Origin of the sequence: Corynebacterium sp. HMSC27B11, assembly GCF_001815985.1 — a bacterium.
GTDB lineage: Bacteria > Actinomycetota > Actinomycetes > Mycobacteriales > Mycobacteriaceae > Corynebacterium.
The window spans coordinates 1-56787 of record NZ_KV823570.1 but is presented as its reverse complement, the minus strand read 5'-3'; the positions used below and the strand labels follow the sequence as shown (position 1 = coordinate 56787).

Below are 56787 nucleotides of genomic sequence, written 5' to 3'. Positions count from 1 at the left end.
CGGGCTCACTGCCCGCCCGCCCTTTCCCCTTATCTGTCGCTTCGCGCCACACGCCCGAGCCACCCCATAAAGCACTCATAAATCACCGCCCATACCGGCCCCGCACTACACACACGCCTTGAAGGAGGCAGCTAACCATGGCCAAGAAGCTCCTAGACGACAACCTGAAGTCCCAGCTCAGCCAGCTGGTCGACCGCATCACCGAGAAGGTCGAGCTCGTTTACTCCCTCGACGACCGCAGCCAGTCCGCAGACCTCAAGCAGCTGCTCGAGGACATCGCGGCACTCTCCGATAACATCACCGCCCGCCAGGACGACGAGCTTCACGAGCGCAAGCCTTCCTTCACCATTCAGCGTGCAGGCAGCGACATCGGCGTGAGCTTCGCGGGCATCCCGATGGGCCACGAGTTCAGCTCCCTGGTGCTGGCGCTCCTCCAGGTCGGCGGTAACCCGATCAAGGAAGAGCAGGACCTCATCGACCAGGTCGCAGCCCTGGACGGGGACTTCGAGTTCACGACCTACATGTCCCTGACCTGCCAGAACTGCCCGACCGTGGTGCAGGCGCTGAACGCGATGTCCGTCATCAACCCGCGGATCAAGCACACCGCGGTGGAGGGCTCCCTCTTCCAGGACGAGGTCAACGAGAAGGGCATCCAGGCCGTCCCGACCGTCTACCTCAACGGCGAGGAGTTCGCCTCCGGCCGCATGGACATCCAGGACTTCGTCGCCCGCCTCGACGACGGCCACGCCGAGCGCGAGGCCGCGAAGCTCAACGAGAAGGAGCCCTACGACGTCCTCGTCGTCGGCCAGGGCCCGGCTGGTGGGACCGCCGCGATCTACGTCGCCCGCAAGGGGCTGCGCGTCGGCCTCGTCGGTGAGCGCTTCGGTGGCCAGGTGCTGGATACCCAGTCCATCGAGAACTACAGCTCCGTCCCGGAGACCGACGGTCCGACCTTCGCCGCGAACCTCGAGGCACACGTCAACGACTACGAGATCGACGTCATCAAGGCACAGTCCGCAACCGGCCTGACCCCGGGCAAGGACGGCGAGCTCAGCACCGTCCACTTCGGTGAGAACGCCTCCCTCAAGGCCCGCGAGGTCATCGTCGCCACCGGCGCGAACTGGCGCCTCATGGGTGTTCCGGGCGAGGATGAGTACCGCAACAAGGGTGTCTCCTTCTGCCCGCACTGCGACGGCCCGCTGTTCAAGGGCAAGGACATCGCCGTCATCGGTGGCGGTAACTCCGGCGTCGAGGCCGCCATCGACCTGGCCGGTGTGGTCAACCACCTCACCGTCCTGGAGTTCGCAGACACCTGCCGCGCCGACGATGTCCTCATGGACACCCTGCGCAGCCTGAAGAACGTCGACATCGTCACCTCCGCCGCGACGAAGGAGATCATCGGCGACGGCAAGGAGGTCACGGGTCTGAAGTACGAGGACCGCACCACCGGTGAGGTCAAGACCCTCGAGCTCTCCGGCCTGTTCATCCAGATCGGCCTGCTGCCGAACACCAAGTGGCTGGAGGGCTCCGGCGTGGAGCTGAACCAGATGGGCGAGATCGTCATCGACGCCAAGGGCAAGACCAACGTGCCGGGCGTCTACGGCGCTGGCGACTGCGCCACCGTGCCGTTCAAGCAGATCGTGATCGCCACGGGCACCGGTGCCACCGCCGGCCTGTCCGCCTGGGAGCACAACGCGATCGGCTAATGCTCCGCTGCTAAGCCCTACCCCGGGCTGTTAAGCATCCGCCCCGGCCCCACCGTGATGGTGGCGCCGGGGTGTTGTTCTTTCTACAGGTGGGCGTGCTGGGCTCTATCTTCGGCGTCTGGGCAGACGAGCAGCTGCAGGCGAGCGAGCAGCCGCAGGGTGGCCGTGCTGGGCTCTGTCTTCGACGACTGGGCAGACGAACATCTGCTGGCGAAGCCGCATCCAGGGGCGGTCTCGCCAAGAGCCACCGCTGTGCCCGCAGCAAGCTCTCTTGACACGAGAAAACGGCCCCCACCCAGCGGGCGGGGGCCGTCGTTCTTGCGAAGGCTTCTAGGCGCTTACTTGGCAGCCTCGATGCGCTGCTTCAGCGCCTCGTGCTGCTCCCAGACCTCGGCCGGAACCTTCGGGCCCAGGAACTTCAGCCACTCCTCGTTGGAGGCGACGTCGCGATCCCACTCCTCCGGGTGGACGCTCAGCGCCTCGCGGATGTCCTCCTCCGGCTCGGAGAGGCCCTCGGTGTCGAGGTCCTCGTAGCGAGCGGTGTAGCCAACCACGGTCTCGTCGGCCTCGACGCGGCCTTCAATGCGGTCGACGATCCACTTCAGGACGCGGGAGTTCTCGCCGAAGCCCGGCCACAGGAAGCGGCCGTCCTCGCCGCGGCGGAACCAGTTGACCAGGAAGACCTCTGGCATCTTGTCGCCGCCCTTTTCGCCCATGTTGATCCAGTGCTGCAGGTAGTCACCGGCGTTGTAGCCGATGAACGGCAGCATGGCCATCGGGTCGTGACGCAGGGAGCCCACGGCAGCCTCAGCGGCAGCAGCGGTCTGGCCGGAAGCCATCGTCGCACCGATGAAGGTGGCGTGGTTCCAGTCGCGGGCCTGGGTCACCAGCGGGACGGTGTCCGAGCGGCGGCCACCGAACAGGATCGCAGAGACCGGCACGCCGCGGTGGTCGTCGTACTCCGGTGCCGCGGTTGGGCACTGGGAGATCGGCGAGCAGTAGCGGGAATTCGGGTGAGCGGCCTTGTCCTCGGACTCCGGGGTCCACTCGTTGCCCAGCCAGTCGATGAGGTGCTCCGGCTTGTTCTCCAGGCCCTCCCACCAGACGTTCTTGTCGTCGGTCAGGCCGACGTTGGTGTACAGGGTGTTGCCCGGCTCCATGGTCTTCATCGCGACCGGGTTGGAGGCGTAGTTGGTGCCCGGTGCCACGCCGAAGAAGCCGTTCTCCGGGTTCACGGCGTACAGGCGGCCGTCCTCGCCGAAGCGCAGCCACGCGATGTCGTCACCGACGACCTCCGCTCGCCAGCCCGGGATCGTCGGCTGCAGCATCGCCAGGTTGGTCTTACCGCAGGCAGACGGGAAGGCGGCACAGATGTAGTACGCCTTATCCTCCGGGCTGATCAGCTTCAGGATCAGCATGTGCTCGGCCATCCAGCCCTCGTCGCGGCCCATGACGGTCGCGATGCGCAGGGCGTAGCACTTCTTGGCCAGGATGGCGTTGCCGCCGTAGCCGGAGCCGTAGGACCAGATCTCGCGGTCCTCCGGGAAGTGGGTGATGTACTTCGTGTCATTGCACGGCCACGGGACGTCCTTCTCGCCCGGCTCCAGCGGAGCGCCGACACTGTGCCAGCCCTTGACGAACTGACCGGTCTCGTCGATCTTCGCCAGAGCCTCTGCACCCATGCGGGTCATGATGCGCATGGACATCACGACGTAGGCGGAGTCGGTGAGCTCGATGCCCAGCTTCGGCTCCGGGTCAGAGATCGGGCCCATGCAGAACGGGACGACGTACATCGTGCGGCCGCGCATGGAGCCGGAGAAGTGCTGGCGCATCTCCTCGCGCATCTTCTCTGGCTCGACCCAGTTATTGGTCGGGCCGGCGTCCTCCTCCTTCTCGGAGCAGATGAAGGTGCGGGACTCGACGCGAGCCACGTCGGCCGGGTTGGAGCGCGCGAGGAAGCTATTCGGCTGTGCCTCCTCGTCCAGCTTGATGAGGGTGCCTCCCTCGACCAGCTGCTCGGCTAGCCGGTTCCATTCCTCGTCGGAGCCGTCACAAAATACGACGGAGTCCGGCTGGAACAGCTCTACGGATTCTTCGATCCAGTCCAGCAGCTCCTGGTTCTTGGTGGGTGCCTCGCCGACAAGCCCTCGGATGGTCATCGAATATTTTCCTAACGCTCGGCTATTTCTCTGGCTCAACACTATCGGTTCTGAGAGCGGATGTGGGGACCAGACTCACGGATCAGCCGGAATTGCCCACCTTTGTGTGGACTACTCCAACCGAGTCTGCGTCCCCTGCCCCGACGCACAGATTCGCGTCGCAGGCGCTGAGGTGCTCATTCGTGCTGATGAATGCTGATGCGCAGAGTTTTTCTTCACCCCCCACACTAGCCCCACTCCCCCCGGTCCACACATTCCCAGCGCCCGGCATCCCAGGTTTTGCTCACCTCATTGGGGGTGGATTCGGCCACCCCCTCCACAGGCTCACTCACTTGTTGCCCGTTTTCTTTCGCATCCGCCGCCCCATCAGGACGCCAGGCTGTCCACTTGCCGTCGTAGGAGACGTTGCTGACGTAGTCCACGTGCCCGTCGCCGTCCAGGTCAGAGACCGTGGTGACGCCGTCCTCGCCGGTGAATGTCGCGGAGCCTAAGCCCTGCGGATTGGGGATGGCATACTCCGAGCCCCCAACGGAGAAGACCATGTCCTGCGCCCCCGCAGTTCCCGGCTCCGCCGGCAGGTGGGAAAAGATATCGCCAAGAAAATCCATGCTCTATGCCCCCGTTCGCAGCGTCAGCTGCTCAGCCACCCGCGGAATGTTCATGCGGGTGATCGTCTCTGTAACTTGTGCGCTCCAGGCTTCCTGGAGCATGCGGAAGTCCGCCTCTCGTTGAGCCTGGTCGATAGCCCGCTGCTGCGCGCTGAGCCGGAACCATCCCAGCGCGACCGCCGCGAGCAGCCCCAGACTAAGCCCCAACCACGGGTAGCCCGCCAGCCGACCCACCGCGAACAGCAGGCCGACCGCGCCCAGCACCCCAACTGCCAGGGTGGCTAGTTGCGCGGCCCGGCCGGGCACCTCCACCGGCTTGGCGGCCGGCGGAAGCGCGGTATCCACCGGCGGGCACAAAATCCCCTGACTCAGCACCGCCACGCGCAGCTCCGCCAGGAATCGCCGGTGAGCCAGCTCGCGGCCGCCCGAGCCAGCTTCCCCCAGGTCTGCGGCGGAGCACCCCTCTCGGATGAAGCGCTGCATCCGCAGCCGGATCGCCACGCGGACCTGTTCGAGGCGCTGTTGATCCGCCCGGCGCGCCGCCAGCTCCCACTGCTTGGCGTCCACGTAGAGCCGGTCGATCAACCGCTGTAGGCCGGCGATGTCCTGGGAGCCAAGAACATGGACCCCTGGGATGTTGGGCCAGCGGTGGTCGCTGAGCACCGCGACCACCCCGATGTTGCGGGCGACCGCCTGGACGATCTCCACGGCCTCCTCGGTGGGTTCCCCCGCGACAGCGACGACCCCGTCGATGTCCTTCCCAGGCCCCGCCCCCGGCACCGCCCGCACCCCGGTGAGCTGCTCGGCGACCTTCTTCGCCTCGGCCTCGTCTGGGCCGATCACGGCAATAGTCTTCATCTTTCCCCCATTTCCCCGGGCTTGTCCCGGGCTCTCCCCCATCGCCTTAGGCCCCGGGCGGCGTACCCCACGCCGAAACTCCCGGAAAACCAGACCATCTGCAAGAATGATGACGATGACTAGCTCCAATAATTCCCCACAGGACGACCACCAGCAAGCCCTTTCAGAAGAAAACTCCGCACCGGCGCCGGAAGTTACCGGAGGCACCGGCAGGCGCCCACTTCAGACGGTGTTCAACGACGGCCGCGACTACCCACGGCTATCCAGCTTCGCCTTCCGCCGCGGCACGCTCACCGATAACCAGGAGGCCACCTGGGAAGCCAACTGGCCGCGCCTGGGCAAGGAGCTCGACGAGCAGGTCAACGAGCAGTACATCGACCTGGATGAATGGTTCGGCCGCCATGCAGACACGATCGTGGAGATCGGCTCCGGCACCGGCACCTCCACCGCCGCAATGGCCCCGCTGGAGACCGATAAGAATATCGTCGCCGTCGAGCTCTACCGTCCCGGCCTGGCCAAGCTCGTCGGCGCGGTGAGCCGCGAGGGCATCGAGAACATCCGCATGATCAAGGGCGACGGCGTGGAGGTGCTGCAGCGCATGTTCCGCCCCGAGTCCCTGGCCGGGGTGCGCATCTTCTTCCCGGACCCGTGGCCCAAGGCCCGCCACCACAAGCGCCGCATCGTGCAGACCGGCACGCTGCACCTCATCGCCAGCCGGCTGCGCCCGGGCGGCATCCTGCACGTCGCCACCGACCACGCGGACTACGCCGAGTGGATCGACGAGCTCGTGAACGCCGAACCGCAGCTCGAATACCTGGGCTGGCCCGAGGAGCTCGCCAGCGGCGCGGACGACGGGCGTGGCCACCTCGGCCAGTTGGTGGACCGCCAGCTGCTGACGAAGTTTGAGGACAAGGGCCTGCGCAAGGAGCACACTATTAAGGAATACCTGTGGACGAAGAAGTAGCCGCTCGTTAGTCTTCCCTGGGAAATAGCTCCTAGGGACGCGGGGTAACCGGTGGTAGTTTGGATTGATCCCTATTCCAGATTTTTCTTAAGTGGTTTTCTCACCGCTGACAACGTTTCATCACAATTTATCCCGCATATGACTAGTCCTTCTTCTTCCGGTGCCGGCACCACCGTCGGGGAGCAGCATCGCTCCTACGGTTCCGCCACCGAGACCCGCCCCACCCTGCTGCTGGTGTGGGACGCCCCGAATATCGACATGGGGCTGGGCGCGATCCTGGGGGCTCGCCCCACCGCCGCCCACCGTCCCCGCTTCGACGCGGTGGGCCGCTGGGTCATCGACGAAACCGAGCAGCTCAACGAGGACTTCGGGCTCAGCGGTGAGGAGCTGATCGAGCCCGAAGCGACCGTCTTCACGAACATCACCCCCGGCGGCGCTGACGTCGTCCGTCCCTGGGTGGAAGCCCTGCGCAACGTGGGCTTCGCCGTCTTCGCCAAGCCCAAGATCACCGAGGATTCGGACGTCGACGCCGACATGCTGGAGCTCATCCGTCGCCGTCACTCGGAGGGCGTTCTCGACGGGCTGATCGTCGCCAGCGCGGATGGCCAGAACTTCCGGGAGACCCTGGAGGAGCTCTCCGAGGACATCCCCGTCACCGTCATCGGCTTCCGGGAGCATGTCGCCTGGGTGCTGGGCAACGAGAAGCTGCGTTTCGTGGACCTGGAGGATATCCCCGGGGTCTTCCGCGAACCGCTGCCGCGCGTGAGCCTGGACAACCTGCCGGACGAGGGCGCTTGGCTGCAGCCTTTCCGCCCGCTGACTGCGCTTGCCGAGCGCAGGGACAACAACCACCACAACCCTTCGGAGAACAACTTCCATGTTTAGCGCTTGGGGAAATTTCGCCTACCGTTTCCGCCGGGTCATCCCGCTGGTCATCATCGCGGCCGTGCTCGCGCTCTTCGCGACCGTGGGCACGCAGCTGGACGACCGGCTGAGCCAGGAGGGTTGGGACGACCCCGGCTCGCAGTCCACCCGGGCGAAGGAGATCGAGGAGGAGATCTTCGGTCGCGATGACTCGGGCGACGTGATTCTGCTGGTCACGGGCGACAAGCCGCAGTCGGTGACCACCCCGGAGGTCAAGGAATCGCTAACGAAGCAGCTGACCGCCCTGGAGGAGAAGTACCCGGATAACATCCGCACGATCAACTCCTACTGGGCCAACGGGCCACGCCAAATGGCCACCCCGGAGGGCGACGCCGCCTTCGCTTCCCTGGCGATGAAGGGTGAGGACGAGGACGTCCTGAACAACCTGCGCGCCATCGAGGATGACCTGGCCAAGATCGAGGTGCCGGGACTGAAGACGGAGATCGCGGGCCAGACCGCGGTGGCCGGGGCACTGGATTCGGGCATGTCCCGGGATATCTCCCGCGCCGAGATCTACGCCCTGCCGGCGGTCGGTGTGCTGCTGCTCATCGTCTTCGGTGGCGTGATCGCCGCGCTGATGCCGCTGCTGGTGGGCGTACTCTCCATCCTCGGTTCCCTGGGCGTGCTCTCACTGCTTGCGGCGACCACGCAGATCAACGTCTTCGCGATCTCCGTCGTCACCCTGCTGGGTCTGGGCCTGGCGATCGACTACGGCCTGTTCATGGTCTCCCGCTTCCGCGAGGAGCTCGCCGAGGGCAGCGACGTTCCCACCGCGGTGCGAAACACCACCGCGACGGCCGGCAAGACGGTGGTCTTCTCCGCAGCGATGGTGGCCGTCGCGCTCTCCGGCCTGCTGATCTTCCCGCAGGCCTTCCTGAAGTCCGTGGCCTTCGGCGCGATGAGCGCGGTCGGCCTGGCTGCGCTGCTCTCCGTGATGGTGCTGCCGAGCATCTTCGGCATGCTGGGCCACAACATCGATAAGTGGGCGGTGCGCAAGCACAAGACCCGCACCCGCGACGAGCAGATCAACACCATCTGGGGTCGCATCCCGGCCTTCGCGATGCGCCACTCCAAGGCCGTGACCTTCCTGCTGGTCGCGCTGCTGCTGGCCCTGACCGCCCCGATGGCTGGCATCAAGTTCGGCGGAATCAACGAGACCTACCTGCCGCCGAACGAGACCACTCGTGTGGCGCAGAATAACTTCGACGAGAAGTTCCCGGCCTTCCGCACCGACCCGATCAAGCTCGTCATTCAGGGCGATCAGCAGGCGGTGGCCCAGGTCTACCGGGAGGCCAACGACATCACCGGGCTGACTGGTCCGTTCCGTGTCACGCAGCCGACGAAGGACGACACGACGGTGCTGTCCACCGGCATCGCCGACCGCGATGACTACAAGCGCATCGTCGAGGAGCTGGAGGACCTGAATGCCGAGGGCGCCGAGGTTCTGGTCGCCGGCACTCCGGCCATGGAGCAGGAGTCCATCCAGGCCCTGTTCGACAAGCTGCCGTGGATGATGCTCTACATCGTGGTGGTCAGTTTCGTGCTCATGGCGCTGGTCTTCGGCTCGCTGATCATCCCGGCGAAGGCCGTGATCATGAACGTGCTGGGCATCGGCGCGACCCTGGGCGTGCTGACCCTGCTCTTCGTCGACGGTGTGGGCGCGGACCTGTTCAACTTCACCCCGGGCCCACTGATGAGCCCGATCCTGGTGCTCATCGTGGCAATCCTCTTTGGCTTGTCCACGGACTACGAGGTCTTCCTAGTCTCCCGCATGGTGGAGGCCCGCTCCCACGGGGAGAGCACCGACCGTTCGATCCGCTTCGGCGTGGCGAATACCGGCGGCATCATCACCGCCGCCGCCCTGATCATGATCGTGGTCGCGGGCGCCTTCGGATTCTCGGACATCGTGATGATGAAGTACATCGCCTACGGCATGATCACGGCCCTGATTTTGGACGCCACCGTCATCCGCCTGTTGCTGGTTCCGGCCGTGATGCACATGCTGCGCGAGGACAACTGGTGGGCACCCCGCTGGGTACAGCGGCTGTCCGAGAAGGTTGGCCACAACGAGCAGCTGGCTGATTCCCCGGTCGCCGTGGGCGCCGCCGAGCCGGCCCTGGTGGGTGCTGGCACACCGGCGGCGGCCGGCGCCACTGCCACGACCGGTGGGGCCGCCACCGAGACCGCCCCGGAGCACGCCGGCCAGCGGGAGCCCCTGCCGGAACCGCTCCCCGAGGCTCACGCCGAAGATGAGCACGAGGACGTGGACGTCGACGATGAGCGCACCGAGGATGCCGGCCTCGCGGACAACGTCGAAGCTGCGGACGAGGACCACGCGGAGGACACAGACGACGAGGGCGACGTCGACACAGACAACGAGGCTGCTGCTGAGCTGACTGTTGAACCAGAGGCTGAGGATGCCGGGCAGCGTGGGCGCACCGTACCCTTCGAGAAACTCATGGCGGAGCTGAGACGTCGTGAGGAGGGGCACCGTGAAGAGGGGTGCCGCGAGGAGGGGCGCCAGGACTAGTGCTCGCCAAGACCTCCGCTTTCTTTCGCTCCCCCCTCACCCGGATCGCCATCTCGCTGGCGGTGCTCGCCGCCATCGCGTTCATGGCGCACCGCCACTTCGGCTTCCTGGAAAACGGGTGGGAGGAGCTGAAGGCTGCCGATAACCGCTGGCTGCTGCTCGCCGCCGTGACCGTCCTGCTGTCGATGTTCGCGCAGGCGGAGGTCATGGTCGTGCTGCTGCGCTCGGCGGGTATCAAGGTCCGGCGCCTCTCAGCCAACGTGCTGGGGCTGGTCGCGAATGCCTGGTCCGCATCCCTCCCCGGCGGGCCCGCCATCTCTGTGGCGATGATCTTCCGGGAGCAGCTGAAGTGGGGTGCGACCCCGGTGATCGCCAGCTGGTACATGGTCTTCTCCGGCCTGCTCGCGGGCGCGGGCATGGCTTTGCTGGGGATCGGCTCGGTCTTCTTCCTCGGGCTGAAGGTCAACCCACTCACGTTGGCTGTCTCGCTTGTGGTGTTGGTGGTGTTGGCGTCCTTAACGAATTGGGCCGCTCGCAACCCCAAGAAGGTGGAGGACTGGCTGATCGCCCGACTGCGGGCTTTCAACCGCTGGCGCAAGAAGCCGGAAGATCGGCACGTGGAGCAGCTCGCGGGCTTCTCCGAGCAGCTTGCGACGGTGGAGCTGCCGCTGCCGAAGCTCGCGCTGGCGATTAACTGGTCCCTGCTGAACTGGATCCTGGAGATCATTTGCCTGTTGGCCTGCACCTACGCGGTGGGGGCGAAGGCGCCGATCGCCGGGGTGGTGCTGAGCTTCATCTCCGCCAAGTTGGTCGGGCAGGCGCAGATCACCCCGGGCGGGCTGGGTCCGGTGGACATCATGCTGACCACGACCCTCGTGGGGGTTGCGGGGCTGACCTCCGGGCAGGCCTTCGCCGCCGTGATTGTCTTCCGCATGTTCAGCTTCGTCGGCCTCGTGGGTTTGGGCTGGTTCACCTTCCTCGTGGCGAAGCTGCCCAACCCCCGCGAGCTGGCACCGGGTTCTGAGGCCGACGCCTCGAAGGCAGCCGCTGAGGCCGCCCCGAGTACAGGCTCGAAGACCTCCCCCGAAGCGCCCAAGAACCCCGGCCCCACCTCCGGCTAAGCTGAGGGCATGTCTACTGCCCCGCACAACGCTGCTGCCCCCACCACCACGGCGCCGACCTCCGGCGCTCTCGCGCCCGCACTGGATCTTCTGGCGCTGCTGATCTTCGCGCTGCTCGCGCGCCTGGCCCACGACGACGGCTCGGGCTTCAGCGTCCTGCGCTGGCTGGACACCGCCTGGCCCTTCATGCTGGGGGCGGCGATCGTCTGGGGCATCCTGCTCGCCACGGGTGCCCGCGCCGCCGGCCGGGCACTGCGCACCGGGGTATTCGTGTGGCTGGGCAGCCTCATCGTCGGGCTGGGTATTTGGGGTGTCCGCAACTCGGCGATCCCGCACTGGTCCTTCATCCTGGTGGCCACTGTGATGTCCGCGCTGCTGCTCTTCGGTTGGCGCGGAATCGCCCAGCTCCGGGCGCGAAAGAGCTAAACCTCCCCAGCCGCCTGACACTTTTTTTGAAGAATTTTTACGAAGTTTGCACGAAACTTAGTTTTGCGCGCCTAGTATTCTGTGACATGGGACACACAAGGAAACTTCGATTCGCAGGAATTCTGGGTGTCGGCCTGCTGGCATCCGGGGGAATGGGCGTCGCCATGGCCGAAGGCGGGATCTCCGCCAACTTGGCGCTGTCCAACACGATCTTCAACATGGACGTCGGCGGTCTGGACGCGGACGGCTTCTCCCTCTTCGTCGATTCCGACAAGCTGGCCAATGGCGAGGAGACGGTCTCCCGCATCAAGATGACCAAGGCCCGCGTGTCCGACGTGTGCATGTCCGCACCGATCAAGGTGCCGGGTATTGGGGAGAAAAAGTTCCAGATGCTCGTGCCGGGCCAGAACATGGAAGCCGAGAACATGATCATCGGCGCCCCTGATCTGAGCGGTGGCATGACTCTGGTCAAGCCACAGATCGGCATCGATGCGAGCCAGGTCGACAAGAATGCCGCTCCCGGTGCGTGGGGTATCGCGGCCGAGAAGCTCATCTCCGATGGGCAGACCATGCACGCCTCCTCCCTGTCCGCAGATCAGCTGACCGCGGCGGGAAGCAAGATCACGCTGGAGAATCCAGATGACGCAGAGTGCTAACGGTGCAGCGGCGGAGGCGGCAGCCACCGACGCGGCGAGCACCGGTGGCACCCCCGCAGCCGAGAACGCGGATACCCAAGAGCTGTCGACCACTTCAGACGCGGACGCAGACGCGGTCGCAGGTGACGAAGGTACCGAAGGTGACGAGGCCACGGAAGGCCAGCGCCGTTCCAGCTTTGCCCAGTGGCGGCGCAGCCGCCCCTTCTTCGCCGGGCTGCTGATGCTGCTGGGCGGGGTCGTGATCCTCACCCCGGCGTACCTCTCGCTGGAGGTCTCGAACATCATCATCCAGGTCTCGACGATCTCCGGGGTGTCCACCTTCATCATCGGTGCCCTGCTGATCGCCTGCGGCCTGATGACGTGGTTCGGGGGCGGCAGCCGCATCCTCACCGGCGTGGCTGGCATCATCCTGGGCATCGTCGCGCTGCCGACGTCCAACTTCGGTGGCTTCGTGCTCGGCACCCTGCTGGCCCTGGTGGGCGGCGCCCTGGCACTGTCCTGGACGGAATCCTCCAAGGAGGAACTCGCCGCGCAGCGGGAGGCCAAGAAGCAGCAGAAGACGGATCGGGCCACCACCGAGTCGAGCAAGACCTCCGGGGCCAGCAATTCCACCGCTGTTGCGGTTCTCGCAGCCGTCACCGCGACCGGACTGGCCGCGGGTCTGACTGCCACGGCGGGAGCGCCACCGGCGCAGGCGCAGCTGGAGCTGCCAAAGTTCCCGGATCTGCCGGGCACGCCCAAGGCCCCGGGGGCGGCGAAGCCCCCGGCACAGCAACGGCCTGCCGCGCCCAAGCTGCCGGAAATCCCAAAACTCCCTGATCCCCCCAAGCTGCCTGACCTCCCGAAGCTGGGAGAGGCGCCCAAGCTCCCGGAGATCCCGGAGGAATACGAGATGGATCTCACTCCCCCAGCCCCCATCGAGGGACTGCGGGGAATCCCGGGGAACACCTTCCAGATCACGACCGACTCCACCTCGCTGCTGGGCAACATGAAGCTCTCCCTGATCACGCTGGAGACCCAGCAGGGGCCGAAGCCGGCACTGCGCATCGACGCGGACAAGGCCGTCCTGCAGAACCTGGCCATGGAGATGCCCGGCCAGACCGCTGGCCCGATCTGGCAGCGCACCGGCCCCGGCAAGACCAGCGTGCTGAGCGGCAACTTCCACATCATCGTGAGCAAGCTGACCATCACCCCGGAGATCGCCGGGGTGAAGACAATCCCGATCACCATCGACGCCTCCTGGGCGCCGGAAGAGATCAAGAAGGAAGCCGCGAAGATGGGGCTCGGCCAGCCCGACGCGCTCTCCGAGAAGCTGCGGATGCTGGACGGCACCATGGAGGCCTACGTGGTCTCCTCGGACCGCATCGACCTACCCAAGGGCACGTCGCTAGCCCCCTAAGTGCATAATTAGTGGCATGAGCCACACAGAGAATCACGCAGCGGAGGACGTGGAGCCAGAAACGACGGCGTCGGCCGCCCGGGAGGGGACGGCCGGCGCCGCTGGCGTATCTAGGGGGCTCACACCAACCGATCCGGGCTACAAGAGGGCACTGATCGGCGCGCTTTTCGCCGGTCTGGCGTCCTTCAACGCCATGTACGTCACCCAGGCGGTGCTGCCGAGCATCACCGCGGACTTTGGCATCAGCCCCACCGTCGCCGCGCTCTCCGTCTCGGCGACGACGGGCGCGCTCGCGCTGTCCGTCATCCCCGTCGGCATCCTCTCCGAGCGGCTGGGGCGCTACCGCATCCTGCAGATCAGCGTCATGGCCGCCACCTTCCTGAGTCTGCTGGTGGCCATCGCGCCAGGGGTCGGCTCGCTGCTGCTCATGCGCGCCCTGCAGGGCGTGGCGGTGGCCGGCGTGCCCGCGGTGATCATGACCTACCTCGCCGAGGAGATCGACGCCCAACACCTGCCGCGGGTGATGGGCTTCTATATTTCCGGCACGAGCATCGGCGGCCTCTTCGGCCGCCTCATTCCCGGCGCGGTGCTGGAATTCGCGGACTGGCGCGTCGCGGTGCTGACCTCGGGTGGGGTCTCCGTCCTCATCGGCCTGGCGATGCTGGTGCTGCTGCCTCCCTCGCAGAACTTCCGGCCAAAGAAGATCACCGTCTCCCACGAGCTCGCCGCCTTCGCGGGCCACTTCCGCTCGCCGGTGCTGCTCGGGCTGTTCGTGCTGCCCTTCCTGCTGATGGGCGCCTTCGTCTCCCTGTACAACTACCTGGGCTTCCACCTGATCGGCGAGTACGGGCTACCAGAATCACTGGCCGCCGCGGTCTTCGTCATCTACCTTTCCGGCACCTGGTCCTCCGCCCGGGCGGGTCGGGCCGTGCAGGCCTACGGCCAGGGCCGGGTGCTCACCGTCGCGATGGTGCTGGCACTGGCCGGTTTGTTGCTGATGTTTATCCCGACGGTCTGGCTCACCGTCACCGGCGCGCTGCTGTTCACCGCCGCATTTTTCGCCTGCCACTCCGTGGCCAGCGGCTGGGTGAGCGCGGCGGCAAAGAAGGACCGCGCCGAGGCCTCCAGCACCTATGTGCTGAGCTACTACCTGGGTTCCTCCCTGCTGGGCGCGCTCTCGGGCCAGTTCTTCGACATCAGCTGGGCGGCGCTGCTCGCCTGGCTCACCGGGCTCTATGTGCTGGCACTGCTCATCACGCTCTTCGTGCACCGCAAGGCCAAGCAGCAGGGCTAACCCCGGGAACGCCCCCGCACGGGCGCGGATCACGCACGCCCCAGGCGCACACGCCTCACGCACGCCCCCCGCACAGGCCCACGCCGACGCGCCCCCAGGAAGCGCACCCCAGCGCACCTGGGCCGCTAGCGCGAGCTAGGGCTCGCCGTGAATGCGGGAATCCGGAAGTTGGCGCGGCATGACCTTGCCGGTCGGGTTGTACGGCAGCTCGTCGACGAAGACGACATCCCGGGGCACGGAGTGCTCGGCGAGCTTCTCCAGGACCCAGTCCTGAACGGCCTTCTTCGTGAGGCGCCGGCCGGTCTCGTCGTCCTCCCGAACAATCCACACAGCCAGGCGTGCGAAGGTGTCCTCGTCCTCCACACCCTTGACGAAGAGGTCGCGGATTCCCGGCATGGGCTCCAGCACCTCGGTGACGGACTTCGGGTAGACGTTCTCGCCGCCGACGATGATCATGTCGTCGTTGCGGCCCAGGACGTAGAGGCGGCCGTCCTCGGTGAGGTAGCCCTTGTCGCCGATCTCCAGCAGGCCCTTTTCGATCACCATCTTGTCGCGGGCGTTGGTGTACTGCTTCATCGTCATCGCGCCGCGGCAGAAGATGCGGCCGACCTGGCCCGGGGGCAGCTCGTTGCCGTCCTCGTCCAAAATCTTGATGCGCACGCCGGTGACGGCGCGGCCCGCGAGCTTCGGGTCCTCTGCCAGCTCCTCCGGGGTGGTCATCACGCAGGAGGAGGCCTCGGTGGAGCCGTAGAAGTTCGCCAGCACCGGCCCGAACTTCGCCTGGACCGCGCGGATGAAGTCCGGGGTCATCGCGTGGCCGGAGGAGATGATCATCTTCACGCGGGAGACGTCGTAGTCCCCCTCCTCGGCGACCCGCAGCTGTTCCTTGAGGAAGATCGGCGAGGTGATGATGCCCTCGACCTGGTAGTTCACCAGGTCCTCCATCGCCTGCTTCGGGTCGAAGATACGGCGCAGCACCACGGTCGCGCGGTGGGCGATGATGAGGTTGATGTTCGCCCAGCCCCAGGAGTGGAACATGGAGGCGGACATCTGCAGCATCATGTTCTTGCGCCACGGCACGCGGGTGACCAGCGCGCGCAGCGGGGTCGGGATCAGCGGCTCCCGGATGGCCACGCCCTTCGGCGTGCCGGAGGTGCCGGAGGACATGATGATGATGTGGTCGCGCTTCGGGAACAGCGGCAGCTTCTCTGCTTCCGCGCTCGGAGCGGTATCGATGAGTTGCTGGAAGGTCGGCCAGGAGGCGTCGCGCACCTTCGGGTTGCCGAGGTCCTCGGCGTGCCCGATGATGATCTCGCAGCCGCCGAGGTCCTCCGGCAGGCGCTCGGCGAATTCCTCGTCGATGTACAGCAGGTCCAGGTCGTGTTCCACCAGGGACTTAGCTAGCTGTTCCGGGGAGCTGCCGATATTCAGCAGGAAGATCTTGGTGCCGATGAAGCCCTTGGCGCCGATGGCGTAGATGATCGCGCGGCTATTGCGGCACATCACGCCGACCCGGGCACCGGAGCTCACGCCGCGGCGCTGCAGGGAGCGGGCCAGGGCCTGGACGTCATCCAGCATCTCACGGTAGGTGCGCTGCCCCATGTCGTCGATGAAGGCCAGCTGATCTGGGGCGTGGAAGGCCGCGTAGCGCATCTGGCGGGCGGTGCTGAAGCCGTAGCGGGCGATGCCCTCCAGGAAGGCGAGCTGGCCACGCACGCCGCCTCCCTTGGCGACGATGTCGGAGCGCAGCACCGGGATCAGCCCGCGCCCCACGGCGGAGACCTCGGTGGCGAGGCCCTCTGCCGAGTACTTGAGGCTATTGGCGAGCTTCTTGATCTGGCTCAGCGGCGACTGCGTCGTCATATACTTCCCATCTTGTTGGCCGGTTGTTTGGACCCAAAAATTACTATGGATATTACGCCGAAAACAACACGAGCGCGGCGGAACTCGAGAGAATCCGCCACGCTGTGTGTGCTCACCGATGCGGCTACATCGGCAGAATCGTGTGCTTCTTCTTTTCCCTCGGAGTGCGCTTGTGCGCCAGCTGGCGCAGCGCCTGACGCAGCTGCACGCGGGTGTCCTCTGGGGAGATGATCGCGTCCACGTAGCCCCGCTCCGCGGATACATAGGGGCTGGTCATGTTGGCGTTGTAGAAGTCCATGAACATCTTCTTCGCCACCACCCGCTTTTCCGGCGGCATCGCGGCCAGTTCCTTGCCCTTCATCATGACGACGGCGGCCTCCGCGCCCATCACCGCGATCTGCGCGGTCGGCCACGCGAGGTTCACATCCGCCGTGAGGTTCTTCGAACCCATGACGGCGTAACCGCCGCCGAACGCCTTGCGCACCACCACGGTGACCTTCGGCACCGTCGCGTCGGCCAGGGCGAAGCCCAGGTGCGCACCACGGTGGATCAGGCCGACCTTCTCCTGCTCCGCGCCCGGCAGGTAGCCGGGGGTGTCCACGACGAAGACGAGCGGGATGTTGTAGGCATTGTTGATGCGGATGAAGCGGGAGGCCTTGTCCGCGGCCTCAGCATCCAGGCAGCCGGCCAGCACCATCGGCTGGTTCGCGATCACGCCGACCGTCTGCCCGTCGATGCGCGCGTAGGCGGTGATGACGTTGGCGCCGTAGTCGCCCTGCACCTCGAGGACGTTCTCGTCGTCGAAGATGCGGGTCAGCACATCCATCATGTCGTAACCGGCGTTCGGGTCGTCCGGGATGATGGAGTTCAGTTCCTTATCCCGCTCCGTCAGGGAGTCGTTCGGCGCCCAGTACTGTGGCAGTTCGTCGAAGGCCGAGGAGGGCAGGAAGTCCAGCAGGTCCTTGACGTAGTTGAAGGCCTCCTCCTCGGTGGCGGCGACGTAGCTGATGTTGCCGTTGCGGGCCTGCTGGCGCGCCCCGCCCAGCTCCTCCATGGAGACCTTCTCGCCGGTCACGGACTCGATGACGGCCGGGCCGGTGACGAACATCTGGGTGCGGCCGTCCACGGCGATGAGGAAGTCCGTCGTCACGGGGGCGTAGACCGCTCCACCTGCGGAGGGGCCCAGGAGGATGGAGATCTGCGGGCTCTGGCCGGAGAGCGGAACCTGGCGGCGTGCGATCTCGGAGTACATGGCCAGGGAGGTCACGGCGTCCTGAATGCGGGCGCCGCCGGAGTCGTTGATACCGATGACCGGGATACCGACGCGGGTGGCCATGTCCATGACCTCGGTGACCTTCTTGCCGAAGGTCTCGCCCACGGAGCCGCCGAAAACGGACTTGTCGTGGGCATAGATCGCGACGGGGCGGCCGCCGATGCGGCCGTAGCCGGTGACCACACCGTCGCCGTAGGGGGCACTCGGGTCGCCCGGGGCCTGGCCGAGGGCACCGATCTCGGTGAAGGAACCCTCGTCGAGGAGGGCGTCGATGCGCTGGCGCGGGGTGGTGAGCCCAGCGGCGTCGCGCTTGGCCTTCGCCGACTCGGAGCCCGGGTCCTGCGCCAGCTCGAGCCGGCGCTGCAGATCCTTCAGCTTCGCGGACACGCTGCTGTCCGCTGGAGCAGTATCTTCACCCTGCGGGTTGGCCTGGTCAGCAGAGTCTTCAGACACGTCGGGGCTACTCCTCATCCTGTGGTTCTTCGTCCGTGGCCGGGGTGTCCTTGATCACCTCGGTGAGCGCGCGGCCCACCTTCGAGATCTCGGGCTCGTCGACGATGGCGAGGTGGTCGCCCTGCAGCTGGATGACATCCAGCTCGGTGACGATCTCGCCCCAGCCGCCGTCCGGCGCAATATCACGATAAGCCGGTTCCAGCTCGATTGCACCATCGTGCATCCGCTCGGCGCGGAAGAGGGTGACCGGTACATCGACGGCCGCCCAGGCGTGGAAGTCCAGGGACTCGAGGATGCGGTTGTCCACGAAGCTGGCCCGCTGGTGCTCCAGCACGCCCGCGGGCAGCCCGAGGCTGGCGGCCTCCGGGGACTGCAACATCTCCTGGAACATCGCGAGCATGACGTCCTCGCCCTGCAGATCCAGCAGCTCGTGCGGAACCTCCATCTCGAAGCCGTAGGTCTTGTTGACGAAGGCGGCGTAGCGGTCCCAGCGGGCGTGCATCTCCTCCTTCGTATCCGGCGCCGGGTTGGCCGGCTGCACGGTGTCCAGCAGGACGATGCGCTGCACCTCGGCGCTAGGCTCGCCCGCCGCGGCGCGCTGGGCGAGCTGGAACGCGACCTCATAGGCCAGGGCCCCGCCGAAGCTCCAACCACCGAGCACGACCGGGCGGCCATCGGCCAGGGCGATGATCTCGTCCAGGTAGGCCGCGGCGCGGTCCTTCAGGCTGCCCTCGAGGCGTTCGACGCCGTAGACGGGGACGCCTTCCGGCAGGCGGCGGGTCAGCGGCTGGTAGACCACCGAGGAGCCACCGGCTGGGTGGAAGAGGAACAGGCTCGGCTTTTCGGAGCCAGCCGGGCGGGCGCGCAGCACGCGGATGTTGCCTTCGACGGCGGTCTCCAGGCTGGCGCGGACGGTATCCGCCAGGGCGGCGAGGTCCGTGGCTTCGGCGACCTGCTCGGCGGTGACCTCAGCACCGGAGCGTTCGCTCAGTCGCTCGGCGACCTGCTGGGCGGTCTCGGCGCTGATCTTCGGCAGCGGGCTGGTGACACCGGCTGCCGCCTTGCCGTTGATCTTCGCCCAGGTGGCGAAGACGAGGCGCTCGGAGGCGTCGCGCGGGGCGACTCCCCCGGTATTGACGGTGTAGTCGGTAGCGCCCTCGGCGTCGTCCGCTGCGTCACCTGCTGGCTGAGCGTCGGTCTGCTCCGGCGCCTGCTCCGCAGCTCCCGATTCACTGGTGCGGGAGGCGATCTCCGCCTCGACCATGGCGATGACGGTGTCCACGGAGCCGTCGCGGAGCTGCTGAACCTGCAGCGGCGGCAGGTCGAACTCGTACTCCACCCGGTTCTTGATGCGCATCCCCATCAGGGAGTCCAGGCCCAGGTCGATGAGCGGCAGCTCGCCCGGCAGGTCCTCAACGTCGTAGCCCATGGATTCCGAGACGATCTCCCGCAGCCGCTGGGCCACGCTCACCCCACTGTCCGGGGCCCAGCGGGCCTCGCCCTCCTGGACTTCCGGCAGGGCGTGCGCGGACTGTGTCACCGCGCCCAGCTTCTGCCCTGCGTCCTCGGTGGCGTTGGCAGCCACAGCGGCTGGTGCAGCAGCTGCCGCGCCAGCGCTTGCGGCCCCATCCAGCGTGCTGACGAAGGCCTCGCCCAGCACCTGGCCGGTGCCAGCAACGTCGAAAACCTGGAGGGACCAGCCGCCCAAGGTGCGGGTGGCGATGGTCGTGATCTCGCCGGCTGCGGGCAGCACCCCGTGGGACTGTGCCGCGCTGACGGCATGCCCCGGCGCGAGCTCGTCGGCCAGCGCCTCGGCAAGCACTTCCAGGGAGGCGATGCGATCCGCCTGTGTCGCGAAGGCCACCCGGCCGTCCGGCAGGTCCACGCGGCTGCCCGGCAGGCCCTGCGCGCCTGGGCCGGACGGGTGGGCGTCGGTCCAGTGCGGCTGTTCCACCCAGTGCTGGCCCGGCAGCTGCAGCGCGAAGTTGCGCGGGTACAGGCGGCCAAAGTCCAGATCGGCGCCCTCGGCGTAGAGCTCGGCCAGGAGATTCAGCAGCGTCTCCGCGGCCGGCTCCTTGCGCTTGAGCGCGTAGAGGGTCTTGGCGTCACCCGCGTCGTGGGCGAAGGCGATGTTCATGATCGGCATGAGCGCGACCGGGTGGGCGGAGAGCTCCACGAAGGTGCGGTAGCCGTCCTTGAACTGCTGGCCGGTGGCGTCCGAGAACCAGACCGGGTGGCGGGTGCAGTGGACGAAGTAATCCGCGTCGTGCACAGCCTCGCCCGGCTGGTAGACCTCGCCGCGGTGGACGGTGGAGTACAGCGGCGTGTGGATCGGGCGGGCGGTGATGCCGCCGATCTCGTAAAGGAGTTCGGAGAGGATCGGGTCGAGCATCGAGGTGTGCCCCGCGCCCTTGACATCCAGCATGCGGGCGAACTTGCCCTCGCCGTCCAGGTACTCAACGAGCGCGGCGACGGCTGCCTGCGGGCCGCCGACGGTGGTCATGCCCGGCGCGGCGTAGACCGCTGGCTCCACCTTGGCGAACTCCGGGTGCTCGGCGCGGAAGGTCCCCAGCGCCTCCGGGCCCAGTTCGATGACGGCCATCGCCCCGGCCTGATCGCCGGTGAGCTGACTCTCGCCCTCGCCCATGAGGCGGGAGCGGTGGCAGGCCACGATCATGGCGTCCTCCAGGGACAGCCCGCCGGAGCCGTAGGCGGCACCGATCTCGCCCAGGGACTGGCCGACGACCGCGGCCGGGCGCAGCCCGAACTCCCGCAGCAGGTCGGTCAGCGCGATCTGGACGGCGGTGATGGCGACCTGGGCGGATTCCAGGTCGAAGTTCTGCTCGTCGTCGTTGATCTTCTCCACCAGCGACCAGCCGGATTCGCGCTGCACGATCTCGTCGATCGCGGCGAGACGCTCAGCGAAGAAGCTGGAGATTGCAGCGAGCTCCTTGCCCATCTTCCGGTGCTGGGAGCCGAAGCCGGAGTAGACCCAGACCGGGCCGGTGGCAGCCGGAGAGTCCGCGGTGAAGACGGATGAGCCCTTCTTGCCCTCGGCGAGGCGCTCCAGCCCCTCGATGGCTTCGGTGGTGTTGGTGGCTCGGATGATGCCGCGGGAGCGGCCGTGGTTGCGGCCAGCGAGTGCTCCGGCGACGTCCAGCAGGTCGGCGGACTCGTGCGAGGCCAACCAGTCGCGCAGGTCGCCTGCGGCCAGGCGGCGGCGGGAGGGCAGGAATCCGGAGACCGGCAGCAGAGCGGCTGGGGTCTCGCATGCCTCCCAGTCGATCAGCGGGTGGGCCGGGTCCGTGCCCGCGGCGGCGTCCGAGCCGGCGTCTGCCTTGCCAGCGGCCCGTTCCTCATTCAGTGCGGCAGCGTCGCGCAGCTCTTCCTCGGTCGGTGCTGCGATCACCACGTGCGCATTCGTGCCGCCGAAGCCGAAACCGGACACACCGGCCACCGGGCGGCCGGAGTACTCCGGCCATTCGCGCGGATCCTCAACCACCTCGAGGCGCTGGGCGTCGAAGTCGATGTGCGGGTTCGGGCCCACGTAGTTCAGGCTCGGTGGCAGCACGCCCTCGCGCATCGCCATCAGGACCTTCATCACGCCGGCCACGCCCGCCGCGGCCTCGGTGTGGCCGAAGTTCGTCTTGGCCGACCCCAGCAGGGTCGGGTGATCCGCATCGCGCCCCGCGCCCAGCACCTCGCCAAGCGCGCGGGCCTCGATCGGGTCGCCGAGGATGGTGCCGGTGCCGTGGGCCTCCACGTAGTCCACGGTCGTCGGGTCGATTCCCGCGTCCTCGTAGGCGGCGCGCAGCACTGCGGACTGTGCCTCCGGGTTCGGCGCGGTGATGCCGTTGGACCGGCCGTCCGAGTTCACCGCCGACCCCTTGATGACGCCGAGGATGTTATCCCCGGCTGCCACTGCATCGGAGAGGCGCTTGAGCACGATCACGCCGGCGCCGTCGGAGCGCACGATGCCGTCGGCGTCCTCAGAGAAGGCGTGGATCTTGCCGGTCGGGGACAGCACCCCGGTCTCGGAGAAGGCAACGGTAGCGAAGGGGTTGGCCAGCAGATTCACGCCACCGGCGATCGCAACCTCGGAGCTGCCGTCGCGCAGGGAACCAACCGCCTGGTGGATCGCCACCAGCGAGGAGGAACAGGCGGTGTCCATCGCAACCGACGGCCCCCGGAAGTCAAAAGCATAAGAAATGCGGTTGGCAACGATGGAGCTGGAGTTGCCGATCAGGGCATAGGGGTGGGCGACCTTCGGGTCGGCGATGATGAGGTTCGCGTAGTCGTTGTTCGTGGTTCCCATGAACACGCCCACGTTGTCTCCTCGCAGCGAGTTCGCTGGGATCAGTGCGTCCTCAAGGGCCTCCCAGGTCAGCTTCAACAGGATGCGCTGCTGCGGGTCCATGTTCGCGGCCTCCAGCGGGGAGAGCCCGAAGAATTCCGCATCGAAGGACGCCAGGTCCGGCAGGTAACCGCCCGTGAGCTGCGCGTCCGCCATGCGACGAACCATCTCCGGGTTCTCTGCCCACTCGGACCAGCGGCCCTCCGGCAGCTCACCGATACCGTCCTGGTAGCTGATCAGCAGGTCCCAGAACTCGTCGGTGGTCGGGGCACCCGGGTAGCTGCCGGCCATGCCGACGACGGCAATGTCCCGCTCCCCCGGCGCCTGCTCGCCGCCCACGGCGCGCCTCTTTGCGGACGTTGCCGCCGGGGCGTTCGCCTGACCTTGGGAACTCAAGTAGTCGACGAGCGCCCCGATGGAGTTGTGCTCATAGGCCACGGTGGCGTCCACCGACAGGCCCGTCATGCGCTGCAACTCCCCCGAGAGGATCACCACGTCGCGGGATGAAAGCCCGAATTCCTCCAGTGGCTGATCGTCGCGGATCTCCGCCTCCGGGGTGTCGGTGGTCTCCGATACCCAGTTACGCAGCCACTGCCGGAGCTCTGCTTCGCTCCGGGGGTGGTCCTGCTGAGCGCGACCCACGTTATCTTCTGCCATGGTGACCGGGTGATTCCTCTCGTTGCAATGCGGCGCGTCCTAGTGAATCTTTCATCCTAACGGACGAGCCGCCTAACTCTAGTTGAACTGGCCCTGCGAGTAGGCCTTCGCCGCAACACGGCGGGCGATCTTGTTTGCGCTGGAGCGCGGGATGTTTCCGGCGTCCACGATGCGGATATCCGCCGGCTTCAGGCCGTGGATCTTGGACACGGCCGCGCGGATGTCGTTGGCCGCAATGCCATCCTCCACGGGGGAGGCCTCCGGAGTGCGCTCCGCGAGGATGACCAGACCCTCGACGTCCTGTCCCAGGTCAGCACCCGGCACCGCGAAGGCCGCGATCGCGCCGTGGCTGACGTGGGACGTCGCCGCGGCGGCCGTCTCCTCGATGTCCTGCGGGTAGTGGTTGCGGCCCGCGACGATGACGAGGTCCTTCAGGCGGCCGGTGATGAAGACCTGATCGTCAACGATGACGCCGAGGTCGCCGGTGCGCATCCAGTTATCCTCCGGCGCGTTACCCGCCCGGGAGTTCTCGGGCAGGCGGTGGTCCGCGGGGAGGTGGTTGCGGAAGGTGTAGGTGGTCTCTTCCTCGCGGTTGAGGTAGCCGGCGGCGGTGTTCTCACCGTTAGTCCACAGCTCACCGACCTGGCCGTCCGCGAGCTCCTTGCCGGTCTCCGGGTCCACGATGCAGAGGCTCTGCCAGGGGCAGACCTGACCGACGGAGGTCAGCGGCATGGCTGCCTCATCACCCTCCGGCAGCGCCACCGCGGTGCCGCCCGCGAGCTGCTCGCGGTCGAACCACTGGGTCCACGGCCGCTTTCCGGTCTGTGGGGTGGTAACCAGCAGGGAGGCCTCGGCCAGTCCGTAGGACGGACGCATCGTCTCACGGCGCAGCTGGTAGTTGGCGAAGAGGTCGAGGAAGCGCTCCACGGAGGCGTGGGTGACCGGCTCGGAGCCGTTGACCAGGCCGTCGACGCGGGAGAGATCCAGTCCCGCGAGCAGCTCCGCGTTCGCCTCGTCGGCGGGGTTGGCGTAGCGGGTCGCCAGCTCGAGGGCGAAGTTCGGGACGACGGTGTAGATGTTCTCCTCGTCGTCGCGCTTGTCGAGCTGCTTGATCCAGCGGGCTGGGTTCTGCAGGAAGTCCCGGGGGCTCATGAGGTCGAACGGGATGCCCAAGATGGAGGCAAAAGCCGCGAGGATCAGGCCCATGTCGTGGTGCAGTGGCAGCCAGCTGACGATGCGCACCGGCGGCTGCAGCTTCACGGCGATGAAGATCTGCAGCACGTTGGTGACGATGGACTTGTGCGTCAGGACCACGCCCGCTGGGGTGCGGGTGGAGCCGGAGGTGTACTGCAGGAACGCCTCGTCGGAGCTCTTCGGCGCGAGCTCCGGGTGCTTGGCCAGCAGCTCGGCCGGGTTCTGCCACTGCTCAGCGAGGCTGTCCGGCAGGGCGTCGGCGACAAGCACGCGCGGGCGCTCCGGGGCCGGGCGGTCGGCGAAGAACTCGCGGACCGCGGTGGCGGAGCGCTTGTTGGTCATGACGGCCACCGGGGTGGAGGAATCCAGCACCGCGGTGAGGTGGTCCGCGTGGCCCGGCTCGGTCGGGTCGTAGAGCGGCACCGGCACCAGGCCGGCGTACATGATGCCGAGGAAGCTGTAGACGTACTCGGGCGAGTTATTGGCGAGGATGGCCACGCGGTCGCCGCGCTTGGTGACCTGCTGCAGGCGCACGCACACGGCCTTGATGCGGGTGTTGATCTCCTCGCGGGTGTACTCGCGGAGCACGCCCTCGGCGGAGTCGTTGTAGTCCCAGTAGCGGTACAGGACCTTGTCGGCTTCTCCCTGCGCCTTAGCGGCACCGAAGAGCATCTCGTTCATGCCGGAGAGCGTCAGTGCATCGGGCACGGCAATTTGCCCGTTTTCATCGAAAAACTGCTGCATGGCGGAATTGATATCCATCGGTGGACCACCTAGTCCCTTCTCTAGAGTCACGAATAGCTGTTTTGTACCCTAAACTATTTAGGTGTGCGATGCACCACTTGAGGGTTCGTGTCTGAAGTTTTTTAGATGGGCTGCGCCACAAGGTCGCGCACCCAGTTAGTGATCCACTCTGGCGCGGTCATTCCGTCGACGACGTCGCGGTTGGTGTCGTAATGGGCATGGATACCGTTGGATCCCACCAGCTCCTTGGCCCGGGACACTGCGTTGCCGATCGTCGGTGGCGCGTCGCAGACCGTATCCCCGGCAGCACAGAAGTTCTTCACGCGGTCATTGAGCTCGCCGAAGCCATCCGGGCGCCCGCCGCGCATCGTCGCCCCCGGCACGATGGGCTGCACGAGCGCGTTCACCGCGTGCAGCGCAACCTCAGCGCCGATGCCAGTGTTTTCCTTATTACCCACCAGTTCGCCGTGCTGTGGCTCCTGTCGACCATCCGCGATCAGCGCGACACCGGCGATCAGGGAGGGATCCACCGGCCCGCGGTGGTTGCCGATATTCGACGCCAGGTCGCCGGCAATGACCGCGCCCTGGCTGAACCCGACGAGGATGAACTTCGTGGCCGGGCACTTCTCGTGCGTCGCCTGAATCTCCCCGACGGCGCGCCCCAGGCCCTGCTTGCGGGAGTCGTCGTAGCTCATCTCGTGCTGTGCGTTGAAGTTCCGGAACTGCGCGGTATAGGGCACCGTGTGGATCTTCACGCGCTCCGGGTCGGTCTGCTCCTGCAGCGGTTGGGTGACGTGCAGCAGCAGGGAGCGGGGATTGGCAGTCGGATGTACCGGGTCGTCGTCCGCCTTGGACTCCCAGGTACCGGGCAGGGCGACGACCTCGTAGTCCACACACCCCGGCGGGTTCGGGCTCGCCTCGCGGCCCGGCTTCCCAGAGCCCTCGTGGGAGCCGGGTCCGCCGAAGCCACCCTTCCCATCGGTACCCAGCCAGGAGCCGATGCCGGCGATGATGAGCACCAGGAGCACCACCAGGCCGATGATCGTCACGGTTTTGCCGATTGGCTTGCGCATTATTCTTCTTTCCTCCCGGCCGCGCTTAGCGGCAGAGGTTTTCATCCGCGGCGGTGCGCAGATCCTTCATCATGGATTCGAACTTCTGGGTGAGGGCGTCGTCCCCCTTGGGTGGGTCGACGAGCCCCTGGGCGAGCATCTGACCGGCCGCGACCCCGATCAGCGGGGTATCCGATTCGCGGCAGTGATGGTAGCCGGCAGCGATGATCTGCGACTCGACTGCATTGCGGCTCGCCTCGTCCACCTTGTCGAAGTGCACGCCGGACTTCTCCAGAGCCGCCAGGAAGCTCTCCTCCTCCTCGCTGCGGTCGTCGCCCTCGGGGACGTCCTCCACTTCCTCGACGGCGCCGTCCTGCGCACCCTTGCCGGTCGCACCGTGGTCGCCGGAGGACGCGTCCTCATCCTTGGAGTCGTCCTTGTCCTTGCTCTTATCGTCGCCCTTGTCCGGCTTCGCGGACGCGGAGACGCTCGGCACGGCGGTGTTATCGGCCTGCTCCGAGTTGTCGACGGTGCTGCCCGTGCCACATGCGCTGGCCGCGCCGAGGAGGGTCAGGCTCGCCAGGATGGCCAGCGGCCGCCGCATCGTTGGGAGGCTGGTCTTTCGCACAGTGCGCTTCCTTTCCATTGGCGCCGGAATTCGGCGGGTCAGCCATATTACGACCCCGCCGGGGCTGGGGCTAGTAGCCAGGCGCGGTGAACGGATTGACTAGTTAAAACGATACCGGGCACCGGGGAGAGCGCTGGCGCACGCGCCGCCCCTCCCGGTGCCCGGTCTGCCGGGGTTCATTATCCCGGCCCCGCCCTATGGGCGAGTGTTACTTCTTGACGATCCTGCCGTTAACGTGCTGGATCTCGCCATTCTGGAAGCGCACGACCTCGCCGCCCGCTGGGATCGCGGTCTGGTCAGCGATCGGCAGGCCGTACTTGCCCTGCTCGTGCTTCTCCTCGCCCCAGGCGTCGAAGATCGCGCCCTTGTAGATGATGTGGGCGCCGGTCTTCGGGGACCAGTAGATGTAGCCGCCGGTGAACTCGGAGAACTTGCCCTTCTTGTTCGGCAGGTCCATCTCGCCGGTAACCGGGAAGCCCAGCTTGGACTCCGGACCCTTGGCAGCCATGTACTTCTTGGCGATCTCGCCCTGGACGTACTGGGTCTTGCCGTCCTTGTCGCGGGTGATGACGCCGTTCTGGAAGCGCTGCACCCAGCCGTCCCCGACCTTCTCGGCGTTCGCCACTGGGTAGCCGAGCGGGCCGTTCTCGTAGCCCTTCTCGCCCCAGGTGCGCATGATGTCCTTCTTCACCGCATAGGCGCCGGTCTCGTGGGTCCAGTAGATGTTGCCGTGTTCGAACTCAACGAAGCGGCCGCGGCCGTTGGAGATCTCGTGTTCTTCGCTCTTCGGGTAGCCGAGCCAGGAGTGGGTTGCGCCCATTTCCACGTAGCGGGCACCGATGCGGCCCCACAGGAAGTGGGCGCCGGTGTCCGGGTGCCAGTAAGCGCGGCCGGAGCGGTAGTCCTGGACCTTGCCGCCGCGGGCGGCGTCGTATTCGCCGGAGACGCAGGCGCCGACCTGGGCGCCGATCTGCGGGTTAGCCTTCAGCGCATCGCCGATCGCACCGCCAGCAGCGCACTGGGCGCCACGGTCATCCTCGGAGAGGGAGAGTGCATTAGCGATCTGTGGCCACGCCTGGGTCATCTCGAACTGCCAGTACGGCCAGTTGTGGATGCCGGAGTTGCGGAAGTGGGCTGTAACCTTCACGCCCTTCTTCTTGGCCTCCTTGAGGAAGGTCTGGGTGGTCAGGCGGGACATGACCTCCAGGCCGATACCGGCCGGGCTGTTCTCCCCCGGGTTGCCCGGTGTGCCGTTACCGGCGGAGACATACACGGACATGTCCTTCAGCAGGCCAACACCCAGCTTCGGGTCGTGCTCGTACCAGTCCTTGGAGCCGAACGGACCCCACATCTTCTGCGCGTCGTAGCCGCCGCCGTCCTGCGTGGCGTAGGCGATGCCCTGCGGCATGCCCGGGGAGGTGGTGTCCAGGTAGCCGGAGAAGGAACCGACGAACTTCCACATCTTCGGGAAGCGCTGCGCGAGGTTCATCGCCGCGGTGCCACCCATGGACAGGCCGACGATCGCGCGGTCCTCGGTGCTGCGCCAGCCCTCGCGCAGGACAGCCGGGAGCTCGTTGACGAGGAAGCTCTCCCACTTGTAGTGCTTGCCCTTGTCCGGCTGCTGCCAGTCGGTGTAGAAGGAGGACTCGCCGCCGACCGGGAGGACGACGTTGACGTTCTTGTCCGCGTAGAAGTTCGCGATATTCGTGGACAGGGTCCAGCCGGACTCATCCTCGCGGGCGCGCAGGCCGTCGAGGGCCCAGACGGTCGGGAACTTCTGGTTCGGCTTGGAGTACCAATCGCGGGCCAGCAGGATCTGGACCTTCACCGGCTTGCCCGGCATGGCGGCAGAGTTGATGTAGACATTCGCCCAGCGGTCGGTGATCCACTCGACCTTGTCCACGGACACGCCCTCCGGCAGGCCCGGGAGGTTCTGCTCGGTCACGCGCACCGGCTCGCGTGCCGGAACGTTGTCGGGCTCAAGGTAGCCAGTGCCGGAGCCAGGGCCGCTGGAGCCAGCCAGGCTACCGGCAGGGCTCTGCGCGTTGGCAGCTGGCATCAGCGGCAGGGCGAGAGCCGCGGCCAGCGGCAGGGCAAGCGTCGCCTTCCCCAGACGGGACGGGCGGGGGAGTTTCGCAGCAATGCGCATGTGTTTTCTTCCTTGTGTCCTTATGAACGTCAATAAAACAGCCGAGATCCAGGCTGGTAGCTCCCGGTCGAAGCGGGTTCCCCTCCCGCTTCGGCCTGGGTTTCTCGCCAGCCTCAATAGCCACAAAGCCTAAAGCTTCACTTAAGGCTTAAGCTTACTGTTTCGTTAGGGCTTGTAAAGCACACTCGACGGCAACTCGCAGAAAAGTTTCCGAGACGCAAAGAAAGGGGCGCTTCCTCGATGGAGAGGAAGCGCCCCTTTTCTATAGAGCCAGGGTGTTCAACCATTCACGGGAGAACACGATCCCATCAGGCTCGAACCGGACTAAGCACCCAGTGCGCGCAGGATGTGCGGGCGAGCCTTGCTGAGCTCGGCGCCCCAGTTATTCCAGTTGTGAACACCGACAGGGCTGTAGCTGACGACCGGGTTAATGCCAGCGCCGCGCGCAGCCAGCTCAAACTTTCCGGTCGAGGTGCGGGAGAAGAACTCCAGCATGACCGCGCTAGCTCCGACAACAGGGTTGTTCACGAAGTCGATATCCGGCGTCGGGCCACCAAGGGAAGCCGAGAGGTACATCGGCATCCCCTGCAGACGGCCGACATTCAGGGTCGGGTCGTTACGGAAGCGACCCGGGCTCGCCGGCGGACCCCACATGTTTTCAACGCGAGCACCCGGACCGGAAGAATCCTTCATCGAGTAGTCCATCGCGAAGTACATGCCCGGGAAGGTCGGGTTCAGGTAACCAGACATGGAGGTCACCTGCTTGAACTGGTTGCGGTGCCACGCGGCAAGATTCATCGCGGCCATCGCACCCATAGACAGGCCAACCACGGAGTTATTGGTGCGGGAGACGCCAAACTCGCGGGCCAGGTAATTCGGCAGCTCACGGGTCAGGAAGGTCTCCCAGCGCGGCTTACGCGGGCCATTGTTGCCACCCCAGTGGCCTTGCCAGTCGGTGTAGAACTGACCCTTGCCACCGACCGGCATAGCCAGGGTGACGTTGTCGTTGACGAACTTGCGCGGAGCATGCCCCAGCTCCACCCAGTCGCTGTAGTGCTCTGGAGCACGCAGACCGTCCAGGAAGTAGACACCGGCACTGCCGCCACGGGAGGCAGCCTGGATCTGGACCTTGATCTTCTGGCCCATCGACGGCGAACTGACCCAGCAGTCCTGCACGTAGTACTTGTACGGGGACCAGGTGCAGCCCGGGCGCAGCACGCCACGGGTATCGGCCGATGCCTGCGGAGCAACGACGGTCGCCATGCCGAGCGCAGTAGCGATGGCCACCAGCACTGCTGTGAGGCGCTTGCCCATAACCATGGAGCTCATTTTAAGGTTCATGAAAAATCCCTCAAAGACGAATAACTAACGGCATGACGTTATCAAATCTTTATCTGAAACGCCATGCCGTTCGTATGAAAACTTTTGCTTTGAAAACTCTCTTGGATACTAGAGGGCCGGGACCACGTAAACCGCGATGCCGATCGTCACCAGCCAGGCCAGCGCCAACACCTGCAGAGCGCGGTCGTTGAGCGCGATTTCATCCGGCGCCCCGCCGTCGCCGCGGTCCACATCAGCCGCGTAGCGCAGGATCGCCACCGTGAATGGAACCATCGAGATCTGGTACCACACCGCGGCCGCACCGCTGACCTGCTGGGAGAGATCAAAGCCCCAGAGCGCGTAGCTCAGCACCACGGCTGTTGCGGCCAGCGTCCACACGAAACGCAGGTAGGTCGGGGTGTAGCTTTCCAGAGACTTGCGGATCTTCGCTCCCGAACGCAGGGAGAGCTTCAGCTCCGCGTAGCGCTTACCAGCCGCCATGAACAGGGAACCGAAGGCCGCGACCAGCAGGAACCACTGGGACAGGATCACCCCGGCCGCCACGCCACCGGCCATCGCGCGCAGCATGAAGCCGGAGCTGACCAGGGCGATATCGATCACCGGCTGGTGCTTCCAGCCGAAGCAGTAACCCAGCTGCAGCGCGATGTACACGGCCACGACGATGGCCAGCCCAGGCCCGGAGCTAGCCAGGAAGGACCCGCCCACCGCGAGGGCGATGAGCACCACCGACATGATGTAGGCCAGCGAGACCGGCAGCACACCAGCAGCGATCGGCCGGAAGCGCTTCGTCGGGTGCTGGCGGTCGGCCTCGACGTCGCGGGCGTCGTTGATGAGGTAGATGGAGGACGCGGCGAGGCAGAAGGCCACGAAGGCGATGAGGATGTCCAGCAGCACGCGGCCCTGGAAGATGACGTCCCCACCGGCCGCGACGGGCGCGGCGACGACCAGGACGTTCTTCACCCACTGCTTCGGACGCAGCGCCTTGATCATCCCGTCGAGCAGGTTCTTCGGTGGCTGCAGCTTCTCCGCCTCCACCGAGGTGCTCGTCTTCGACGCGTCATATTCCGTGCCCTCGTAGCGGCGCGCCGTCGCATCCGCCGACTCAATGCCGGAGGTGTGGGGCTCGCCGCCGAAGAAGGATTCTGGATCCCGATTGCTCACTGTTACGCGTCACTCCCTGTGGAAAACAAGTGTCTTTTCAACCCGCTAGGCACCGCGGCCGCTCAGCCGCTGCTTCAAGCGGGGGACGATCGTCTTCTGAACCGCCTTGCTGGTCGTCAACCCGATAAGCGTACCGACGATCACGTCGCTCGGGTAGTGCACGCCCAAGACTAGGCGGGAAAAGCCCATCGCGGGAACGCCCGCTAGGGGCGCCTTCTTCCCGGTCAGGTCCGCCATGCTCACCAGCGCCGCGGTGGAGCTGGTGGCGTGCGAGGAGGGGAAACTCAGCTTGGACGGGGTGCCCACGCCGATGCGAATCGCCGGGTCGTGCGGGCGGGGTCGGCGCACGATGCGCTTGATGATCACGCTCGCAGCGTGCGCGATGAAGGCGGAGACACCCACGCCCAGCCACTCGGCCCGGCGCGGCTTATCCGCCGTGGCACCCGCTGCGGAGACTGCGAACCAGCCGAGTGCGTGCTCCCCGAAGTGGCTCATACCGCGCGAGATGCGCTGCACCGAGGCCAAGCTGGAGCCGCTCCCCGGCTCGCCGATCGCGTTCTGGATCGCGACCAGCGCGCGGGTCTCACCGAACGGATCCCCCACGACGCGACCGGCGGTCTGAGAATCCTGCGTGACCATTAGGCACGCTCCTTCTTCGGCGCCAGATCGGAGTCCTGGCCGGCCTTGGCCAGCTCGGAGTCCGGCTCGAAGATCTGCGCCCAGCCCTCGAGGCTCGTCAGGTACGGGTGCGCCTCGCGGTAGCGGGTGCGCAGCTCATCGAAGCGCTCCGCGACCTGCTTCTGCAGGCGCATGGACTCGCGGGCCAGTTCCAGCATTTTGGCGCGGTCGCGCTTGCGGTAGACCACTCCCCGACCGTCGGCGGTGGTCACGGTCGCCCCGTCCACACGGGAGAGGCTGAACCACCGGGCCTCGATCGGCGGCAGGCTGACCTGCGGCACCTCGTGGTGGCGCTCGTCCGCCGGCTTAGCGTTGTTGATCACAGCCTGAGCCAGCGTCTTGACCTTTGCCGGGATGCTCAGCGGGATGCGGGTGAGGTTGCGCGGCCCGCCGGATGGGTGAGGCAGCTCGGAAGCCGACGGGATCACCACGGCATCCGGGTAGCTCTTGCGCAGCGCGTTGATGCGCGGCAGGGAGGTGTCCAGGATGCTGAACAGCTGCTCCGGGCCGGCCAGGAAGTCCTTCATCGCCTCATTCTGGATGGCGACGGTGGAGTACTCCAGGCACAGCAGGTGCTTGGCGGTGGCCTTCGCCATCGAGGTAATGATGCCGCGCGGGCTGCCCTCGTGCTGGATGGCGGCGACGATGAGGCGGTTGCGCAGGTGGAAGTAGGCCTGCCAGTCGATGGCGTCGTCCTTATCGGACCAGGCCATGTGCCAGATCGCGATGCCTGGCCAGGAGGCGGTCGGGAAGCCGGCGTCCTTGGCACGCAGGCCGAACTCGCCGTCGTCCCACTTGATGAACAGTGGGAGCGGCTGGCCGATCGTGTCCGCGACGACGCGCGGGATCATGCACATCCACCAGCCGTTGTAGTCGACGTCGATGCGGCGGTGCAGGTCCCGGGAGTCGATCTCCTCGCCGGAGGCGTTCTTGCCGTAGGAGCCGCGGTCGCGCAGCGGGTGCTTGTAGAAGTCGTGGTCGTAGTGGGTGTGGGGTGCGGCGGTCCACATGAAGGAGCCGCGGTCGATGACCTCACCCATGGTGTGCAGGTGGCTGCGCTCCTGCAGGTTCAGCATCTGGCCGCCGATCAGCATCGGGGAACGCGCGTAGCGGGCAGCCGCCAGGGAACGCAGGACGGAGTCCGGCTCGATCTGGATGTCGTCGTCCATGTAGAGGATGAACGGGCTGGTGGTGCCGCGCTCGGCGTGGCGGGCCTCGTACATGATGCGGGAGTAGCCGCCGGAGCCACCGAGGTTGCCCTGCTGCACGATGCGCAGCTTCTCACCGAAGTGCTCGCTGACGGCCTGGAAACCGGGCTCGTCGGCCGGGTGCTTATCACCCTGATCTGGCATGATGACCGCGTCGATGACCTTGCCGACCTCCGGGTCGGAGGCCAACGCCTCGAGGGCGGCGACCGCATCGGCCGGGCGGTTGAACGTCGGGATGCCGATGGTGACGCGTGGCTCGGCGGCGGGCAGCTTGTCACCCGGGTTCAGGTGGGTTTCGGCTGCGGTGTCGGCGTCGCGCACGACGGCCGGGGACTGCAGGATCTGCCCCTCGGCGGGCTTGGTGGCGTACCAGCCGGCGGAGTGGACGGTGGTCTCGGACTCGCAGGTCAGGTCGAACCAGATCCAGCCGCCGTCCTCGAAGGGGGCCAGGGAGACGGTGAACTCCGCGGTGCCGCGCCCCTTCTCGTCGACGTCGACGTCCGCGCCGGTCACGGCGATGCGGGAACCGTCGATCTTGGAGCGGTAGATGTCCACGCGGGCCTCGCCGGTCAGCTCGATGCGCAGCTGAACCTCGTCCAGCTGGGACCAACGGCGCCAGTAGGAGGCGGGGAAGGCGTTGAAGTATGTCTCGAAGGAGATCTCCGCGCCGGCCGGGATGCGGCACTCGGTGCGGGACAGCGCGGTGACGCGGCCGGTGGTCGTGGACTCGTTCTCCACGATGTAGAGGCTGCGGACGTCGCGCGGCTCGCCCCGCTTCGGCAGGATGATGCGGGCGAGGCGAGTATCGTCAAAGTTTTTGCTGGAGTGTCCAGTCATATGAGCAGGTCAAACCTTCAGATCAGACAATAGTGATGGGTAATCGCCCCTATTATCCCCCACGACCCGCCCCTGATGGCAGTACGCCACGGCCCGCACCGGCTTTCTCGCTGTGGAGATCCGGTGCGGGCCGTGGCGTATGTGCGCGGGCTCGCGCGTTGTGTGAGCCGCTTGGGGCCGTGCCTTGCGGGCGAGCCCCAGCGAGCTATCGGTGATGCCTTAGATGTGGCGGGAGAGGATGCGCGCCACGCCCTCGTTACCAACCTTGGTGAGGTGGGTGGTCATGTTGTAGGGCGTCGAGGTGTTGTCGACCAGGCCGGAGACGTAGCGCTGGTTCGCTGGCGCGCAGGTGCCGTTGGCGCGGGTCGGGCCTTCCATGTCGATCCAGCCCACGCCGGTGGCCTTCGCGGCTTCACGCTGCCAGTGCTGGGCGGCGTCCTGGGCCATGCGCACCGGCGGGATGGTCAGCGCGACGCGCTGCAGGGCGTGGGTCTGGATCCAGCAGCCGGTGCCGTACTTATCGACGATGTGCGGGTAGCCCACGAAGGCGACCTTGGCGTTCGGGGCTGCGCGCTTGATGCGCTCGACCTGCGGGCGCACGCCGGCGACGAAGTTGCGGGTCTGGACGTTGATGTGGCCCGGGGCCTTGATGTTGTCCAGGATGCCGATGTTCATAAACACCGCGCGGGTGGAGCGGTTGAGATTGCCGTGGGCGATGGCCTGGTCGACCTGGCGCTTGAGGTTGTTATCCCCGTTGGATGGGGCGTAGGCGACCGCGCCGTTGCAGGCGTAGTCCTCGACCTTCACGCCGGTCTGGCGCTGCAGGCTCGCGGCGACGCGGACCTGGCCGCGCTTGCAGCGCCCCTCCGCCGGGGCGTTGCCGGTGACCTTGCCCGGGCCCTGCCAGAACTCCGCCATCTGGGATGGGAAGGTGCCGGTGCCGTTGGACCACATGGAGTCGCCGAAGAGGACGACGTTGCGCGGCGCGGCGTCGGCGGCTGGGGCCGTTGCGGTGACTGCGCTGCCGGCCATCACGACTGCGGCGAGCCCCGCGAGCATTTTCGACATCTTCTTCTTCAGCATCTACCCATCCCTTGGTTTTGCGTTGGAAACTCTATTGTTCTGCACTTCTCGCAGCTTCGTGCCGCTTCGCGGTTTTTCATTGTCGTACATCTGGCGCGTAGATCCAATTGCCAGCCAACTCCTAGCTGAGACACAGCGACGGCACGGCGGGTCACTGCCGTCACTTTGGCACCATCCTCGCCGACGCCCCGCCCCTTCGAAATCGCCACTGACCTGCCCCTTTCCCCATCTTGGCAACGCCTTGTTTTCATGTTGGCAACACTGTGTTGCTAAGTTAGCTTCCAGCGGCTTTTTCGCTTAATTTCTTCGCGGTTTACCGCCGCGCACTAGTTTCCAAATACGCAGAAGGTTTTCCCATGTTCCTAGCCTGGCGCGAAATGCTGTTCGCGCGGACCCGATTCCTACTGATGGGCGTCGTCCTCGGGCTGATGTCCCTGCTCGTCGTCATCATCTCCGGCCTCACCGCCGGCCTCGTCAACGACGGCGTCTCTGGCCTGAAGGCTCTGGACGCGGACGTCATCGCCTTCGAACGCGGCACCCAAACGGACTCCGCGTTCACCCGCTCCATCGTCGACGTCGACGAAGCCGGGAAGATGGCCGAGCTCGACGGGATCACCGACACCGCCCCACTCGGGCTCACCATCGCCAACGCCCACAACCAGGACGGCACCGCCGTGGACCTGACCCTGCTCGGCGTACGTCCCGACTCCTTCATCGCCCCGCCTGGCCTGCCAGCCATGAGCCCGGCCGCCGACCGCGGCGAGCAGACCAGCACCCCGCACGAGGTCATTCTTTCCGCCACCTTGGCGGATGAAGGCATCGAGGTCGGGGACACGATCACCGTCGACCGGCTGGAGACCCCGCTCAAGGTCACCGGCTTCGCCGACGGGCAGCGCACCTTCGGCCACGTCGACGTCGCCTACCTGCCGCTGGACGTGTGGCAGGAAATCCACGCGGGCGCTCGCCACGGCGAGGCAGTGAAGCCGGAAGCCTACGAGGAGGCCTCCGTCGTCGTCGCGAAGACCGCGGACAAGGCAGACACCGCAGTACTGTCGCAGGCCGCCGGGCTGGACGTCCATACCTTGAAGGAAAGCTTCGACTCCTCCCCCGGCTACACGGCGGAGATGATGACGCTGACGATGATCAAGTGGTTCCTCTTCGTGATCGCGGCCCTGGTCACCGGCGCGTTCTTCCTGGTCTGGACGATCCAGCGGGCGGGCAGTATCGCCACGCTGCGCGCCATGGGCGCCACGAAGGGCTTCCTGCTGCGCGACAGCCTGGGCCAGGCCGTGAGCATCCTCGCACTGGCAATCGTTGCCGGCGCGCTCATCGCCGTCGGCCTGGGCAGCCTGCTGGAGCGCACCGCCATGCCGTACGCCACCGAGTTCGGCTCCGTCATCGGCGGCAGCCTGATCCTGTTTTTCGCGGGCCTGATCGGCGCGGTCGTTGCCGTCTACCGCGTCACCCGCACCAACCCGCTCGCAGCCCTAGGAGAGAACCGATGAGCCACGCACTGAACCTCAGCGATGTCACCATCCAGTACAGCGACGGCGATTCCCAGGTCACCGCCCTCGACCACGTGAACCTCGCCGTGACGCCGGGCGAGTTCGTGGCCATCGTTGGGCCTTCCGGGTCCGGCAAGTCCACGCTGCTCGCCGTGGCGGGCGCGCTAACCAGCCCGGATTCTGGGCGGGTGGAGGTCGCGGGCCAGGACATCACCGGCCTCGACGATGCGGGCCTGGCGAAGGTTCGCCGCGAAAATATCGGTTTCGTCTTCCAGTCCTCCGGCAGCTTGCCTTCTGCCCTGACCGCGGAGGAGCAGCTGGAGCTGGCCGCGCGCGTGATCGGCAAGCGGGGGCGCTACTCCAATGCCGAACTGCTGGGGAAGGTCGGCATGACCCGGCGCGCCCAGCATCTCCCGGGCAGCCTCTCTGGCGGTGAACGCCAGCGGGTGGGCATCGCCCGGGCGCTGGTCGGAAACCCGCAGGTTCTACTGGTCGACGAGCCGACCGCGGCCCTGGATCGCAGCCGCTCCCAGGAGATCGTGGAGCTGCTCGCCCGCGAGTGCCACGAGTTCAACGTGGCGGGCGTGATGGTCACCCATGATTACGAGGTCCTTGGCCACTGCGACAAGGTCTACGAGATGGTGGACGGTCGCCTGAGTGTGGCCGACTAGGTCCGACGTAGACTCGGGAGTATGCCCAAGATTACGGAGGAGACGGTCGCCGAGCACCGCGCGGTCCAGCACCGCGCGGTGCTGGAAGCCGCCGAAAGGCTGATCGTGGAGCACCGCGGCAAGGTCCCCACCCTCGCGGAGGTCGCCGCGGAGGTCGGGCTCGCCCGCCCTAGCGTGTACCGCTACGTCTCCTCCCAACACGATCTTCTGGTGCAGCTGCTGATCCAGTCCACCCAGGAGTGGAACGCGGAGCTGGAGGCCAAGATCGCGGACGCTCCACCGGAGCCGCACCAGCGGATTCGCGCTTATGTGGACGCCACGCTGGATCTCTTCGCCCACGGCGCCCACGGCCCGCTGGTGGCCGCGGCGCAGAGCTTCCCGGCGGCCTTCGCCGATGAAGAGGTGCAGCGCTCGCACGCCGGTTTCCAGACCATCGTCGCGGACTTCTGCCCGGGCGTGGCCCCGGTGGACATCGCCCTGCTGAACGCGGCGATCGGGAGGGCAGCGGAGATGGTCGACAGCCCGGAGGCCTTCGACCATGCACGGCAGACGCTGTACGCGATGGCCGAGGCGCTGGTCTAGCAGCGCTGGATCATCTTGGCGCGGCCCCGGGCCTGCGTCCTTGGGCTGTGGCGAACCACAGCCCAACCCCCGAAGCCCGCGCTTAGTGCCCGCGCGGCTGGCTCAGCGGCGTGCCCGACTCGAAGAAGGGCTGCAGCTGGTTGTCGTACATGGACAGTGCAGAGCCGATCGCCATGTGCATGTCCAGGTACTGGTAGGTGCCCAGGCGGCCGCCGAAAAGCACCTTGTTGTTCTCGGACTCCGCGGCCGCGAGCTTGCGGTAAGCCTCCAGCTTCTCGCGGTCCTCCGGGGTGTTGATCGGGTAGTACGGCTCGTCGTTGTCCTCCGCGAAGCGGGAGTACTCCTTGACGATGACCGTCTTATCCTTCGGGTACTTGTCCTCGCGCTCCGGGTGGAAGTGACGGAACTCGTGGATGCGGGTGTATGGGACGTCCGCGTCGTTGTAGTTCATCACCGGGGTGCCCTGGAAGTCGCCGGTGTCCAGGACCTCCTGTTCGAAGTCGAGGGTGCGCCAGCCCAGGTGGCCCTCCGCGTAGTCGAAGTAGCGGTCCAGCGGGCCGGTGTAGACCACCGGTGCGTCCGGGGACTCGGCGCGCAGCTCGTCGCGGACCTCGAACCAGTCGGTGTTGAGGCGTACCTCGATGTTCTCGTGGTCTGCCATGTTCTCCAGCCACTTGGCGTAGCCCTCGACCGGCAGGCCCTCGTAGGTGTCGTTGAAGTAGCGGTTGTTGAAGGTGTAGCGCACCGGCAGGCGGGAAATGTTGGACGCCGGCAGTTCCTTCGGGTCGGTCTGCCACTGCTTGGCGGTATAGTCGCGGACGAAGGCCTCGTAGAGCGGGCGGCCGATCAGCGCGATGCCCTTCTCCTCGAGGTTCTTGGCATCCCGTGGGTCCAGGCCGTCGGTCTGGTCCTTGATCAGCTGGCGGGCCTCGTCCGGGCTGTAGTACTTGCCGAAGAACTGGTTGATCAGGCCCAGGCCCATCGGGAACTGGTAGGCGGTGCCCTTGTGCATCGCGAAGACGCGGTGCTGGTAGTCGGTGAAGTCCGTGAACTGGTTGACGTAGTCCCACACCCGCTTGTTGGAGGTGTGGAAGAGGTGGGCGCCGTACTTGTGGACTTCGATGCCCGTGGTGGGCTCGGCTTCCGAGTAGGCGTTGCCGCCCAGGTGGTCGCGGCGTTCGACGATCAGGACGCGCGCGTCGTGCTGCGAGGCGGCGCGCTCGGCGACTGTCAGGCCGAAGAAGCCGGAGCCGACAACAATGAGGTCATATTTCCCGTTTGTGCTCATGTGCCCCAGGGTACTGGGTGGGCCGGGAAAACTAGCCGAGCAAAACCCGTTATCAGCGCCATTTGATACTCTTTGATATATCGGCGATATATCAAGAGGTATCAAAATGCAGCCATCTCCCTACACACCAGGTTCAGTGGCCAAAGAGACCTACGGTCGCGAGAAGCATATGAAAAACCTGCGACGGGAACTCGCTTTTCTTGCGCAGTTTCAGGAGCTTGTGGGGCGGGTGAGCGTTTTCGTTGGACCTCGTGGCGTCGGAAAAACCTCCTTACTCCGCGCCGCACAACGCGAGGCCGAAAATATCGGTATCAATACCATTTTCGTCACCGCAGGTGACGGCCCCTTCGTCCAAGAACTCATGCTCGCTCTCGAAGAGCTATCTGAAACGTGGCACACCGAGGCCAAGGACTATTTTCGAGGGCTGATAAAAAACCTTCGGATCACCCTGGGAGGCTTTTCGATCGAAGCGCCCCAAATCAATGACGGAACCTCAAGGAATTTAGGTCGCCAGCTCCAGGAGCTGCTCTCTAACGCCGGGGACAACTCTTCGAAGAAGGGTAAAGGGCTCCTAATCCTCATCGATGAAATTCAGGCAGCTGACCCCGAGGGAATGCGCGCTTTCGCCTATGCCTGGCAGCACATGCAAGCTGAAAACCCCGATCTGCCAGCAATGACCATCGCAGCAGGGCTGAGCCACGCCCAGGATGCCATCACCGATGCGGTGAGTTTCGCTGAGCGCTTCCGTTACGTCTATCTCAGCAATCTCGACGGCCCTGCGGCCCAAAATGCGCTGACGCAGCCTGCCAAGGCACAGCAGGTCACATGGTCAGAGACCGCACTTTCCCTCGCTCTATCTAGCGTCCAGGGCTACCCTTATTTCCTGCAAGTGATTGGCGATGAAACCTGGGCCGACGCCAACTATCCTTCCGCCGGATACCAGATCACCGAAGAAAACGTCTCGAATGGCCTTTTGGAATTCAATGAGATCAGGCAGAGTTTCTTCAGAGCCCGGTGGGCCAAAGCAACACCTAAGGAGCAAGAGGTACTTCGAGCCATGGCGCGTCTCGGTGGCGGCCGGGTCTCCCGATCGGATATCGCACACGAACTAGGTGTATCCACCCAAACCCTCAGTCAGCCACGGGCGAATCTCATCGACAAGGGGTTGGTGTCTTCTCCTGAACACGGCTTCCTCGAGTTCACCGCGCCCGGCTTCGCCGAGTACGTGCTGGCGGTCGACGGCGCATAGCCGAGCAAAACCCGTTAGCTTTCCCACCACTGGCGAACCGGCATGCCGGTGGAACCATCCGCGTAGGGCTTCACGGCCAGCACCTGGTGCAGCTGCACGATATTGTGCTCGAAACCCCACTCGGAACCGGCCATGTACAGGCCGAACAGCCGGGCGGTGGCCTCACCCACGACGGCCACCGCCTCGTCCCAGTTCTCCGCGAGCAGCTCGCACCAATCGTGCAGGGTGCGCTGGTAGTGGAAGCGCAGGTTCTCCTCGTGGTGCACGTCGAAGCCCACATCCTGCATGCGGGTCACGATCGTGCCGGAACCGGTGAGCTCGCCGTCAGGGAAGATATAGCGGCCGATGAACTTCCCGGCGTTGATGCGCTCGTTGGTGGGTCGGGTGATGCAGTGGTTCAGCATCCGACCCCCCTCGCGCAGCCGACCGTACATCAGCTGGAAGAACTCCTCGTACTGGCGACGCCCCACGTGCTCGAGCACGCCGATCGCGGAGATGGCGTCGAAGTCGGTCTCGGGGACGTCGCGGTAGTCCATCAACCGGATCTCCGCGAACTCCTCCAGGCCCTGCTCGCGGATCTTCTCATTGCCCCACGCGACCTGCTCCTCGGACAGCGTCACGCCGATGGCCTTCACCCCACGGGCGGCGGCGTAGCGCACCATCCCGCCCCAGCCACAGCCGACGTCCAACAGTCGGTCGCCCTCGGAAAGCCGCAGCTTGTCGAAGACCAGGCGGTACTTATTCTCCTGCGCCCGGTCGAGTGGTGCCTTCGCGGCCGTGCCCGTCGGCCACACGCTCTTATCCCAGCCCTCCGGGGTATCCGACTCATCAGCCGGGTAGTAGGCGCAGGTATAGGTCATGGAGTCGCCGAGGAAGAGTTCGTAGAGGTCATTGCCCACGTCGTAGTGGCGCTGCACGACCTCCTTATCCCGCTGGCGGGAGTGCCGGGAGAGCCCCTCGAACAGGGCCTTCTTCCACCCCGGCTGGTCCTCCTGCGGCGGGATCGGCATTGGCCGGATCGCATTCAGGTGCTTCAGGGACCGGGCGATGCGCGCCCCGGTGGCAGCCGATGGCTTGCGGAAGGACTCGTAGTAGAAGGTCTGCAGGGCGTCGAACATGCCATAAGGGTGGCCGGGGTTCTCGCCGCTCACCTGCAGTGCGCCGGTGATATAGGCCCGCGCGAGCCCCAGATCGCCGGGCGCGGTGACGATATATGCCAGCGCATCGGAGCTGGTGATATCCAACCGGAGCCGCGCATCGGCCGGCCCGGTCTCGGAGCCGTCGAAGCCGGTGACGTGGAAAGGCAGCGGTGGCGCGGTGATCGCCTCCACGATCTCCGCCACCGTCATTGGAGTGAAACCCGAATTCATGTTTTCTTGCCTTTTCTTCTTCGCTGTTTTTCTGTTGTCCCTTTAATTTTTGACGTCAACGCGCCCGCATTTGCCCTGGCCGAGCGCTATGTCAGGCGCCCTGCTAGGCCCAGTCCACGGTCTTTTCGTACAGCCCGGGGAAGCGCCCCTGCGGGTCGTAGACTTCCTTGAGCTGGGCCGGGAAGCTGCCGCCGTAGAGCTGCTCAAAGGTCTCCCGGTCGTAGAAGGCCTCGGAGTAGAGGGACTTGTGCCCGCCAAGGGCGCTGACCTTCTCCTCGACGAGCTTGTTGAATGCGCCGGCGGGGGCGTCCTTGCCCAGCAGGTCGACGGGGACGGAGGACCAGAAGCCGACGTTGACCCAGGTCTGCCCCACCGTCAGCGGGTAGAGCGGCCACGGGTGCTCCTTGTCTGCACCCAGGGTCTCGCCCTCACCGACCAGCTCGTTGCCGTCAGCTCCGGTGCCCCGAATGCGGATTGGGCAGAGCCACACGGGCTCGATCTCGCAGGAATGGAAGAACCACTCGAGGAACTCGGGCAGGTGCTCCGGGGTGACCTCGATGTCCTGGACCACGCGCTCGCGGGCGGGCCGATTGTTGGCGGCCTCGATGCGGTCGGCGAGGTCGTATTTGCGGTCCCAGCCGATGATCTTCCAGTAGAAGCTGGAGCGCAGCAGGTCGCGGGGCCACATGCGGCGGATCGTCGGGTTCTGGGTACCGAAGGCGCGGCTAGCCCAGAACCAGTCCACGTCCCAGCGCCACAGGTAGTCGCGAATGCTCAGCCGGTCGCGGAGTACGCCTTCGGGGTGCTGAATCGAGCGGTAGTAGATCCGGTCGCGGGTGTAATCGCTGGTGGGGCCGATCTCGTCGGTCTGTCGGCCGAGCATGAGGTAGCACTCCTCCAGGCTGAACACGGCGCCGTCGAGGTAGTCCACCGCCTCGCCGTCGTACTCGCCGGTCTCGATGATCTGCTCCATCGTCTCGGTGAGCGCGTGGACGTCGTGGAAGCGGACGTGGCGCAGCTCCACGTAGTCCTTGACCTTCTCCAGCTCGATCTTCAAGCGCACCGCGTACCCGAGGGAGCCGTAGGAATTCGGGAAACCCCGGAATAGATCGACGTTCTTCGTCGGCGAGCAGGTCACCACCTCGCCGGTGCCGGTGAGGACGTCCATCTCGATGAGGGCCTCGTGCGGCAGCCCATTGCGGAAGCACGCGGACTCCACGCCCAGGCCAGTGACGGCCCCGCCCAGCGTGATCGTCTTCAGCTGCGGGACGACGGTCGGGCTGTAGCCATAGGGCAGGACGGTATCCACGAGATCCTCGTAGGTGCACATCCCTTGCACGTCCGCGGTTCCTGCCACCGGGTCGACGGCGATCACCCCACCCAGGCCGGAGACGTCGAGGCCCGGTGTGGTCGACTGGTTGCGGCCACGGAAGAGGTTGGAGGTCTTCTTCGCCAGGCGCACGTTCTCCCCCGGCGGGATGGCCTCGTAGCTGGCTCGCAGTTTCTCCACTGCTTGCCCGTGCGCGAACCAGCCAACCGGTTGCAGTTCGCGCGCATCGAGGCCGTTGCCGATACGTAACGCATCGGTAGTTTTCCCGACGGTCTCCACGGCAATATTCTTCAGCGCACCCAAGACAGTCATATCTCCCACCATAACCACGCGCATCTTTTCACGCCGTGGCGGCGGGTGGGACACGGCAGTAGCGGCGAGAAAAGGACGCCCGAAGCCTAGAGCCAGCGCTGCAGGACCTCGGCGACCCCGTCGTCGTCATTGCTGGTGGTGACCACGTCCGCAGCCACCTTGACCTGGTCCTCCGCGTTGCCCATCGCGACCCCGAGCCCGGCCCACTCGATCATCTCCAGGTCATTGGGCATGTCCCCGAAGACGACGACGTCCTCCCGGCGGATCGGCTCCGTTCCAGGTGCCGCCTGTTCGTTGAGGTGCGCTATCAGGTCCTCGATGGCGCTGCGCTTGGTCACGCCCGGCGCGGAGAACTCCACCAGGCCACCGCCCCAGCTGTAGGACATGTGGCTCAGCGCGGGGTCGATGTGGTCGACGAGGGCGTCGTAGATCTGGCGGGAGGTGACATTCGGGTTGCGGCCCAGCAGCTTCACCGCGGGCTGGGAGATGACCTCCTCCACGGGGCAGATGAGGTGCTCCTCGGACTCCCAGGCGTGGGTGAAGTCTGGCTCCACCACGTAAAGCTCCTCGGCGCGGTCGAAGGCGCTGGCACCCGCGCGCTCCACGCCGAAGCCCACGCCGGGGCCGGCCGGGACCCGTGGGCCGGCTTGGCGGCCGAAGAGGTATTCCGGCAGGTGGGTCGGCAGGTGCCGGGTGTGCTCCAGGGAAGTCTCGACGATGCTGCGCATGTCCTCGGGCGAGAGGGTTTTCGCGCGGACGATCTCGTCGCGGGCGGAATCGTAGGTCACTGCACCGTTGGCGCAGATGCACAGCGGGCGGATCGGCAGCTGCTCGAGCACCGGCAGCATCCAGCGGGCGGGTCGGCCGGAGGCCAGGGTGAAGATCGTCCCGCTGGCGGTGAGCCGGCGGACGGCGTCTCGCAATCGTGGGGAGACGCGCTCCTTGCTATTGAGCAGGGTGCCGTCGATGTCGCTGACGATCAGCCGCGGCTGGTTCATTAATTCTTCCGGTCCTGCTGGGCCTGCTGTTCGCGCTTGCGCTTGCGTTCCGCCTGGTCTGCACGGTCCTTGGCGGTGGCCTCCTCCAGGGTTGGGGCGGTGCCGCCGAAACGGGCCGGGACCCAGGACTCGCCCTTCGGCATGGGGCCGTAGCGGCGCACGTACTCCTGCTGAGCCTCGTCCAGCTGAGCCTTCATAGCTTCGTGGAGGCGCTCCGTGGTCTCGATGGAATCCTCGGTGACCTCGATGGGCTCGCCGACGCTGATGACCAGCTTCGCGTCCTTGGGCCGGAGGTTATTCTTGCTGCCCTTGGTCCAGATTCGCTGGGAACCCCAGATCGCGATCGGGATCAGCGGAGCGCCGGAGTCGCGGGCAATGATCGCCGCCCCCTGGCGCAGTTCCTTGACCTCGAAGGAACGGGAGATCGTCGCCTCTGGGAAGATCCCCACCAGTTCGCCGGCCTTCAGCCGCTCGATGGACTCATTGACGGAGGCCTGGCCATCCGCACGGTCCACCGGAATGTGGCGGCATGCCTCCATCGGTGCCTTGGCGAACTTGTTATCCCAGATCTCCTTCTTCGCCATGAAGCGCACGAGGCGCCCACCGCGGAAGTGCGCGGGGATACCGCCATAGACAAAGTCCCAGTAGCCCGTGTGGTTCACCGCAAGCAGGGCCCCGCCCTCGGCCGGGATCCGCTCGTGGTGCATGACCACCACCTCAGCGCGCTGGATGTAGCGCATCAGCAGCTTCGCCGCCCGAATGATGATCCGGCCGTACACGAGCTCCTGGGATTCCGGGTGCTTCGGCGTCTCCACCCCCTTGCTGGTCAGAATGAAGGCCGAGTCGGTCCACCGATCAATGGAGAAGATGGATCCCACGCGGGATAGGAATGCCGGGGGCTTAACCATGGTCGTGATCCTCTGCTGTGTAGGAGCCCCGCCGCACGAGGACGGGGCTGAAGTGGTGGGGCTCAAGTGGTGGGCGCCGTGGTTCAGAGCCCTGTCGCTACAGGACCCTTGAAGTACAGGGTCAGGGCCTGGTGGCCTAGCTCTTCGGGGTCAGGACGTCCTTGCCCACGAACGGACGCAGTGCCTCCGGGACGACGACGGAGCCATCGGCCTGCTGGTGGTTCTCCAGGATGGCGACGAGCCAGCGGGTGGTCGCCAGGGTGCCGTTCAGGGTTGCGGCGACCTGCGTCTTGCCGTCGGCGTCCCGGTAACGGGTCTGCAGGCGGCGGGCCTGGAAGGTCGTGCAGTTCGAGGTGGAGGTCAGCTCGCGGTAGGTGTTCTGCGTCGGGACCCAGGCCTCGGTGTCGAACTTGCGGGCTGCCGAGGAGCCCAGGTCGCCGCCAGCGGTGTCGATCACGCGGTACGGGACGTCGATCGCCGCGAGCATGTCCTTCTCCAGCTGCAGCAGTTCCTGGTGGATCTCGGTGGCCTGCTCCGGGCGGCAGTAAACGAACATCTCGAGCTTGTCGAACTGGTGCACGCGGATGATGCCGCGGGTGTCCTTGCCATAGGAGCCGGCCTCACGACGGAAGCAGGAGGACCAGCCGGCGTAGCGCTTCGGCTCGTCCAGGTCGATGATCTCATCGGAGTGGTAGCCGGCCAGGGCGACCTCGGAGGTACCGACGAGGTACAGGTCGTCCTCCTCCAGGCGGTAGACCTCATCCGCGTGGGCACCGAGGAAGCCAGTGCCGCCCATGACCTCGGGGCGCACGAGCACCGGCGGGATCATCAGCTGGAAGCCCTTCTCGGTGGCCTTGCGGGCGGCCAGCTGCATCATGCCGAGCTGCAGCAGCGCACCGTCACCGGTGAGGAAGTAGAAGCGGGAACCGGAGACCTTCGTGCCGCGCTTCATATCGATCAAGCCGAGGGATTCGCCGAGCTCCAGGTGATCCTTCGGCTCGAAGTCGAAGGTGGTGGGCTCACCAACGTGCTCGAGGACCACGAAGTCCTCCTCGCCACCAGCGGGCGCGCCCTCAACGACGTTGGAAATCTGCATCTGCAGATCGTGCAGCGCCTGCTCCGCAGCGCTCTGGGTGGCCTCCAGATCCTTAACAGCCTGAGCCTTCTGCTTGCCCTCCTCGCGCAGCTGGGTCTTCTCCTCATCGGAGGCGGCGGCCATCTTCTGGCCCATCGCCTTGGAGAAAGCCTTCTGCTCTGCGCGGGCCTGATCGGCCGCGGAAATCGCCTCGCGGCGCTGGCGGTCGGCCTCCAACAGCTGGTCAACCAGTGCTGGGTCCTCCCCACGGGTACGCTGGGATTCACGAACGAGATCTGGATTTTCGCGCAGGAGCTTGAGATCAATCATGGCTTCTAGCTTAGCTATAGTGGTGGGATAAAGTTTCCTCCCGCACCGCCGTCGCCGAAGAAAGTGAAACATGAGTATTAGTCACGCCACCTGGACTCGCCGGATGCGCAGCGTGACAGTCATGACCCTGGCAGCACTGTGCGGTGGCGTCGCCACCGGCGCCTACACTTACGTCGCCGATAGCAACGCCGGACCGACCATCGCGCAACCAACCAACGAGGCCGAGGCCCCCGAGGTTCGCGCCGCCGCGTTCACGAACGCGGACACCGGCCAGTGCGTCAACTGGACCCGCACCCCGAGCGGACAAAACACCGACTTCCTCACCGTGGACTGCAAGAAGCCACATCGCTTCGAAGTCTCCGCCCGCGAGGACCTGCGTGCCTACCCCTCCAGCGAGTTCGGCGCGAAGGGCGACCTACCGGACGTCAAGCGCCAGGCCGAGCTCAGCCAGGAGCTCTGCGTCGGCCCCACCATGCGCTACCTGGAGGGCAAGCTGGACCCGAACGGGCGCTACGCCATCTCCCCGATCCTGCCGCCGGAGTCCTCCTGGGCAGAGGGCGACCGCACCATGCTGTGCGGCGTGATGGTGCAGGACGCCGAGGGTAAGTCCGTCGAAACCACCGGCCTGGCCGCCGAGCAGGACCAGTCGCGCGTCTACGAACCGGATACCTGCGTACAAGTGCAGGGCCGCTCTACCCGCGTGGTGCCGTGCACCGAGGACCACACCTGGCAAGTCACGCACCAGGTTGATCTGGGCAAGATCTTCAAGGGCGATGAATGGCCCGATATCAAGCGCCAAAACGACGCTCTGAACAAGATCTGTACCGAGCAGGCGGAGAACTACATGGGTGGCGAGGAGAATCTCTACCAGTCCACCCTGACCCCGTTCTGGACCACCCAGCCGGAGGAGTCCTGGGCCACCGGCTCCCGCCAGGCGAACTGCGCGCTGATCGCGACGGAGGGCGACGGTTTCGGCACCCTGAAGGGCGATGCCCGGCAGCAGTTCACCGTCAACGGCAAGCCGCCGAAGACCCCGCCGAAGCGACTGCCGAAGCGCGGCGACTCCCCGGCCCCGGAGGGCGCTAACTCCGAGGGCAACCCGACTCCTTAAGCGGGCGCCACGAGCGGAAGTGATTGAGCATTGAGCATCGAGGTCAGCGAAGAGGAGTTCGAGGAACTCGTCGACCAGGGGCTGCGTCGAATTCCACGGGAACTACTGGACAACGTCGATAACGTCGCGATTGTCACCGAGGACTATAACCTCGATTCCCCCAGCATCCTGGGGCTTTACGAGGGGGTCGCGCTCACCGAGCGGACCAGCGAATACACCAGCGCGCTGCCGGATAAGATCACGATCTACCGGATGGCGCTGCAGGACGTCGTCGACACCCGTGAGGAGCTCGTTGAGCAGGTCGCTATCACCGTCATCCACGAGCTCGGCCACCACTTCGGCATCGACGACGACCGGCTCCACGAGCTCGGCTGGGGCTAGCGGGTTTAGCCCAGGGGTAGCTGGGCTAAAGCCGGTTTAGCTGGGTTTAGGCCAGCTCCGGGGCGCCGAACGGGCCCCACTCGGTGACGCGGAAACGGCCACGCACCCCATCCCGGAGCTGCTCGCCCGCGAAGTCCGCGACCTGGTCCAGCAGCTCGCCGAAGTCCTCTGGCAGGGCGATGGAGACCACCTGCCCGTTCGGCAGGTATGCGCGATAAGCGAACTCCGGGTCGACCGCACCCAGCCAGGTCGCGACGAGGCGGATCACGGCGCCGTGGCTGACCAGCACGGCGTCCGCGCCTTCGGCCTGTGCCGCCGCGACCACGGCGAGCGCCTGCGGCAGGTAGCTGCTCAGAACCTGGGCGCCGGAAGAGCCACCGGGGACGATCTTGTCGATCCGACCATGCAGCCAGTCCCCCAGCAGTCGGTGGTAAAGCTCGTGCGAGTCCTCGTCATTCTTCATCTCCATGTCCCCGGCCGGAATCTCGGAAACGCCATAGACGGAGGCCAGGGAGCCTGCGTGCTCGCCCGCCAGCTCGACGGCAGCGGTGTCGGCCAGTCCGGCGAGTTCGCGGCCCCGGAAGCGCTGGAAGCCATCGGCGAAGCTGCTGCCCGGCGCGGCCGCGGCGATGGCCCCACCCTCGGCGGCGAAGGCCGTAGCCAGGCCTGCTGCGGTCTGTTGGGCACGTGCTGCCTGGGAGGAAAGGACGTGCACGCGGTCGCTGGCGTTGCGCAGGTAGCGGCCCGCGGCGCCGGCCTGCTCCCGGCCGAGCGCGGTGAGGCTTGCGCCTGGCAGGGCGGTATCTAGCGCGTGGATTTCATTGGACGTGGTCTGGCCGTGGCGGACCAGAAACAAGCGGGTCATGTTCTCGCTTCCCTCTCTCAAGCCCGGTGGTCTTCTGCGGGGTTCATCATATCGGCCAGCCACCGTTCGGAGGGGCCGTCATCCGGGGTTTCGGCAGCGACATTGCCCAGAATCTTCACCAGGTGTTCCTCGTCCACGCCGCGCGGGGCGGTGGCCAGTGGCCAGGAGCCGAGGTAGCGGATCCAGGAGCTCTCCCGCTGCAGTCCCTGCAGGGCAGCGGCGACGGCGGAGTCCTCGATATGGCCGATCATCTCGATGTGGAATACGTAGGTGCCCAGCAGCTCGCGGGTGGGCCGGGAGCTGATTCGGGTGAGGTTCACCCCGCGCAGGGAGAGTTGCTGCAGGGCGTAGATCAGGCTGCCGGGGCGGTCGTGCTGGGCGGTGAAGGCCACTCCGGTGCGGTCGTGGCCGGTCCGCGGTGCGGGCGGGACGGGGCGGGAGACCAGGGCGAAGCGGGTAAAGGCCTCGGCGACGTCGGCGACGTCCGTGGCGATCGCTTCCAACCCATAGATTTCGAGGGCGCGCAGCGGGGCCGCGCAGATATCGGCACGCCCCTCGGCGACGGCCTGTGCCGCGGCGGCGTTGGAGGGCGCTGGGCTGAACTGCACCTCGGGCAGGTTCTCGGCCACCCAGCCACGTACCTGTGCCTCGGCGACGGGGTGGGTGCTGAACACGGGGGTCGCCGCGCCCTCCTCGGCGCTGGCGGCACTGCGGAAGCGCTCAGCCTCCCCGGCGCGCACTCCGATCGCGAAGCGGATCGGAACCAGCAGCTCGGCGAGGATCTGCACGCGGTCGCCGGTGACCAGCGCGTCCTCGGCCTGGGCGACGGGGCCATCCACGGAGCTCTCCAGCGCGATGACGGCGTAGTCGGCCCGGCCTTCACGGAGCTCACCGAGCGCATCGGCCGGGCTGGTGCGGGGCTCCAGTGTGGCGGCGCTCTCGGGGTCGGTGCCGACCGAGCTGGCGGGCACGCCGGGCACCTGGCCTGCGCGCAGGAACTCGAGCGCGGCCTGCTCGGTGAAGGTGCCCCGCGGGCCGAGGAAAGCGATGGTGGGAGTGTTGCTCATGGCCTCCGATACTAGTGGGCTACATCACGGGGGTGGGCGGGGCCGGCGGGTAACCTAGCCGGTGTGACACAGCTCAGCCCCACCCCCGATACTTTCGCCCAGCGGCTCGCGGCAGTGAGCCAGCAGACCGGACTTTCGCCCGCGCAGCTGGGGGTGGCGCGGGTCTACGACCGCCCGCACGTCGATGAAGCGCGTAGCGCCTCCCACCTCAACGGGGAGGAGCTGCTGGTGAAGGACACCCAGCAGGTCGCGGGCGAGTGGGTGACGATGGGCAATGCGCGTCAGGGCTTCCGCGCCGCGCACAGCGATACCGCGGTGGAGAACCTGCTCGCGACGGGCGCACGTCTGGTTGGGGCGAGCGCGAGCGCGGAGTACGGCACCAGCGCCTATACCGAGCCCGTCGGGCAGGAGGCCCCGGTCAACCCAATTAGCCCGTCGATGATGACTGGTGGCTCCTCGGGCGGGGCTGCGGCGGCGGTGGGCCACGGGGTGGCGCGGATCGCGCACGCGACGGACGGGGGTGGCTCCATCCGGGTGCCAGCGGCCTGCTGTGGGCTGGTGGGGCTCAAGCCGGCGCACGATACCTCAGTGGGTGGATTCAATCCTTCCGCCCACGGCTACCTTGCGGACTCCTTCGCGAACACGCGCAAGGCCTATCAGCTGCCCCGCACCCAGCCGTGGGGCCTACGGGTGGGCTATACGAATCAGCCTTTCCACCACCACTCCCGGGTGGATCCCGTGATCGCCGCGGCCACCGCAGGGGCCACCGCGTTGTTAACCAACGGGGAATCGGTGGCGGAGGTCCACCAGGCACCGCAGCCCTATGACCCGGCGAATTTCGAGCTTTTCGCGACCGTCCTCTCCACCCGCTGCGCGGAGCTGCCGGAGCCGCTCTCGGAGCTCACGAGCTGGCTCAAGCGGCAGGGCGCGGGTGTGCCCCGCTGGCGCCGTGTGGAAATGGAGCGCAGCATCCACCGGATGCGTCAGACAGCGCTTCACCGTTGGTCGGCAGCGGGCTTGGATGTCGTCGCCACCCCGATGCTGGCGTGCGCTCCCCCGGCACCGGGCGCGTTCTCGCGGCTGAGCCCGCGACTGAACTTCTGGGCGCAGACGGCCTGGACGCCGTGGGGCACACTGTGGAATCTCTGCGGTTGGGCCTCGGTGACGGTACCGCTGGTTGACCCGTCTCGAGTGCCGGGCCGGTGGCCGATCGCGCTGCAACTCGGCGCGGTGGGCGACCGGGTGAGCGCGTCAGACCTTTTGGCTTTGGGCGAGCAGGTGCAGGCCGCCGCGGCGGTGCTGCCGGTGGAGGGGCTCTCGCTGGCCGAGCCCGGTGACCTGGGTTCCCTGAACTACGAGCCCCGCCCCGGCGCGGGCAACCACAGCGCTGGGTGCGACTGCACAGCGGAGCACAGCCACGAGCCCTGCGAGCAACGGCAGCCATGAGTGCCGAGCTCCTCCCCCGCGACCGGCGCGCCCTGCGCGTCGAGCTCGCCCTCCTGCTGGCGGTCACCTTCGGCGCCTCCGGTCTGCGCGCGACGCTACGGCTGGTCGAGGCCCTCACGGATCCCACCCCGCTCAATGAGCAGGAGGCTTTGCTCAACCAGCCCCAGTCCCACCTTGCGTGGCTGGATCCGGCTTTTCAGCTGATCACCTCCGGCGTACTCCTGGCGTGGGGCGGGCTAGCAGCCTTCCTGCTGCTGCGGCATCTGCCGCCCCAGTCGGCCCCGCGTCAGCCGGCGCGGACCCAGCCGGACCCATCCCAACCGACCCTGCACCTGCGGCCCCGAGCCAAGGACTGGCCCCACGGGGCGGGGCTGGCCGCACTCATCGGACTGCCGGGCCTGGCGTTCTATGCGCTGGCGGTGCACCTGGGCGCCTCAAAGGTCGTGGTGCCCTCCGGGTTGGGTGAGCACTGGTGGACGCTGCCCTCCCTGCTGCTCAACGCCTGGGCCAATGGGGTGGCCGAGGAGCTGATCGTCGTCGCCTGGCTGGCAACCCGGCTGCGGCAGCTGAACGTGCGCTGGCCCGCGATCTTCGCGGCCTCGGCCCTGCTGCGGGCCAGCTACCACCTCTATCAGGGCGTATCCGCGGGCCTGGGTAATGCGGTGATGGGGCTGGTCTTCATCGAGTATTTCCGCCGCACCGGCCGGGTCTGGCCTCTCGTCATCGCCCATGGGCTCATCGACACGGTGGCTTTCGCGGGCTATGCCCTGGGCGGCGGTGGCCTCGTGGGCGTCGGCTAGGTGGGAACCGGGCTGCTAGGCTTAAGGGCCATGCGCCCGGAGAATACTGCAGGCCAGAAGGCCGAAAATCCCCTTCCTGATCAGGCTGACCCCTTCACTCAGAACCAGTCGCTAAACCCGGAGGCACTTGCCTCCATCATCGCCTCACTCTCCACGAGCAGCCAGGACTATCTGAAAGCTATTTGGAATCTCCGGGAGTGGAGTGCGAACCCCGTGACCGCCAAAGCCCTGTCCTCCCAAGTCGGGGTGCGCCTGTCCACGGCCTCGGATGCAATCAAGAAGCTCCGCGAGCAGGGATTCGTGGATCATGCCCCCTACGGGGAGGTTACCCTCACCGACGTGGGGCGCCGGGTCGCTCTCACAATGGTGCGACGCCACCGCCTGCTGGAAACCTTCCTGTTCAACACGCTCGGTTACCGCTGGGATCAGGTCCACGCGGAGGCGGAGAACCTCGAGCACGCGGTCTCCGATTTCCTGGTGGAACGCCTCGCTGACGTGCTGGGCAATCCAGCTACCGATCCGCACGGGGATCCGATTCCTTCCGCCGATGGTCAGGTCGCGATGCCGGACGCCACCCCGTTGACCGCCTTAGCTCCGGGCGAGCTGGGCCAGGTGGTGCGGATTGCCGACGATAACTCGGAACTGCTGCGGTTCTTTGAGTCCCAGGACCTGGGGGTGGGAATGCAGGTCAGCTGGGATCAGGGCGCCCCCTTTAGCGGCTCAGTGTTGGTCCAGGTGACGGGTAAAAAAAGCTTTCCCCTCGGCGAAGACGCTCTGGGGGCAATTTGGGTGTTGCGCCCAACCAGGAACTAACTACCGCGCGGGGATCTTAGGTCAGGCGGGGGCGGGTACCGAAGATCGGTGGCGGACCAACAGCCATGCTGGCCTCGAAGAAGCTGGAAACTTCCTCGGGGTGAGCCCCACTCTGCAGCCTTAAAAAGAGAGAGAACAAATGCAGAACATCTCCCACCACCTCATCGGGAGAGGCAGAGCTATCAATCAACTCCTTGGCCTCAGCGTGATTGCCGTCGTGAAGAAGTTCTGTGACGGCGATGCTCTCAATCCAGGAACCGTGGCGTTGTACAGATGGATGTTCTCTCATTAGTTTCACCTTCTTTTTCGGCGGTGCTGGCACTGAAAATGCGGTAGAAACCCCACTCCAGAGTGCCGCAATCCCCGGGTGAGGATTGAACGAAGTGCTCCCCTTCGACGGGGTATCTCCACGCCACAAGCATAAGTTCGACACACCGTAGTTACAACTTGGTCGCGTGGTATCTATTTGTTACGTCGGCATGTATTATGGTGCCATGACTTCGACGTCCACACCTGGAGCAGAAGAAGAAACCCCAGATCTTCTGTACTTTTCCAGCGCTTCCGAAAACACCCACCGCTTCATTCAACGCCTGGAACGCCCCGCACTGCGCATCCCCTTGAGACCCAGGCTCGAAGGCATGATCCGAGTCAACGCCCCCTACGTTCTTCTGCTGCCTTCCTATGGCGGCGGAGCGCTCAATGGGGCCGTACCCAAGCAGGTGATCCAGTTCCTCAACATCCCAGAAAACCGTGCCCTAATCAGGGGAGTAATCACCAGTGGGAATACCAACTTTGGGGAGCATTACTGCATCGCTGGTCCTGTAATTTCCCGCAAATGCGGAGTACCGGAGCTCTACCGTTTCGAGCTCCTCGGCACCGACGAGGACGTCGAGAAGGTTCGCAATGGACTGGACGCCTTCTGGGCACAGCAGGGCAAAGAAAACGCCTAATACATGCAACCCCCCAGAAACGACAGAAACGATTAAACCCACCCCGACCAGCTACAAGGAGTTCAATGAAGAAAACCCTAGAAAGCTCAATCACCCCGCCCAAGAGTAAAACCGACCTGCACACCCCTATCCGCCCCATCAACTGGAACCGAGTGCAGGACGAAAAAGACCTCGAAGTCTGGCTCCGACTCACCGCGAACTTTTGGCTGCCTGAAAAGGTACCCCTCTCCAATGATCTGCCGGATTGGAACAGACTCTCTGACCTGGAACGAACCCTCACTATGCGGGTCTTCACCGGATTGACCCTACTGGACACCATGCAGGCCACGGTCGGCGAAATCAGCCAGATTCAGGATGCCCTCACCGAACACGAGGAGGCCGTCTACACCAATATCGCCTTCATGCAGGCAGTCCACGCCCGCTCCTACTCCAGCGTTTTCTCCACCCTGTCCAGCACGCCCGCAATTAACGACGCCTACGACTGGGCGGTCAAGAACGAGGTTCTGCAGACCCGCTGCCGCAAGGTGCTGGTGCACTACTTCGGCGAGGATCCGCTGAAGCGGAAAGTCTCGGCCACGCTGCTGTCCTCCGTGCTGCTCTACGCCGGCTTTTACCTGCCGCTGCACTTCTCCACCCGCGGGGTGCTGAGCAATACCGCGGATATGATCCGCCTCATCCTGCGAGACAAGGCCGTCCACGGCTACTACTCCGGCTATAAATTCCAGCGCGGCATCGAACGCCACCCGGAGCGGGCGGCGGAACTCTCCGATTTCACGCACGAGCTCCTTGAGGAGCTCTACCAGCTGGAGTTGGAGTACTCCACGGAGCTCTACGAACCCTTCGGCCTCATGGCGGATGTAGAACGCTTCGTGAAATACAACGCGAATAAAGCTCTGATGAACCTGGGCTACACCCCAATCTATCCCGGCTCGGAAACGAACGTCAGCCCTGAAATCCTCTCGGCGCTAACCCCGGGCGCGGATGAGAATCACGATTTCTTCTCCGGTTCCGGATCCTCCTACATCATCGGTATCGCCGAGGAGACCGAGGATGCCGACTGGCAGTTCTAGGCGCGGCATCCGCCACCCAAGCGGAGAACGCGCCCCGCCCCCGACGCCCCCCAAGAAAAAGAAGAACACCCCACGAACAGAAAGGGAGACACAAATGTCCTCTCAGCACACCGTCAGTGTCCTGGTCGGGAGCTTGCGCGCAGGCTCCTTCGCTCGAAAAATCGCGAAGCAAGCCATCACCTTCTTCCCCAAAAGCTGGGACGTCAAGATCGTAGAAATCGGCCACCTGCCACTCTATAACTTCGACTACGACGACCCCGCCGTCACCGACCTGCCCATCCCCGATACATACCGCGACTTCCGCGAGACCATCAAGAACTCCGACGGCATCCTCTTCGTCACCCCGGAAAACAACCGCACCATCCCCGCCTGCCTGAAGAATGCGGTAGACATCGGCTCCAAGCCAAACGAGGACGTCGCATGGAAAAACAAGCCTGCCGGCATCATCAGCCACTCCGTGGGACGCATGGGTGGCTATAGCTCTCAGAAGAACCTACGCCTCGCGCTCTCCTATTTCGACATGCCGACCCCGGGGCAACCGGAAGTCTTCCTTGGCCAGTCCCCCACCCTGCTCAACGAAGACGGAAGCTTCAATAACGAAGCCACCCGTGATTTCGTGGCAGGCTACGTGCAGCGCTTCGCGCAGCTGGTGTCGGAGACTGCGGCGTAACTCGCCGCACTGCCCGGATCTGGCCGGATCTGGCCGCTGGTTGTCGCCCACGGGCTCCTCGACACGGCGGCTTTCGCGGGCAATGCCATCGCCCGCGGTCACCTCAACCTGGAATGGCTGGGACTGTAGTTACCAGTGTTGCTGGCGGTGCGCGTGACCGCGTGGCACCGCTCCCGCTAAGATGTCCCCATGAACTCACGCGATGAATACGCCCGCGACCGGGATGGCAGGATCCTGACCGACCGTTTCGGCCGCCCGGTGCGTCGTCGCCCCGCACCTGGTCCCGCGTCGAACGCGACGTCCAGCACTCCCGGACCAGGTCAAAAGCCCGCGCCACCGCGTTACGTCCGCTCGAATATTCCGGACGCCGCCGGCCAGCGCCGTTCCCCGGCACCGGGATCCGAACACGGTCGCCACGAAAGGCCCCAGCACGCAGAAAAGAATCAGCGCGCCGAGCGGCTCCAGCGCCCAGAGAGGGCCCCACAGCGCGAGAGGACGCAGCGACCGGAGCCGCCGCGCTACCGGCAGGCCCCACCGGCTGGTACGCAGCGACCACACGATAGCCGCGGGGGCTACGCACCGCGCCCGGCCGCAGCTCCCCAGCAGGGCGCGTACCGCCCGGCACACCCGGAGGCCCAGCCACGCGGCGCGTACCAGCAGCCGCCGCGCCCAGCCA

45 protein-coding genes and 1 pseudogene are annotated in these 56787 nt (G+C 66.0%); 22 read left to right on the top strand and 24 right to left on the bottom strand.

What is annotated here, in order from left to right:
* The first annotated feature begins 137 nt into the window (after positions 1-137).
* Positions 138-1706 (top strand): alkyl hydroperoxide reductase subunit F, encoded by a 1569-nt coding sequence (gene ahpF, locus HMPREF3097_RS07650; protein WP_070761768.1) that lies wholly within the window; start codon positions 138-140, stop codon positions 1704-1706.
* A gap of 338 nt (positions 1707-2044) precedes the next feature.
* On the opposite strand, the gene HMPREF3097_RS07645 is transcribed toward ahpF, so the two are convergent.
* The 3 genes from HMPREF3097_RS07645 to HMPREF3097_RS07635 all read right to left on the bottom strand — a co-directional run bounded on the left by HMPREF3097_RS07645 (position 2045) and on the right by HMPREF3097_RS07635 (position 5331).
* Positions 2045-3865 (bottom strand): phosphoenolpyruvate carboxykinase (GTP), encoded by a 1821-nt coding sequence (locus HMPREF3097_RS07645; RefSeq protein ID WP_070761767.1) that lies wholly within the window; start codon positions 3863-3865, stop codon positions 2045-2047.
* Between the two features lie 227 nt (positions 3866-4092).
* The gene (locus HMPREF3097_RS07640; RefSeq protein WP_070761766.1) at positions 4093-4473 is read right to left on the bottom strand and encodes a DUF6802 family protein; all 381 of its coding nucleotides are present in this window, start codon (positions 4471-4473) and stop codon (positions 4093-4095) included.
* 3 nt (positions 4474-4476) lie between these two features.
* Positions 4477-5331, bottom strand: coding sequence for a hypothetical protein (locus HMPREF3097_RS07635; protein WP_070761765.1), 855 nt, complete (start codon positions 5329-5331; stop codon positions 4477-4479).
* A 115-nt stretch (positions 5332-5446) separates the two neighbouring features.
* Between HMPREF3097_RS07635 and trmB the strand changes: the two genes are divergently transcribed.
* From trmB to HMPREF3097_RS07595, 8 genes are all read left to right on the top strand, one after another.
* The gene (trmB, locus tag HMPREF3097_RS07630) at positions 5447-6295 is read left to right on the top strand and encodes a tRNA (guanosine(46)-N7)-methyltransferase TrmB (RefSeq protein WP_070761764.1); all 849 of its coding nucleotides are present in this window, start codon (positions 5447-5449) and stop codon (positions 6293-6295) included.
* Between the two features lie 138 nt (positions 6296-6433).
* Positions 6434-7180 (top strand): NYN domain-containing protein, encoded by a 747-nt coding sequence (locus tag HMPREF3097_RS07625; protein WP_371260099.1) that lies wholly within the window; start codon positions 6434-6436, stop codon positions 7178-7180.
* A complete protein-coding gene (locus HMPREF3097_RS07620) occupies positions 7173-9749 on the top strand; it encodes an MMPL family transporter (protein ID WP_070761762.1) in 2577 nt (858 codons plus the stop codon). The genes HMPREF3097_RS07625 and HMPREF3097_RS07620 overlap by 8 nt, the downstream gene beginning before the upstream one ends.
* Positions 9749-10870 (top strand): lysylphosphatidylglycerol synthase transmembrane domain-containing protein, encoded by a 1122-nt coding sequence (locus HMPREF3097_RS07615; RefSeq protein ID WP_070761761.1) that lies wholly within the window; start codon positions 9749-9751, stop codon positions 10868-10870. Before HMPREF3097_RS07620 ends, HMPREF3097_RS07615 begins: the two co-directional genes overlap by 1 nt.
* Before the next feature lie 9 nt (positions 10871-10879).
* Entirely contained in the window at positions 10880-11296 is a 417-nt protein-coding gene (locus HMPREF3097_RS07610) for a DUF3054 domain-containing protein (RefSeq protein ID WP_070761760.1), read from the top strand.
* 86 nt (positions 11297-11382) lie between these two features.
* Positions 11383-11952: a DUF6230 family protein gene (locus HMPREF3097_RS07605; RefSeq protein ID WP_070761759.1), complete on the top strand. Its 570-nt coding sequence runs from the start codon at positions 11383-11385 to the stop codon at positions 11950-11952.
* Positions 11936-13351: a DUF6114 domain-containing protein gene (locus HMPREF3097_RS07600; protein ID WP_070761758.1), complete on the top strand. Its 1416-nt coding sequence runs from the start codon at positions 11936-11938 to the stop codon at positions 13349-13351. The genes HMPREF3097_RS07605 and HMPREF3097_RS07600 overlap by 17 nt, the downstream gene beginning before the upstream one ends.
* Before the next feature lie 16 nt (positions 13352-13367).
* A complete protein-coding gene (locus HMPREF3097_RS07595) occupies positions 13368-14645 on the top strand; it encodes an MFS transporter (RefSeq protein ID WP_070758514.1) in 1278 nt (425 codons plus the stop codon).
* A 135-nt stretch (positions 14646-14780) separates the two neighbouring features.
* On the opposite strand, the gene HMPREF3097_RS07590 is transcribed toward HMPREF3097_RS07595, so the two are convergent.
* The 12 genes from HMPREF3097_RS07590 to HMPREF3097_RS07535 form a co-directional block, all read right to left on the bottom strand.
* Complete coding sequence (locus HMPREF3097_RS07590; RefSeq protein ID WP_070758513.1) at positions 14781-16508, bottom strand: acyl-CoA synthetase; 1728 nt, start codon at positions 16506-16508, stop codon at positions 14781-14783.
* Positions 16509-16632: 124 nt separating this feature from the next.
* Positions 16633-18234 carry an acyl-CoA carboxylase subunit beta gene (locus HMPREF3097_RS07585; protein WP_070758512.1) on the bottom strand — a complete coding sequence of 534 codons (1602 nt, stop codon included), beginning with the start codon at positions 18232-18234 and terminating at the stop codon, positions 16633-16635.
* A gap of 7 nt (positions 18235-18241) precedes the next feature.
* On the bottom strand, positions 18242-23245 hold the full coding sequence (gene pks13 / locus HMPREF3097_RS07580) for a polyketide synthase Pks13 (RefSeq protein ID WP_070761757.1): 5004 nt from the start codon (positions 23243-23245) through the stop codon (positions 18242-18244).
* A gap of 78 nt (positions 23246-23323) precedes the next feature.
* On the bottom strand, positions 23324-25201 hold the full coding sequence (locus HMPREF3097_RS07575) for a FadD32-like long-chain-fatty-acid--AMP ligase (protein ID WP_070761756.1): 1878 nt from the start codon (positions 25199-25201) through the stop codon (positions 23324-23326).
* Positions 25202-25305: 104 nt separating this feature from the next.
* Positions 25306-26256 (bottom strand): cutinase family protein, encoded by a 951-nt coding sequence (locus HMPREF3097_RS07570; RefSeq protein WP_070758509.1) that lies wholly within the window; start codon positions 26254-26256, stop codon positions 25306-25308.
* A 25-nt stretch (positions 26257-26281) separates the two neighbouring features.
* Entirely contained in the window at positions 26282-26863 is a 582-nt protein-coding gene (locus tag HMPREF3097_RS07565; RefSeq protein ID WP_070758508.1) for a hypothetical protein, read from the bottom strand.
* 208 nt (positions 26864-27071) lie between these two features.
* Positions 27072-29012, bottom strand: coding sequence for an alpha/beta hydrolase-fold protein (locus HMPREF3097_RS07560; RefSeq protein WP_070758507.1), 1941 nt, complete (start codon positions 29010-29012; stop codon positions 27072-27074).
* Between the two features lie 324 nt (positions 29013-29336).
* Complete coding sequence (locus tag HMPREF3097_RS07555) at positions 29337-30332, bottom strand: alpha/beta hydrolase (RefSeq protein WP_246821330.1); 996 nt, start codon at positions 30330-30332, stop codon at positions 29337-29339.
* 129 nt (positions 30333-30461) lie between these two features.
* On the bottom strand, positions 30462-31514 hold the full coding sequence (locus HMPREF3097_RS07550; protein WP_070758505.1) for a decaprenyl-phosphate phosphoribosyltransferase: 1053 nt from the start codon (positions 31512-31514) through the stop codon (positions 30462-30464).
* A gap of 45 nt (positions 31515-31559) precedes the next feature.
* The gene (locus HMPREF3097_RS07545) at positions 31560-32153 is read right to left on the bottom strand and encodes a phosphatase PAP2 family protein (protein ID WP_070758504.1); all 594 of its coding nucleotides are present in this window, start codon (positions 32151-32153) and stop codon (positions 31560-31562) included.
* A complete protein-coding gene (locus tag HMPREF3097_RS07540) occupies positions 32153-34237 on the bottom strand; it encodes a glycosyltransferase (RefSeq protein ID WP_070758503.1) in 2085 nt (694 codons plus the stop codon). Before HMPREF3097_RS07540 ends, HMPREF3097_RS07545 begins: the two co-directional genes overlap by 1 nt.
* A gap of 219 nt (positions 34238-34456) precedes the next feature.
* Positions 34457-35320, bottom strand: coding sequence for a GDSL-type esterase/lipase family protein (locus HMPREF3097_RS07535; RefSeq protein WP_070758502.1), 864 nt, complete (start codon positions 35318-35320; stop codon positions 34457-34459).
* A gap of 356 nt (positions 35321-35676) precedes the next feature.
* On the opposite strand from HMPREF3097_RS07535, the gene HMPREF3097_RS07530 reads away from it, so the two are divergent.
* Genes HMPREF3097_RS07530 through HMPREF3097_RS07520 form a run of 3 tightly spaced genes read left to right on the top strand, consistent with a single transcriptional unit; the run spans position 35677 to position 38078 of the window.
* The gene (locus tag HMPREF3097_RS07530; RefSeq protein ID WP_070761755.1) at positions 35677-36825 is read left to right on the top strand and encodes an ABC transporter permease; all 1149 of its coding nucleotides are present in this window, start codon (positions 35677-35679) and stop codon (positions 36823-36825) included.
* Positions 36822-37496 carry an ABC transporter ATP-binding protein gene (locus HMPREF3097_RS07525; RefSeq protein WP_070761754.1) on the top strand — a complete coding sequence of 225 codons (675 nt, stop codon included), beginning with the start codon at positions 36822-36824 and terminating at the stop codon, positions 37494-37496. Before HMPREF3097_RS07530 ends, HMPREF3097_RS07525 begins: the two co-directional genes overlap by 4 nt.
* A gap of 21 nt (positions 37497-37517) precedes the next feature.
* Positions 37518-38078 carry a TetR/AcrR family transcriptional regulator gene (locus tag HMPREF3097_RS07520; protein WP_070761753.1) on the top strand — a complete coding sequence of 187 codons (561 nt, stop codon included), beginning with the start codon at positions 37518-37520 and terminating at the stop codon, positions 38076-38078.
* 82 nt (positions 38079-38160) lie between these two features.
* On the opposite strand, the gene glf is transcribed toward HMPREF3097_RS07520, so the two are convergent.
* Positions 38161-39366 carry a UDP-galactopyranose mutase gene (glf, locus tag HMPREF3097_RS07515; RefSeq protein ID WP_070761752.1) on the bottom strand — a complete coding sequence of 402 codons (1206 nt, stop codon included), beginning with the start codon at positions 39364-39366 and terminating at the stop codon, positions 38161-38163.
* A 136-nt stretch (positions 39367-39502) separates the two neighbouring features.
* Between glf and HMPREF3097_RS07510 the strand changes: the two genes are divergently transcribed.
* Entirely contained in the window at positions 39503-40615 is a 1113-nt protein-coding gene (locus tag HMPREF3097_RS07510) for an AAA family ATPase (RefSeq protein ID WP_168167019.1), read from the top strand.
* Between the two features lie 14 nt (positions 40616-40629).
* On the opposite strand, the gene HMPREF3097_RS07505 is transcribed toward HMPREF3097_RS07510, so the two are convergent.
* From HMPREF3097_RS07505 to serS, 5 genes are all read right to left on the bottom strand, one after another.
* Positions 40630-41964 (bottom strand): SAM-dependent methyltransferase, encoded by a 1335-nt coding sequence (locus HMPREF3097_RS07505; RefSeq protein WP_070761750.1) that lies wholly within the window; start codon positions 41962-41964, stop codon positions 40630-40632.
* A gap of 124 nt (positions 41965-42088) precedes the next feature.
* Positions 42089-43627 (bottom strand): FAD-binding oxidoreductase, encoded by a 1539-nt coding sequence (locus HMPREF3097_RS07500; protein WP_371260097.1) that lies wholly within the window; start codon positions 43625-43627, stop codon positions 42089-42091.
* Between the two features lie 86 nt (positions 43628-43713).
* On the bottom strand, positions 43714-44625 hold the full coding sequence (locus HMPREF3097_RS07495; protein WP_070761748.1) for an HAD family hydrolase: 912 nt from the start codon (positions 44623-44625) through the stop codon (positions 43714-43716).
* A complete protein-coding gene (locus HMPREF3097_RS07490; protein ID WP_070761747.1) occupies positions 44625-45533 on the bottom strand; it encodes a lysophospholipid acyltransferase family protein in 909 nt (302 codons plus the stop codon). Before HMPREF3097_RS07490 ends, HMPREF3097_RS07495 begins: the two co-directional genes overlap by 1 nt.
* Positions 45534-45669: 136 nt before the next feature.
* Positions 45670-46938: a serine--tRNA ligase gene (serS, locus tag HMPREF3097_RS07485; protein ID WP_015381125.1), complete on the bottom strand. Its 1269-nt coding sequence runs from the start codon at positions 46936-46938 to the stop codon at positions 45670-45672.
* A gap of 70 nt (positions 46939-47008) precedes the next feature.
* On the opposite strand from serS, the gene HMPREF3097_RS07480 reads away from it, so the two are divergent.
* Both HMPREF3097_RS07480 and HMPREF3097_RS07475 read left to right on the top strand, forming a co-directional pair.
* Positions 47009-48049, top strand: a complete 1041-nt coding sequence (locus tag HMPREF3097_RS07480; protein ID WP_070761746.1) for a septum formation family protein — start codon at positions 47009-47011, stop codon at positions 48047-48049.
* A 30-nt stretch (positions 48050-48079) separates the two neighbouring features.
* Positions 48080-48430: a metallopeptidase family protein gene (locus HMPREF3097_RS07475; RefSeq protein WP_012359402.1), complete on the top strand. Its 351-nt coding sequence runs from the start codon at positions 48080-48082 to the stop codon at positions 48428-48430.
* 46 nt (positions 48431-48476) lie between these two features.
* Here HMPREF3097_RS07475 and HMPREF3097_RS07470 read toward each other — a convergent pair whose 3' ends face one another.
* Positions 48477-49295 (bottom strand): histidine phosphatase family protein, encoded by an 819-nt coding sequence (locus tag HMPREF3097_RS07470; RefSeq protein ID WP_070761745.1) that lies wholly within the window; start codon positions 49293-49295, stop codon positions 48477-48479.
* A gap of 17 nt (positions 49296-49312) precedes the next feature.
* A complete protein-coding gene (gene pheA, locus HMPREF3097_RS07465) occupies positions 49313-50362 on the bottom strand; it encodes a prephenate dehydratase (RefSeq protein WP_246821329.1) in 1050 nt (349 codons plus the stop codon).
* 63 nt (positions 50363-50425) lie between these two features.
* Between pheA and HMPREF3097_RS07460 the strand changes: the two genes are divergently transcribed.
* Genes HMPREF3097_RS07460 through HMPREF3097_RS07450 form a run of 3 tightly spaced genes read left to right on the top strand, consistent with a single transcriptional unit; the run spans position 50426 to position 53421 of the window.
* Positions 50426-51808, top strand: coding sequence for an amidase family protein (locus tag HMPREF3097_RS07460; protein WP_070761769.1), 1383 nt, complete (start codon positions 50426-50428; stop codon positions 51806-51808).
* Positions 51805-52608, top strand: coding sequence for a CPBP family intramembrane glutamic endopeptidase (locus tag HMPREF3097_RS07455; protein ID WP_070761744.1), 804 nt, complete (start codon positions 51805-51807; stop codon positions 52606-52608). Before HMPREF3097_RS07460 ends, HMPREF3097_RS07455 begins: the two co-directional genes overlap by 4 nt.
* A 30-nt stretch (positions 52609-52638) precedes the next feature.
* On the top strand, positions 52639-53421 hold the full coding sequence (locus HMPREF3097_RS07450; protein WP_070758484.1) for a metal-dependent transcriptional regulator: 783 nt from the start codon (positions 52639-52641) through the stop codon (positions 53419-53421).
* Between the two features lie 16 nt (positions 53422-53437).
* On the opposite strand, the gene HMPREF3097_RS07445 is transcribed toward HMPREF3097_RS07450, so the two are convergent.
* Complete coding sequence (locus tag HMPREF3097_RS07445; RefSeq protein WP_012359396.1) at positions 53438-53710, bottom strand: hypothetical protein; 273 nt, start codon at positions 53708-53710, stop codon at positions 53438-53440.
* A 190-nt stretch (positions 53711-53900) separates the two neighbouring features.
* Here HMPREF3097_RS07445 and nrdI point away from each other — a divergent pair, with 190 nt between their 5' ends.
* The 4 genes and pseudogenes from nrdI to HMPREF3097_RS09575 all read left to right on the top strand — a co-directional run.
* Positions 53901-54371: a class Ib ribonucleoside-diphosphate reductase assembly flavoprotein NrdI gene (nrdI, locus tag HMPREF3097_RS07440; protein WP_012359395.1), complete on the top strand. Its 471-nt coding sequence runs from the start codon at positions 53901-53903 to the stop codon at positions 54369-54371.
* A 65-nt stretch (positions 54372-54436) separates the two neighbouring features.
* On the top strand, positions 54437-55441 hold the full coding sequence (nrdF, locus tag HMPREF3097_RS07435; protein WP_083317315.1) for a class 1b ribonucleoside-diphosphate reductase subunit beta: 1005 nt from the start codon (positions 54437-54439) through the stop codon (positions 55439-55441).
* 94 nt (positions 55442-55535) lie between these two features.
* Positions 55536-56111 (top strand): NADPH-dependent FMN reductase, encoded by a 576-nt coding sequence (locus tag HMPREF3097_RS07430; protein WP_070761743.1) that lies wholly within the window; start codon positions 55536-55538, stop codon positions 56109-56111.
* Positions 56112-56300: 189 nt separating this feature from the next.
* Positions 56301-56787, top strand: a pseudogene (locus HMPREF3097_RS09575) (LytR family transcriptional regulator); the annotation flags it as partial.

What these genes read in the sequence shown, in the direction of transcription:
- HMPREF3097_RS07545 (WP_070758504.1), bottom strand. Translation starts at nt 32,153, where the DNA reads ATGGTCACGCAGGATTCTCAGACCGCCGGTCGCGTCGTGGGGGATCCG.
- glf (WP_070761752.1), bottom strand. Translation starts at nt 39,366, where the DNA reads ATGAGCACAAACGGGAAATATGACCTCATTGTTGTCGGCTCCGGCTTC.
- HMPREF3097_RS07520 (WP_070761753.1), top strand. Translation starts at nt 37,518, where the DNA reads ATGCCCAAGATTACGGAGGAGACGGTCGCCGAGCACCGCGCGGTCCAG.
- pheA (WP_246821329.1), bottom strand. Translation starts at nt 50,362, where the DNA reads ATGAGCAACACTCCCACCATCGCTTTCCTCGGCCCGCGGGGCACCTTC.
- HMPREF3097_RS07575 (WP_070761756.1), bottom strand. Translation starts at nt 25,201, where the DNA reads ATGGATATCAATTCCGCCATGCAGCAGTTTTTCGATGAAAACGGGCAA.
- HMPREF3097_RS07645 (WP_070761767.1), bottom strand. Translation starts at nt 3,865, where the DNA reads ATGACCATCCGAGGGCTTGTCGGCGAGGCACCCACCAAGAACCAGGAG.
- ahpF (WP_070761768.1), top strand. Translation starts at nt 138, where the DNA reads ATGGCCAAGAAGCTCCTAGACGACAACCTGAAGTCCCAGCTCAGCCAG.
- trmB (WP_070761764.1), top strand. Translation starts at nt 5,447, where the DNA reads ATGACTAGCTCCAATAATTCCCCACAGGACGACCACCAGCAAGCCCTT.
- HMPREF3097_RS07525 (WP_070761754.1), top strand. Translation starts at nt 36,822, where the DNA reads ATGAGCCACGCACTGAACCTCAGCGATGTCACCATCCAGTACAGCGAC.
- HMPREF3097_RS07455 (WP_070761744.1), top strand. Translation starts at nt 51,805, where the DNA reads ATGAGTGCCGAGCTCCTCCCCCGCGACCGGCGCGCCCTGCGCGTCGAG.
- HMPREF3097_RS07640 (WP_070761766.1), bottom strand. Translation starts at nt 4,473, where the DNA reads ATGGATTTTCTTGGCGATATCTTTTCCCACCTGCCGGCGGAGCCGGGA.
- HMPREF3097_RS07600 (WP_070761758.1), top strand. Translation starts at nt 11,936, where the DNA reads ATGACGCAGAGTGCTAACGGTGCAGCGGCGGAGGCGGCAGCCACCGAC.
- HMPREF3097_RS07450 (WP_070758484.1), top strand. Translation starts at nt 52,639, where the DNA reads ATGCGCCCGGAGAATACTGCAGGCCAGAAGGCCGAAAATCCCCTTCCT.
- HMPREF3097_RS07535 (WP_070758502.1), bottom strand. Translation starts at nt 35,320, where the DNA reads ATGCTGAAGAAGAAGATGTCGAAAATGCTCGCGGGGCTCGCCGCAGTC.
- HMPREF3097_RS07470 (WP_070761745.1), bottom strand. Translation starts at nt 49,295, where the DNA reads ATGACCCGCTTGTTTCTGGTCCGCCACGGCCAGACCACGTCCAATGAA.
- HMPREF3097_RS07505 (WP_070761750.1), bottom strand. Translation starts at nt 41,964, where the DNA reads ATGACGGTGGCGGAGATCGTGGAGGCGATCACCGCGCCACCGCTGCCT.
- pks13 (WP_070761757.1), bottom strand. Translation starts at nt 23,245, where the DNA reads ATGGCAGAAGATAACGTGGGTCGCGCTCAGCAGGACCACCCCCGGAGC.
- HMPREF3097_RS07555 (WP_246821330.1), bottom strand. Translation starts at nt 30,332, where the DNA reads ATGGTTATGGGCAAGCGCCTCACAGCAGTGCTGGTGGCCATCGCTACT.
- HMPREF3097_RS07625 (WP_371260099.1), top strand. Translation starts at nt 6,434, where the DNA reads ATGACTAGTCCTTCTTCTTCCGGTGCCGGCACCACCGTCGGGGAGCAG.
- HMPREF3097_RS07445 (WP_012359396.1), bottom strand. Translation starts at nt 53,710, where the DNA reads ATGAGAGAACATCCATCTGTACAACGCCACGGTTCCTGGATTGAGAGC.
- HMPREF3097_RS07530 (WP_070761755.1), top strand. Translation starts at nt 35,677, where the DNA reads ATGTTCCTAGCCTGGCGCGAAATGCTGTTCGCGCGGACCCGATTCCTA.
- HMPREF3097_RS07540 (WP_070758503.1), bottom strand. Translation starts at nt 34,237, where the DNA reads ATGACTGGACACTCCAGCAAAAACTTTGACGATACTCGCCTCGCCCGC.
- HMPREF3097_RS07570 (WP_070758509.1), bottom strand. Translation starts at nt 26,256, where the DNA reads ATGCGCAAGCCAATCGGCAAAACCGTGACGATCATCGGCCTGGTGGTG.
- HMPREF3097_RS07610 (WP_070761760.1), top strand. Translation starts at nt 10,880, where the DNA reads ATGTCTACTGCCCCGCACAACGCTGCTGCCCCCACCACCACGGCGCCG.
- HMPREF3097_RS07480 (WP_070761746.1), top strand. Translation starts at nt 47,009, where the DNA reads ATGAGTATTAGTCACGCCACCTGGACTCGCCGGATGCGCAGCGTGACA.
- nrdI (WP_012359395.1), top strand. Translation starts at nt 53,901, where the DNA reads ATGTATTATGGTGCCATGACTTCGACGTCCACACCTGGAGCAGAAGAA.
- HMPREF3097_RS07620 (WP_070761762.1), top strand. Translation starts at nt 7,173, where the DNA reads ATGTTTAGCGCTTGGGGAAATTTCGCCTACCGTTTCCGCCGGGTCATC.
- HMPREF3097_RS07490 (WP_070761747.1), bottom strand. Translation starts at nt 45,533, where the DNA reads ATGGTTAAGCCCCCGGCATTCCTATCCCGCGTGGGATCCATCTTCTCC.
- HMPREF3097_RS07495 (WP_070761748.1), bottom strand. Translation starts at nt 44,625, where the DNA reads ATGAACCAGCCGCGGCTGATCGTCAGCGACATCGACGGCACCCTGCTC.
- HMPREF3097_RS07595 (WP_070758514.1), top strand. Translation starts at nt 13,368, where the DNA reads ATGAGCCACACAGAGAATCACGCAGCGGAGGACGTGGAGCCAGAAACG.
- serS (WP_015381125.1), bottom strand. Translation starts at nt 46,938, where the DNA reads ATGATTGATCTCAAGCTCCTGCGCGAAAATCCAGATCTCGTTCGTGAA.
- HMPREF3097_RS07590 (WP_070758513.1), bottom strand. Translation starts at nt 16,508, where the DNA reads ATGACGACGCAGTCGCCGCTGAGCCAGATCAAGAAGCTCGCCAATAGC.
- HMPREF3097_RS07560 (WP_070758507.1), bottom strand. Translation starts at nt 29,012, where the DNA reads ATGCGCATTGCTGCGAAACTCCCCCGCCCGTCCCGTCTGGGGAAGGCG.
- HMPREF3097_RS07635 (WP_070761765.1), bottom strand. Translation starts at nt 5,331, where the DNA reads ATGAAGACTATTGCCGTGATCGGCCCAGACGAGGCCGAGGCGAAGAAG.
- nrdF (WP_083317315.1), top strand. Translation starts at nt 54,437, where the DNA reads ATGAAGAAAACCCTAGAAAGCTCAATCACCCCGCCCAAGAGTAAAACC.
- HMPREF3097_RS07605 (WP_070761759.1), top strand. Translation starts at nt 11,383, where the DNA reads ATGGGACACACAAGGAAACTTCGATTCGCAGGAATTCTGGGTGTCGGC.
- HMPREF3097_RS07500 (WP_371260097.1), bottom strand. Translation starts at nt 43,627, where the DNA reads ATGACTGTCTTGGGTGCGCTGAAGAATATTGCCGTGGAGACCGTCGGG.
- HMPREF3097_RS07430 (WP_070761743.1), top strand. Translation starts at nt 55,536, where the DNA reads ATGTCCTCTCAGCACACCGTCAGTGTCCTGGTCGGGAGCTTGCGCGCA.